The following is a 55,682-nucleotide window of genomic DNA, read 5'->3' on the forward strand; positions in this document are numbered from 1 at the left end:
CAACTGCCCGCCTCCCACGCCTTCTACACCAGTCTGCTCATCTCCCCGCGCACCGTGGACCCGCTGCTGCTGGAGTGCTGTCGCCAAGCCGAGACGCTGTGCACGCATGAGTACTTCGGCGTGGACCGGTGCACCAAGTTCGTGCTGCGGGAATGGTCGCTGGAGGTGGACCCGGACGTGATCAGCGGGCTCGGCACACCGGCGGAGCTGATCGTCGAGGTCGAGCCGCACTCGGCGCGGTACCGGGACGGTCGCCTGCTCGGCACGGACTACGAGATGCGAATGCGGGTCGAGTCGGGAACGGTCGGCCTGGTCCGGATGGCGGTGAACTACCTACCCCCCGAACCCTACGCGGTGATGCGCAGGAGAGGCAGGCCCGGACCACCACCGTCGTCCGACGAGTTCGCCGCCGGCACCGCTGCCCAGCTCGTCCCCCCGTACTGGGTCGGCCGCACCAACCCCGCCGACGTGCTGCTCTGCGAGCCGGTCGTGACGGTCGATTCGGTCACCGCCGGTGTGCGGGTGCCGGTGGACAACGCGAGCATGTTCGACCACGCTCAGGACCACCTGCCGGGGATGATCCTGATGGAGGCCGCCAGGCAGGTCGTGGCCTTCACCATGCACGAGCACCACGGCATCTCGCCGGCGCGTGGTGTGGTGGCCGGGATGGACGCGCGGTTCTTCCGCTATGCCGAGCTGGACGCGCCCCTGTCGGTTGTCGCCAAGACGGGTGACCGCGGCGGCTGTGCCGTTTCCTTCCTGCAGAACGGTGACGAGGTAGCCGCTGTCGACACCACTCCGACCGTGTTGCCACAGCGTTCCTTTCGAACGGGGCAGGTGTGGTGACCCCGGCGGCCGTGGTGTGCGGCATCGGTGGTCACGTGCCCGAGCGGGTCGTGACCAACGACGAGCTCAGCTCGATGCTCGACACCTCCGACGAGTGGATCCGGACCCGCACCGGCATCCGCACCCGGCACGTCGTAGAACCGGGCGGGTCGACCGGTGACCTGGCGGTGCGGGCTTCGGAGGCGGCGTTGCGCTCCTGCGGCAGGCGGGCCGTCGACGCGGTGGTGCTGGCCACCAGCACCCCGGACCGGCCGTGTCCGGCCACAGCCCCGGAGGTGGCCAGCAGGCTGGGGTTGAACGCGGCGGTCGCCTTCGACGTGGCCGCGGTGTGCGCAGGGTTCGTCTACGCGCTGGCCACCACATCCTCGATGATCACCAGCGGCATCGTGGACAGCGCACTGGTCGTCGGTGCGGACACCTTCTCGACGATCCTCGCACCGACAGACCGCACCACGCGGGCGATCTTCGGTGATGGGGCGGGCGCGTTGGTGCTGCGCAAGGGCCAACGGGAGGAGCGCGGGGTTCTCGGGGAGTTCGACCTCGGCAGTGACGGAACCGGGGTGGACCTGATCACCGTGCCCGCCGGGGGTTCCCGGCAGCGCTCCACCGGGTCGGCTCCCGATGAGACCGAGACCTACTTCACGATGCAGGGCAAGCCCGTCTTCGTCGAGGCGGTCAAGCGGATGTCGGGGTCGGTCACGGCTGTGGCGGCCCGGCAGGGCTGGGGCGTCGCGGACGTCGACCAGTTCGCGGTGCACCAGGCCAACGCCCGCATCCTCGCGGCGATGGCCGAGAACCTGGGCGTTCCCGTCGAGCGGTTCGCACGCAACATCGAGCGCGTCGGCAACACCGTCGCCGCCTCGATCCCACTGGCGCTGCGTGACGCCGTGGACGGCGGATCGCTGTCGGCCGGGGACCGGGTGGTGCTCAGCGGATTCGGCGGTGGACTCGCCTGGGGTTCGGTCGGCCTGGTCTGGCCCGACCTGACACCGGCGGAATCGGAAGAGAATCGAGCGGAAGGAATCCCACGATGAGTACCTTGCACGACCGAGTGATGACCGTGATGTCGGACAAGTTCAGCATTCCACAGGACAAGATCGAACCGGACCTCACCATGGAGGACTTGTCGTTCGACTCGCTGATCCTCATCGAATTCGGGCTCGTGCTGAGCAAGGAGTTCGACGTCGACATCGCCGACGACGAGATCAGCACCGAGTTCACGGTCTCCGACGTGGTCGATCTGGTGACGCGCAAGGGAGCGCGGCCTTGAACGGGCACGGCCGCTCGGAACGGGTCGTCGTCACCGGTCTCGGCCTCACCACCCCAGCTGGTCTGGGAGTCAGTCGGAACTGGGAGCGCATCACCGCCGGAGACTCGTGCGCCGCTGCCGACCCCGATCTCGAGGGCATTCGCTCGCAACTGAGCTGTCGGATCGACGGCTTCGACGCCACCGAACTGCTCGGCGGGTTCGCTGCTTGGCGGCTGGACCGGTTCGTCCAGATCGCGATCGTCTCCACCAGGGAGGCTCTGGCCGACGCAGGTTGGGACCCGGAGAGCTGGGACGGCTCCAGGGTTGGCGTCGTGCTCGGTAACTCGCTCGGCGGGGCGGCCACGATGGCCCGCCAGACCGACGCGTTCGCGGCGGAGGGGCCATCCGGGGTGTCGCCGATGACGATCCCCATGCACATGGTCAACATGCTCGCCGGATACGTGGCGATCGACTGCCATGCCGGAGGCCCGAATCTGGTCACCGCCACCGCGTGCGCTTCGGGCACGACCGCCGTGGGCACGGCCAGGGACCTGTTGCGTTCCGGCGCGTGCGACGTCGTCGTCGCGGGCGCCTCGGAGGCGGCGCTGACCCGGTTCATGGTCTCCGGGCTGAGCAGGATGGGCGCGCTGTCCCAGGGCAACGACGAACCCGAGCGGGCATCCCGACCGTTTGACTCCGCCAGGGACGGTTTCGTGCCCGCCGAGGGCGCGGGAGTGCTGGTCCTGGAACGGGAGCGGGACGCACGCGCGCGGGGAGCGCACTCGCGCGCGGTGGTGGCTGGTTACGGCGCATCCTGCGACGCTCGCCACATCACCGCCCCCGATCCGCAGGCACGGGGCATTCGCCAGGCGGTCCGCGCTGCTCTGGCCGACGCGGGAACCGCGGCTTCGGAGATCGAGCACGTCAACGCCCACGGAACCTCGACGCCGTTGAACGACGTCACCGAGGGCAAGGCCCTGATGTCGTTGTTTCCGCACGGACCATTGGTGAACTCCACGAAGGGTGTCATCGGTCATCCGCTCGCCGCAGCAGGGGCGATCGAGGCCGCCTATGCGGTACTGGCGATCGAACACGACTCCGTACCGCCCACCGCCAACACCACCGACGTGGATCCTGAACTCGACATCAACCTCGTGACGCGGCGTGCCGCCGAAGGGCCGGTGAGTACCGCGGTCAGTACCTCCCTGGGCTTCGGCGGGCACAACGCGGCGCTCGTGCTCACCACACCTTGATCATGATCCGGTGGCAGCGTCAACGATGCCGTCGTCACCGGTTCCCGCCCGGCCGAGCGGTAGCGGACCTCGGCCTGGCGGGGTTGGTTCCACCTCCCCACACAGATTGTGAGACGGCCTTGTCCAGTCGCCAGTTCAACCAGCTCGAACTCGTCTGCGTCAACATCGACGGCGTCCTGCTGCCGGACACTTTCAGCCCTGTCATGCACCGCTTCCTGACCAAGCACGGTGCCGCCTACACCGGTGAGCTCGAGCGTCTGATCTTCTCCCAGCCGCGCATCGTCGGCGGCGCCAACATGGCTTCGGCCGCCCGTCTGCCCTGGAGCCCGGACCGCACGATCGCTGCCTACTTCGAGGAGCGCGACGCCTACCTGGCCGAGCATCCGCTCGCCCTCGCCGACGGTGCGGGCGAGTTACTGGAGCGGCTGGTCGAAACCGGCGCGGAGGTCATCTGCTACGGCGGTCTCGGCAGGGAGCCCTTCGACGAGTTCCTCGCGCCCCACAAGCACCTCTTCTCCGAACCCGGCTACATCACCACCAACGACATCCGCCCCGGGATCAAGGAAATCACCACGGAGCACTTTGGTCGCCGTTACGACCAGGTGCTGTTCATCGACGACGTGAACCGCTTCGCCGAGTTCGCCAAGGATCTCGATGTTGCTTTCGTCGGCGTTCCCAGCGACTTCGAGCACAGCTTTCAGCGCACTCAGATGACGGAGACAGGTGTCAAACACATCGTCCGCTCGCTGCACGAGATCGACCACGAGTTGCTCACTCTCGTGGACAAGGAAGCCGCTTCGGGTACGAGCTGGTCGGTGGAGTCGTGACCGGCCCGGTGCGAGGTGTGCTGCTCGATTTCGACGGGGTCATCAGCGGCAACGCCACCGGACTGCTGTTCGGTGCCACGCACGCGTTCATCGACAGGCGCGCACCGATGCCCGAGGAGTGCCTGCTGCCGCTTTTCAAACAGATCACCGCGTTTCCCATGCGTGAGGCACTCACCATGATGTTGTCCGGTATCGGAATGGGGGACGAGTTCCCAGCGTTGGCTGCCGAACTCGGCGGGCTCCGGGAGTTCGGTGGTCGGTCCCCGGAGCTGTCCGAGGGTTTCACGGAGTTCCTCGGTGGTTGCGCGGAACGGGAGATCCCAGTGCTGGTGTGCTCCACGATGGACCGCGATACCGTTCGGCGCGCACTGCTGGACCCGTACTTCACCGCCGACGACTTCTTACCGCTGCGGAGCCGATCGAAAGCCGCACCCGCCACCTACGTCGACGCGCTCGCCGAGGTGGGGGTCGATGAGGTGGAGGGCTGGACGTTGGTGGACGATTCACCGTTCGCCCTGCGCGCGGCCAAGCTCGCCGGCCTGCGCACGGTAATGGTGACCAACGAGGTGTTCACCGAGGAAGACGCCCGCCCACATCGGAGGTTCGTCGACGAGTGCGCAGGTTCACTGCCCGAGGTGGCAGCGTTGCTGGGCATCGCGGATGGTGGGCCCCACGAGTAACTCGGTCCTCATCACCGGGGCCGTCGGGCTCGCGGCGGGGTGCCCGGACTCTCGTGGCGAGTCCGGGCACCCCTCGCCGAACCGGCTGTTCAGCCTGGGAAGGCCTTGAACTCCAGCGCATTTCCCGCGGGGCGCGGAAGAACATCGTCCAGAACTCGTTGGGCTGGCCGGCGAAGCGCAGGTACGGTTCCACCACGAACGAGACGTCGGCGCTCCGCACCCGCTCGGCGAGGTGGTGGAACTCCTCGACGTCGAGCACCAGTCCGAAGTGCGGTACCGGTACGTCGCGGCCGTCGACGATGTCGCGGTGGTCGGTGCCGAGGCCGGATGCCAGGTGGGCCACGAAGTTGTGTCCGTCCGCGTCCCAGTCGACGGAGACGTCGGTGGTCCGTCCGGCTTCGAAGCCGAGCACTCCCGCGTAGAACGACCGGGCTGCTTCGAGATCGTCGACCGGGACCGCGAGATGGAACCGGTGGGGATTGGCGGGCATAGCTCCTCCTCGGATCGGCGCTCTTCCTCGGGGACGGTTTCCCGGTCAGGGTCGCGGTTCGGTCGGGGTGGGGCTGCTCCTGCGGCGCAGTGTCGTGACGGCGACACCGATGGTGGTCAACGCGCTCGCCCCGATCTCCAGCAGGTTCATGCGCTCGTGCAGGACGACGGCGGCCGACGAGATCCCGAAGACGGGTACCAGCAGCGAGTACGGTGCGACGACGGCGGCGTCGTACTGACGCAGCAGGTATCCCCATGCGTCGAATCCGAACAACGTGGAGATCCAGGCGGCGTAGAGGCTGGTGCTTTGGCCGGTCACGCCGATGCTCGTCAGCGCGGCCAGATCCCGGTCCACTCCTTCGGTGAGCGCGGAGGGGACGAGCAGCGGGATCGGGGGACGGCGCTGACCCACACCATGAAGCGGAACAGGTCCGGCGGTTGGACCTTGCGCGAGGCGATGTTGGGCAGTCCCCAGAACGCGGCGGTCAGGATGACGGGTCCGAACGCCAGGAACGGGCTGGAGGTGCCGTAGTCGATCGCGATCGCGGCGACGCCGATCGCGGCGATCAGCAGGCCGATGACCTTGGTGGGGCCGGGGCGCTCCCGCAGCAGCACCGCGGCGAAGACCACTGTGAACAGCGCCTGGCTCTGCACGACCAGCGAGGTCAGCCCGGCCGGCATCCCCGCGTACGTGCCCGGGAACATCAAGCCGAACATGCAGCGACCCAGCAGCACACCCACGGCGAAGACCCAGTGCCACCGCGTCAGGGGACCACCGATGAAGCAGATCGCGGGTATCGCGCAGAGCACGAAGCGGAACGCCGAGAAGGGGGGAGGGAACTCGGTGAGTCCCACGTCGATGACCACGAAGTCGATTCCCCACAGCGCCGCGACGGCGATGGCGAGCATGATGTGGAATGGTTTCATGTGGCGGCTCCACGGTGTCCCGTCCGATCGTTGTGGGCGGCGCGCTCCCCCAGCTGTGAGCGACCGCTTCGGAGCCGGTGTTGACCGCGAACAGGAGACTCCGGTGACCGGGTGGGTGTTCCGCAGTCGTCCGGACTCGACGGCCTCGAGCAACGTGCGTGCGCTGTACGTTGTGCCCGGTGAACTCGCTCAGCGGACGATCTCGCTGTACGGTGCGCACCCCCAGGAAGAACACAGCGCCACGAAGTCGGCGTGATCGGCCCTCGGTGGTCCATGTGGAGCAGGCCGAGAACGACGTCCACCGCGCTGAGTCCGGTTCCGAGCACCACAGCACCACGCCGTCGAACCGGTCGACCTCGTTCGGGGAGCGCGTCAGCACGTCGTGGACGGAGACGGCCAGGTCGACGATCGGTTCGCGCCGCACTCGAACTTGCCAGCCACGCTCCCGCGCCGGGGTCAGACAGTTGTGGAAGTGGTCGACCGGGTACTCGCCGAAGATGTTTTCGGGGGACGAAGGACTCCACCGGAGTGGTGGCGTAGGGGCCCGGTGACCCTCACCGTGGCCCCGGAGCCAGCGTAGAAAATGGTCGCGCTCACCGGAACGGACGGACATGTATCCGGTCTGGTGGTTGACCAGTACGCAGTCGAGATCCGGTCGATAAGCTCGGCCGGTGGCCAGAGCGGACGGCTCGTAGATCACGACCTCGGGCGGTGGGACCGCGTCGCCGAGGTTCCGCAGCAGGCTGACAGCGGCGGCGCCCCACCGATCATCGCAATGCGCACTCGAGCCTCCTCGCCGAGGTTCGAAGGTGTCGCGTGATTGTGATCGTGGCCATGGACGATCCCCTCAGAACTGTTCCGTGTCCTTCAGCACGCACAACTGCTCACGCAACGCCTTGGCCACCGCCGTGGTCCTGTTCGGAGCGTTGAGCTTGGCCAGTACGTTGGCCACGAGTCGCTTGGCCCCGTGCTCCGATATGGACAACCTGTTGGCGATCTGCTTGTTGCTCATACCGTCCACGAGGAGGTGCAGCGCGGCGTTCTCCCGCTGTGTGAGGTGTACCGGAGCGGACTGCTTCTGGTTCGGGCTCCGTGTCCGCACGTCCGTCAGCAGAGCCCGGGTCAGATTGGCCGGTATCGGGATTTCCCCGCACCTGATTCGGGTGATCGCACTGTGCAGCGTCTCGACCGTGAAACCCTGCAGGGAAAGAAATCCGTCATTGTAGCTCTCGAATGCGTGGGCGATGTGTTCCACGTTCGGGGTGTCGACCAGGGACAGCACCTTGGGCGGTTTGCTCCGGTACGGGGGTGCCGGGTTTCCCGTCGTGGACATCACCTCGTCCAGTGATACGATGATCAGCCCGGTGGGCTGCTCGGAGTTGTCGCGCATCGCTGCATCGGCCGTGTCGTAGCAGCGTACGCGTTTGACGTAGGAGAGTTGTTTGGCGATCTGCTCCACACCGTAGCGTTTGATCTCATTCCCGATCCCCACAGTGATCTCTAAAGTGTCGCCGGTGATGCTGCGATCTTCGTGCATTGTGTTGGCTTACCCCATGTCTGCCCGACGATACATGAAAATTTCCCCTCGTCGGCAACTTACCGCTCCGCATCGCTATCTTGATCCGCCGTTTGATGTAAGTGTTCAGGTGTGGTGCGTCACAGCTTCGATTCCTCTTGGCGTGCAAGAATCTTGTCGGGCCGAGCCGCGTTGTCGCGAATCCCCGCGAGGAGGATTGAAATGAGGATCTTCGCTCCCGGGGAAAGCAGCTGCCGGATTAGCCGGAATAGGACGGTTTTGCCTGTTCGCTCCTGGACGGACGAGAGATCAACAATACCAGCAGCGACAGGATGACCAGCCCCGCACCGATGCCGGTCGTGCCGCGGGGACCGGCGAACTCGACGACGACACCGCCGATGAGCGAGCCGATCGCGATCGCCCCGTTGAAAGCGGCCACCGACAGCGACGAGGCGGCGTCGGTCTCGTCCGGTGCGAGCCGCAGGACCCAGGTCTGGATCCCCACAGGCATCATCGCGTACGAAGCCCCCCACAGTACGAGCAGCACTGTGACCACGACCTGTGAGTCGCCGATCACGTACATCAGCGCCAGCGACGCCGACAGCACGATCAGTGCACCGGTGAGGGTGCCGCGCAGGGAGCGGGAGAGGAAGTAACCGGCGGCGAAGTTACCGACGACCCCGGCGACGCCGAACACCAACAGCAGCGCACTGATGACGCTGCTGTCCACGTGGGCGGTGCGCTCCAAGTACGGGGTGACGTAGGTGAACGCCAGGTAGTGGCCGATCATCGCCAGGCAGGAGACCGTCACCGCGATCGTGAGCTGACCGCGCCGGAACAGGCCGAGCAGTGCTCGCACCGTTGCGGACCCGGCAGCAGGCATCGCGGGCAGCAGTGCCGCCAGCGCCAGCAGGGTTACCAGGCCCAACCCGCCGACGGCGAGGAAGGCGACCTGCCAGCCGAACAGTTGGCCCAACAGCGTTCCGCCCGGCATACCGAGGATCGAGGCGATCGACACGCCGCTGAACACGATCGTGGTGGCTCGCACGCCGTGATGAGCATGCACCAGCCGGATGGCGATCGGCGCGGCTATCGACCAGAACACGCCGTGCACGACGGCGACCATCAGCCGGGCAAGCAGCAGCACCACGTAACTCGGCGAGGCTGCTGCCAGCACGTTTCCCAGAACGAACAGGGCCAACAACCCGATCATCAACCAGCGCCGGTCCAAGCGTCCGGTGAGGGTCGTGAAGGGGGCAGCGGTGAGTGTGGCGAAAGCCGCGTACCCGGTGACCAGGAATCCGGCCACACCGACCGACACCCCGACCCCGTTACCGATGAGCGGCAACAGCCCGACCGGTAGCGTTTCCGTGGTGACGAGGGAGAAGGTGCCCAGTCCGATCGCGATCACGGCCAGCCACGCCCTCATCGGCGTGGTCGCGACTCCGGGCAGATTCGCCTCGTTGTCGACCGCCGGTCCCGGCGACGTCGATGATTTCGAGAGCTCCACAGTGTCTCCTTTGCTGTGCGGCGGCAGTGCTCGGTTCAGCCCGAGTGAGAGCCGGATTCGTGCTCGGTCAGTACGTCGTGAGCCACGAACAGGGCGTTGAGCGCGCGGGGCATACCCGCGAACGGGATGAGCTGGACGAAGGTCTCCACGACCTCCTCCGCGGTTACTCCGACGTTGAGCGCCGCCGAGACGTGGACGCGCAGTTGCGGCTCGCATCCGCCGAGGCTGGCCAGTGAGGCGATGCTGGCCAGTTCACGGTCTCGCAGGGACAGGTCGTCGCCCTGGTAGAGCTCGCCGAACACGGCGCTGACGACGTGTTCCGCGGCCTTCGGCGAGACCGCCCTGATCGAATCCAGCATCTCGGCGCTGGTCGTGCCGCCGACGGTGGTCAGGGTGTCGATACCGAGCTGGTAGTGGTCGTTCGTGGTGGAGGTCATGGTTGCTCAGCTCCCGGTCTCGGACTTCTCGCGTCCGGCGGAGGTGAAGTTCATGTCGGCGTAGCGCGGCCCGGCGACCTGAGCCGCGATCGACTCCAACGAGTCGAGCTCGGTGGTGGAGAGCTCCAGTCGCGGCGCCGCGAGGTTCTCGTCCAGTCGGCTCCTGCGACGGGTCCCGGGAATCGGCACGACGGCCAGCTCGTGCACACGGCTGCGGGCGTGCACCCAGGCCAGCGCGACCTGAGCGGCGCTCACACCGTGCCGCGCTGCGACAGTGTTCAGCGGTTCGAGCAGCGCGGCGTTGTGCCGGGCGTTGTCACCGACGAACTGTGGGTGCCCACGACGACCGTCGTCCTCGGTCAGCTGCTCGGCCGAGGCGAACGCCCCGGCCAGGAAACCCCGGCCGAGCGGGGAGTACGGCACGAACCCGACGCCGAGCTCGACCGCGGCGGGCACGATGGTGCGCTCGACGTCGCGGTTGAACACCGACCACTCGCTCTGGACCGCCGAGATCGGGTGCACCGCGTCGGCGGCCCTGAGCTCGTCGCCGGTCACCTCGGACAGTCCCAGGTAGCGGACCTTGCCCTCCGAAACCAGTTCCGCCATCGCACCGACGGTCTCCTCGATCGACACGCTCGGATCGCGTCGGTGCATGTAGTACAGGTCGATGGTGTCGACGTCGAGCCGGCGCAGGCTGGCCTCGGCAGCCCGGCGGACGTACTCGCGGTCACCGCGCATCGAGCGTGCCGACGGGTTCTCCGGTGCGCGCACGATGCCGAACTTGGTGGCGATCACCACCTCGTCCCGGTGTGCGCGGAAGAACGGCGCGAGGAACTCCTCGTTCGCGCCGTGTCCGTACATGTCGGCGGTGTCGAACATGGTCACGCCGTTGTCGAGCGCGTGTTCCAGGGTGTTGCGGGCCTCGGCCTGATCGGTGGGCCCGTAGAACTCGCTCATTCCCATGCAGCCGAGCCCCTGCGGTCCCGCGGTCAGCCCGCTGCTGCCGAGCTCGATCTCCCGGTGCCTGCTGATCATGTGTTCCCCTTCGCGAGATTGGATGACAGCGATGAGCTGTTGGCAACGAGTCTGGCCACGGGGTTCGGCGGCGGGGAGGCCGTACTTCCCCCCGGTGTGCCATGCCTGGGTGCCGTACACCCAGGCACGACGCTTGGCAGCTGCGCAGCGGGCTTGAGATGCTTTCCGCATGAGTGGCAGGACCGAGCTGGGGGATTACCTGCGGGCGTGCCGGGCCGAGCGCAAGCCGGCCGACGTCGGGCTGCCGCACGGCGGCGGCGTGCGGCGCACGCCCGGTTTGCGGCGGGAGGAACTCGCCTCCGTCGCCGGGATCAGCATGGACTACTACACCCGGCTCGAACAGGGGCGCGAACGCAGCCCGAGCAACGGGGTGCTGGACTCGCTGGCGCGGACGCTGCGGCTGGACGGTGCCGAGCGCGACCACCTGTTCAACCTCGCGCGGCACGCGCGGGGTCCCGAGATCTCACGCGCCTCCGAGGAGAATCCCGTTCGGTCGACGGTGCGCCAGCTGCTGGACTCGGTCGGGAACTCACCGGCCTACGTCCTCAGCCACAGCAATGACCTGCTGGCCGCCAACCCGTCGGGGTGGCTGTTGCTCAAGGGCATCGACCAGTGGCCCCCCGAGCGGCGCAATTCGATTCGCTACCTGTTCCTGCACCCCGTGGCGCGCACGCTGTTCGTGCGGTGGCACGACGTGGCCGTCAACTCCGTGGCCCAGTTGCGCGCGGTGTTCGGGGACAACCCGCGATCCTCGCAGCTGACCGCGCTGGTGGACGAGCTCTCGTCGAAGAGCGAGGACTTCGACGACATCTGGCGCCGGAACGAGGTCAGGCCGCGTTCGAGTGGGGGGAAGTGCTTCGACCACCCGGACGTCGGGCGCATGGACCTGAACTACGAGGTGCTGACCGTTTCCGGTGGTGTCGATCAGCGGCTGGTGGTCTACCAGGCCACTCCAGGAACACCCGACTACGACGCGATGGCGCTGTTGAACCTGGTCGCCGGGGACTCCGAGGATCAGCGCGCGGGCAGCAGGCCGTCGTACTGAACCGACCCTGCCGGCTTGTTCACCCGTGTCGGGCGGGAGTGAGAAGGACCAGCCCTCGGCCTGCAGCTGCGGGATGACGCGGGAGACCGCGTTCACCGTCTGCGTGCGGTCGCCGCCACAGTCGTGCGGAGTACGACGTCCCCCCGGCGAAATGCCGTCGCGCAGCCGCTGTACCAGCACGTCCGTACCGGGGTTGTTCCAGTCGGCGACCGAGAGGCGCCAGCCGAGCGGCTGCATGTCGAGTGCTGCCGCCACCTCCGGCGTCCGTCCCCAGCTCCGTTGGGGCTCGGAAGTACGGGATGCGCGCCCCGGCGCTGCCGCGTGGATCGCCGCGTTGGTCTCTCGGAGGTTCGCTCTGATCTCGCTCGGCGACCAGGTGCGCATGTTCCCGTGGCGCGTCGTGTGGTCGCACAGCGCGGGTCCCTCCGCCACGACCCACCGACGAGCTCCGGGTGCTCTTTCACGTGCTCTCCCCACAGGCGGAAGACGGCCTTGACCTGGTGGGGACGGAGCACGTCGAGCAGGTGCGGGGTGTTGCGCGGGTCGGGTCCGTCGTCGAAGGCAAGGGCCACCGTGCGACCGCTTCGGCCGGTGGAGTCGACACCAACGGCAACGACCGCTGGCCGGATCGGCTGGTGGCCCGCGTGCAGGGTCACCCGGCCACCTCCGATCTCGCGGTGCTCAACCAGGCCGCGGGTGGCAACCGCGTTCTCCACGACGGTCTGGGCTCCAACGCGCTGGCCAGGCTGGACCGTGCCGTGTTCGCCCAGAGCGGGTGTCGTGGCTCGTCGTGTTCGAAGGCGTCAACGACATCGGCACCGCCGAAGCCACCGAGGTGGCGCAGAAGCAGGGGGCCGAAGACCTCGTCTTCGCCTACGAACAGATGATCAGCAGGGCCCATGACCAGGGAATCCGCGTCTACGGAGGGACCCCGCCCCTTCGGCGGCCACGCCTCCTACGACGAGCCCGGCGGCCACCGCGAGGCGGCCCGCCGGCGCGTCAACGAGTGGGTCCGTACCAGTCACCGCTTCGCCGCGGTCCTCGACCTCGACGAGGTCGTCCGGGACCCGCGAAACCCGAGCGCCCTGCTGCCCGCCTACGACGACGGCGATCACCTGCACCTCGACCCGGCCCGGATACCAGGCCCTGGCCGACGCCGTCCCGAAGGGCCTTTTCGCCCAGCACCCGACCCCGCCCCGGTTCGGCCTCGACTGAGCGCTGTCGACGTCCTTCCCGCACCGACCGAGCGGGAAAGACCGGCGCCGCACTCCCTCGCGGCACCGAGCGGTGTTCGAGCCGGTGTGGGACAACACTCCCGGCCGCGGTGCGCGACCTTCGGTACAGTGGCAGTGAGCGCCATTAAGTCGCTCGAAGACGAGCGGGCTCACCCGCCGGTGTGTTTTGCTGGGCATGCTGCCGTTCATGCGGCTGTGCATGCTGTTGCGTGTGCTGCGGCATGAGCGGTGTGCGGTGTGCCGCTGCGGGGGTCGCGGAAGTGTCGAGGGGAGACCGAGCGATGAGCGAGGTGGCGGCGACGCGGTGCTCGACCAGTCGTCCGTGGGGAGCGTCCGCGCGAGACGAGGACGGCGGCCGATGAGGGAGCGACGCCGACCCCCGCGGGAGCTCGGTGTTCGGGTCCGGGAGGTCCTGCTCGAAGCGGCCCGGCGAATCCGGCGGACCGCGCCGTTGCCGTCGGCCCCCCTGCCCGGCGAAGCCGTCCGGTCACCGCGTCACGGTGACGGCAGGCCCCCTGACGGAGTGGCAGTGTAGACACCGGCAGTGCTCGTTGCGGCCGCACGGGCCGCGTCGGGGCCGCTCCGTCGGCGCCGACCCCGGTCGGTCTTCGCGACCACACCCGCCGGTGTGGGCGGATGACCGATCTCGAAGTACCGATTTTCCTTCGTCCGTGACCACCGGCGCCGCATCGGGCCGCGCCGGCGGTCGATTTCGACCCGCTGCTGCGAGGTACGCTTCATGACCGATACCGCGAGAACCACGACCGCGGACCCCGAGGCCCCACCACCGAGAGCCGCCGTGCTGATCGGTGTGCTGGTCGTCTCGGCCTTCGTGATGATCCTCAACGAGACGATCCTGAGCGTCGCACTCCGTGACCTTACCGTCGAGCTCAACGTCTCGACCACGACCGTGCAGTGGCTGACCAGCGGATTCCTGCTGACGATGGCCGTGGTCATCCCGATCACCGGCTTCCTGCTCGAACGGTTCACCCCACGCCGGATCTTTCTGGTCTCGTTGACGCTGTTCAGCGGGGGGACGCTGCTCTGCGGGCTCGCTCCGAGCTTCGCGGTGCTGCTGGTCGGCCGTGTCGTGCAGGCCTGCGGCACCGCGGTGATGCTGCCGCTGCTGATGACCTCGGTGATGCGCCTCGTCTCCCCCGAGAAGCGCGGCGCGACGATGGGCACGATCACCATCGTGATCGCCGTCGCTCCCGCCGTGGGACCGACGATCGGCGGCGCTGTGCTGGGGTTCCTGGGGTGGCGCTGGATGTTCTGGATCGTGCTGCCGCTCGCGCTGATCGCCCTGCTCATCGGGGCGGGCTGGATGAGGCTGGACAGCGCGACGCGGGCGGTGCCGCTGGACCTGATCTCGGTGCTGCTGTCCGCGATCGGTTTCGGTGGTGTCCTCTACGGTCTGTCCACTCTCGGGGAGTCCGGCGGTGGAGAGCACCTGGTGGCGCCGTGGATCCCGATCGTGGTCGGGCTCGTCGCCCTCGGACTGTTCATCCGACGCCAGGTTCGCCTGCAGCGCCACGACCGCGCCCTGCTCGACCTGCGCCCCTTCACCAACCGCACCTTCGTCGTCGCCCTGATCCTGACCGTCCTGCTGTTCATGTGTCTGCTGGGGGCCGCGTCGATCCTGCTGCCGCTCTACCTGCAGACCGTCCTGAACACCAGCACGTTCGTCAGCGGACTGGCCGTGCTGCCCGGTGGGCTGGTGCTCGGGCTGCTCGGACGGCCCGTCGGGGCGCTGTTCGACCGCTTCGGTGCCCGTCCGCTGGTGATCCCCGGGGCACTGGCGATGGGGGTGTCGCTGTTGCTGTTCGCGACCCTCGGGCAGAATTCGTCGCTGGTCGCGGTCATCGCCATCCACGTCCTGCTCATGGCCGGGCTCGGGCTGATGATGACCCCGTTGATGACCGAGTCCCTCGGCGCGCTGCCCGATCACCTCTACTCCCACGGCAGTGCGATCCTGTCCACTCTCCAGCAGGTCGCCGGCGCGTTCGGCACCGCCGTGTTCATCACCGTCGCTTCGCTGGGCAGCACCGACCCCGCGGGCACTCCCGATGCCACGGGTCTGCGCACCGCCTTCATCGTCGCCGGGGGGATCGGCGTACTCGCGTTCGTCGTTTCGCTGTTCGTCCGTTCGAAGTCCGCCCGGCCGGCTTCACAGCGGTGAGGATCACCGCGTTCGGGGGTCGTTGACCCCGGCGGGACCTTCCGGTGCGGCTTCGGTTGGCGAAGCCGCACCGGGGCGCCCTGAGATTCCGAGCAGCGTGAATAGCTGAGGCCGTATCCCCGCGGATACAGCGGCTTCCGGCCGTCACCGCCGTTGATCGGTTGCTGTTCGAAGGAGCGCATCCAGGTCACCGGCAGCTTGCCGGTGGGGTCGTGCTCGCCGAACAGCACGTCGGTCACACCGCCGCCCTGCGTACCCGGTATCCAGGAGGCCAGCAGCGCGTTCCAGTCGTCCACCCGGTCGGCGACGTCCATGGGGCGTCCGGAGACGAGGACGACGATCACCGGCACGCCGGCGGAGCGCAGTCGCTCGATCGTGTCCAGATCCCGCTGGCTGATCTCGAGGTCCCCGGGGCGGTCACCCCGGTACTCGGCGTAGGGCTTCTCGCCGACGACGGCGACCGCCGCGTCGTAACTGCCGTCGATGCCGTTCCCGCGGCGGTCGTAGGTCACCGGCGACTCGGAAGCCCGCCGGATCCCCTCGAGGATCGTCGTCCCCTCGGTGATGGCGCCGCCGGACCCCTGCCACGAGATCGTCCACCCACCGCTCTGGTTGCCGATGTCGTCGGCGTTGGACCCGGCCACGAAGAGCTTCTCGCCGTCGTCGGGGGACAGCGGCAGTACGCCGTCGTTCTCGAGCAGCACCTGCGACTGGCGCACCGCCTGCCGGGCGAGCTCGCGGTGCTCGGGACTGCCCACGGTGAACAGCAGGTCCCGCTGGGCGAAGGGACGCTCGAACAGGCCGAGCTCGAACTTCTTGGTCGGGATCCGCCGGGTGGCGTCGTCGATGCGCCGCATCGGCACGCGGCCGGCCTCGACCTCCGCGCGCAGGGAGCGCAGGAACTTCTCGTGGCCCCGCGAGAGCATGATCATGTCGATCCCGGCGTTGACCGAGGCGCGCACCTCGGCGGAGGTGAAGGTCTCGTCGTCACCGTCGATCTGGTGGATCGCGTCGTAGTCGGAGATCACGATGCCGTCGAAGCCCAGCTCGCCCTTGAGCACGTCGTTGATCAGGTACTCCTGGGCGTGCATCTTCACGCCGTTCCAGCTGCTGTAGGAGACCGTGACCGAGCCGAGGTCGCGCTCGACGGCGGCCTTGAACGGCGGCAGGTGGATCTCGCGCAGTCGCTGTTCGCTGATCCGGGTGTTGCCCTGGTCGTCGCCGCCGGTCGTGCCGCCGTCACCGATGTGGCGGCGCCGATCTCGCGCACCAGCTCGGGGTCGCTGGTGGCGCCCAGCCCGATGTTGTGCGGGAAGATCGTGGCACCGCGCACGTTGTTGTGCCCGTGCACCGCCTCCACCCCGTACAGGATCGGGATGCCCAGCGGTGTGTACAGCGCGGACAGCCGGGCCTCGGTCAGCTTGGCCCGAAACCACCTCGACGCCGCGACGTGCAACCTCTCGTCCTGGTGGGGATGCCGGTTGTGGGACTGCACCAGCTCGATGCTCGACAGGCCCTCCTCCACCACGGTGCTGATCGCTCCGCTGCTCTCGTTCCGTTCGGGACGCCTTCCTGATGCGGTCCGAGAACCGGCGGGCGATCAACCAGAACGCGGGCGCCAGCGCGAACGACAGCAGAGCCAGCTCCCAGCGCAGGTACGGCGCTGCTCCCGCGTAGAGCACGACGCTGAACAGCGCCGTCACCGTGTCCAGCATCCCTGGCGAGACCAGGCGTTCGACCGCCTCGACGTCTCGGAGAGGCGGGACACGAGGTCACCGGTCCTGCGCCGGGCGAAGAAGGCGGGGGACAGCCGTTGCAGGTGGTGGAAGACGTGCGCCCGCAGCCGCACAGGAATCTCTCCGCGACCTGGGAGGACAGGTAAGCGCCGAGGAACGACGCGGCACCGCCCACCACGGCGATCGCGAACCAGGCCGCCGCGGGCGCCCAGAACGCGTCGAGATCACCGGTCTCCAACGCCCCGTCGGTGAGCAGCTTGAACATCCAGATCGTGGCGGTGTCGGCGAGCGCGGAGAGCACGAGCATCACGGCCGCCGACACCAGGCGCGTGCGGTCCCGGCGCAGGAACGGTTCGAAGCGTCGGAGGATCTCCCCGACGCCCGGTGCTGTCGGATCCGGCACCGCTATGACGAGTTCTCCTTCGGGTGCGACGGCCGGTGGGGCCGACGGCTGCTCACCGCTTACTCACTTCCGCGGTACGGGTCCGTGGGGACGCTTGCCCGGACGTCCGGGGCAGTCGGGGCGCGGAGCCGGGTGCTTACCGGGAATGGGAAGCGGGAATGGCATTCCTTCCTCCATCGCGTGAATCCTTTTGTGCCGTCGGAGCCGTTCTCGGCCGCGACACCGATCAATCTATCGGTCCGGCGGAACGGATCACCACGCAAATCCGCTGGGAAAACCCTGAACATCGGTACAGCGGAGACCGGTGAGTGGGCAGTGTGAGTCCGTTGCCAGCTTTTTTGTGCACTCCTTTTACGACGTTTCCGGGGAGTGTCCGGATTCGTCGGAAATTCCGGAATTTCGCCGCGCGCGGTCAGTTCTCACCGACGCGAACCGGTGGTTCTCGCTGCGGCGAGTGCCGAGTGCTTGGCGAGGGGAGCGGTCAGCTCGGCTTCGCGAGACGTCCGGACCGCAGTGCCGCGACGACGCCGCCGCCGTCGACGAGGAGGTCGGTGCCGGTGACGAACGTCGAGTCCGGGCCCAGCAGGAAGGCCGTGGCGGAGGCGATGTCCTCGGGCGTGCCCACGCGACCCGTGCCGGAGACATCGATCATGGCACGCATCGCCGTGCCGGACTCCGCCGCCAGCTCCTGCTGTCCCATCGGGGTCGAGACGACGCCGGGGCCGACGGAGTTGACCCGCCCACCGCGTTCGCCCCAGGTTCCACTGGCGGTCTGAACTCGCAGGTGGTTGCCGCGCTTGGCGATCGCGTGCGCGGAACCCGGGTCGGTGAACGGCAGCCGCAGCAACTCGTCGGTGGGGGTGTGGGCCAGGGCCGCCTCCGGCTCCGCGGGGAGCGGACTCATGTGGCCGGCCATGCTGGAAACGACCACACCGGTCGCCCGGCCAGCGATCACGCGCCCGAACTCCTCCAGGACCAGGGTGACCCCGAGCAGGTCCACCTTCAGAATCGCCTCGGCCGACGCCTGCGTCGGGGACAGTCCCGCGGTGTGCGCGACCCGGGTGACCCCGCCCAGCGCCGCCGCTGTCTCGGCCAGCGCGGCCACCGACGCGCGCGAGGAAACGTCGACCCGCTGAGCGCTCACGGTGTGGCCGTCGCCCGTCAGCGATTCGGTCGCCGCGCGCAGCGTCGTCTCGTCGAAGTCGGCGAGCAGCGCGCTCCTGCCGGTGCCTGGCGACGTGCGATCGCCCGCCCCCTCCCCGCCCCGATGACGACCAGCACGTCCCGGTTCACGGTCGACCTCCTCTGCTGGCTTCGCGGCTGAGCGTCATCCGGCCCGGCGCGCATCCACTTCGTCGTCGACGCGAGCAGGCGCCGCTCGCCGACATATCCGTCCGCCGTCGACGTGTCCGACCGGGACAGGTCTGGTCACCGCAGGGCGTCGATGGCGACGCGGGTCGCTTCGGCGATGAGCGCGTCGTCGTGGTCGGCGTCCTTGGTCTGCCGTTCCGACAGGACCGCGAGCATGATGGGAGCGCGGTGCGGTGGCCGGATGACGGCGATGTCGTTGCGGGTTCCGTAGTCGGCGGCACCGGATTTGTCGCCGACCTGCCAGCCCTCGGGCACGCCGGCTCGGACGAGGTCGTCGGTGACGGCGTTGGTGCGCAACATCTCGTTGAGGAACGCGCGCTTCTCCTCGGTCAGGACGTCGCCCACGGTGAATTTCCGCAGGCTTTCGGCCAGGGCGCGCGGAGTGCTGGTGTCGCGGATGTCGCCGGGACCGGTCCGGTTGAGCGCGGGCTCGATCCGGTCGACGTGGGTGGTCGTGTCGCCGATGCCGCGCAGCGCGGCGCTGAGCCCCCCGGGGCCACCGATCTCTCGGAAGAGGAGGTTCGCGGCGGTGTTGTCGCTGTAGCGGATGGCGGCGTCGATCACCGCGCGCAGCGTCATCCCGGTGTCGACGTGCTTTTTCGTGATCGGCGCGTAGCTGAGCAGGTCGCCGCGGTCGTAGGTGATGCGCCGGTTCAGCTCGTCGATCGTGTTCTGCTGCAGGACCGCGGCGGCGGTGAGTGCCTTGTGGGTGGAGGCGTAGGCGAAGCGCTCGTCGGCATGGTGGGTGATCTCCCGCCCCGTCGCCGTGTCCACCGCGTACACCCCGATGTGGGCGTCGAACCGGTGCTCGAGCTTCCTGAGCTCCTGGTGGAACGCCGTCGCTTGGGCTGCGGGGGCTTGGGCAGCCGGGGTTGGGGAAGCAGGGGGTGGCGCCGTTTCGGCGCTGGCGCAGCCGACGAGGCTGAACGAGGCCAGGAGGGCGACGGCGGCCCGGTGAAGGTGTTGCATGGGTACGAAAGCTCCCTTTCGTCGTCGATGGACGCGCACAGTCTTCCGAGTCGTGCTCATGCCGTCCAAGACAGAAATGAGCGGTTCCATGCCGAACACGCATAGAATGGTCGCCGTGGATCTCGTCAGCAGCTGCCGGGCGTTCGTGTGCGTGAGTGAGGTCGGCAGCTTCACGCAGGGTGCCGCGGCGGCGGATGTCCCCCAGCCGGTGGCCAGCCGCCGCATCGCCGCGCTGGAGCGCCACCTCGGTGATCGGCTGTTCGACCGCTCGACCCGGCGGGCGAATCCCACCCCGTTCGGCCGGGACATGCTGCCGTGGGCGCGACGGCTGGTGCAGCTCGCCGACGCGATGGAGCAGGACGCGCAGCGCGCCAGGCTCCGCCCGCTGCCGATGGCCGTGCCGACGACCTGCACCACCCGCGATCTCGCCGAACTCGACGCCGAGGCACGCGCGCACGAACTGTTCCTCGAGTTCCGGCCGGCGAGTCCGAGCGAGCGGAGCGAACTCGTGCGCGTTCGCGAGGTCCGGGCCGCCCTCACAGCGGTGCCCGCCGACGAGGGGTGCTGGACCGTGCCGCTGGGCCTGGCCAGCGCCGTCGAGCTCCGCCCGGGAGCCATCCACCTGGACACCCTGCGTATCGGCCGTTCGGGTCGGTCCCCGCGCCGCCGGATCTGGATCCAGCCGGAGGATGACGTACCGCACGTTCGCGACCACCTCGTGCGGCTCCGCGACGCGGTGGGACTGCGCCCCACCCAGGTCACCGTGGTCGATGCGCTGAGTTCGGCCGTCGCCGAGGTTCTCGGGTCGGCGGACCTCCTGCTGTGCTCGGCCGCGCAGGCACGGGAGTTCGGACTACAGTGGCGGCCGATGGCCGAGCTTCGGCTCGCACGCGGCTTCGACGTCACGGCGGACCCCGGCGACGACGCCGAACGCCTGCGCACTCAGCTGTGGGAGGGCATCGCACGCTGCGTCGGAAGTTCCGGCACCGCCGAGTCGGCGTGAGCACACGATCGCGTGGCGCGGCCCCGTCGTCGACCGGGTGCGGACGCCGCGCAGGACACTGGAGCACAAGTGAGGGCTGAAAAGCTGGTCAGCGGGCTCGTCGCCGAACTCGACGACGGAGGGTTGCGCGGTTCGTTCCTGGTGCGCGACCTGCGATCCGGCCGCGAACTCGGTATCGAGCCGGACGTGCGGTTCCCGATCGCTTCGCTGATCAAGGTCCCGCTGGCCGCCGTCACCGTCGACCGGATCCACCGCGGTGAACTCGACGGCTCCCAGCTCCGCTGGGTGCGACCCGGTCGCATCACCACACCGGGTCCGACCGGACTGAGCAGGTTTCGCCACCCCGCCCGGGTGGCGATCGACGATCTGCTGTACCTGTCCATGTCGATCAGCGACAACGTGGCGGCCGACGCGCTGTTCGAGCTGACCTCCCCCGAGGAGGTCATGCGGATGCTGCGGGAGTGGCAACTGCGCGGGATCACCGCTCGGCATCGTCTCGGCGGTCTCACCGACACCCCCGCGGAGCGCTTGGACGCCTCCGAGATGCCCCTTGCCCACTCCCTGGCCATCGATGCCGGCACCGACGGGCGCGGGCACAGGATCCCTCAGCTCGACGTCACTCGCGCGAATTCCGGCTCGGCACGCGCCTTCGTCGACCTTCTGCAGGCACTGTGGACTCCCTCGAAGATCGACGGGGACGTCGCCGAGCGGGTGCGCGGACTCATGGGACACAACCTGCTGCGGCAGCGGTTGGCGCCCGACTTCGGTTCCGATGCCTCGACGTGGTCGTCCAAGACCGGGACCCTGCTGAACCTCCGGCACGAGGTCGGTGTCGTCGAACACGCGGACGGCCAGGCGTTCGCCATCGCCGCGCTCACGGAGTCCCGAGTACCGGCCACGACCCAACCGGAAGCCGACGTGCTCATGGCGCGGGTGGCCCGCGTGCTGCGGGACCACTTGCGGGACGCCTGAGCCGGGCCCCGGGGTACGAAAAAATCGGTGGCCCCCCACCCCCGAAGGTGAGGGGCCACCGATCGTCGAGAAGAGAACGTCAGACGCGCACGGAGGCGGCCTGCGGACCCTTGGGGCCCTGCGTGACCTCGTAGGTCACCTGCTGGTCCTCGTCCAGGCTACGGAAGCCACTGGCGTCGATCGCCGAGTAGTGGACGAAGACGTCCGGGCCACCCTCGTCGGGTGCGATGAAGCCGAAGCCCTTTTCGGCGTTGAACCACTTCACGGTTCCCTGTGCCATGTCTGTCTCCTTATGACAGCTGGGGTATGACGGACAACCACACTGCGTGGCAGCCCGGGCCGGGGATCTTCAGACGGCGGCTTACTCCAGCAACAACCAAAGACAGCAGCGCGCCCGCTTCAACATCTGAGCGAGCGTGCACAAACACGAACCCAGAAACAACGACCAACTCGAATACTACACGTGGGGGAGCGGCGGTGCCAGCCCGCGCCGACGATCTCTCATCGTCGCACGTCATGGGGGATGCTGGTCGGTCTTCGAGGTCAACGGTCGGGATCCGGTGCGAGCACCGTCGAGCCGCTCGCCGGACGGGTCAGTCGGTTCCCCCGCGCTCCAGGCCGAGCGAGGAGGCGGCCTCGAGCGCGGCGTCCAGGAAGGCCCGTTCCGAGGGTCGGTCACGTGTCGCGGCGCGCCGGAGCAGCAGGACGCGGCGCATGAGCGGATCGTGCAGCGGGACGACGTCCACACCCGCGGGGCGCAGCGCGCGCCCGAGGTCGGCCACGAGGGTGATGCCGAGCCCGCCCGCGACCATCGCCATCGCCGTGGCCTGCTCGTCCACCTGGTGCGTGACGCGGGGCTCGAAACCGGCTCGGCGGCACACGGCCAGCAGCGCCCTGCCGAAGTCGGTGCCGTCTCCCGAGACCACCCACGAGTGGTCGGCGAGATCGGTCAGCGCGACGGGGCCGTCGAAGTCGCACCGCCCGCCGGGAACGACCAGCCGCAGCTGTTCGACACCGACGAGGGTGGACTCCAGGGCGAGGTCCCACGACGTCGGCGAGTCGGGGTAGTCGAGCACGAACGCCAGGTCGAGATCCCCGTCGCGGACCGCCGTCACGGCCTCCTCGGGAGTCACCTCGCGAGTCCTGACGTGCATCTCCGGGTGTCGCTCCGCCAGGATCGCCAGCGTCGGCGGCACGAGCGACGCGGCGATCGTCGCGAGCACTCCCACGGTCAGCTTCGCCGTGAGAGCTTCCTGCGCCCGCTCCAGGGCGAGCCGTGCGCGTTCCTCGGCGACCAGGACTTCCGCGGCCTGTTCGGCGAGCACCCGACCGGCTTCGGTCAACCGGACGCGGCGTCCGACGCGCTCCAGGAGCTCCAGGCCGACCTCGCGCTCCATGGCATCCAGCTGCTGGGAGATGGCCGAGGTCGTGTAGTGCAGCACGGCGGCCGTCTCGGTGACGGTCCCGCGCCGCGAGAACTCGTGCAGGATCCGCAACCGGTGCAACGACAACTCCACCAAGGAACACTAAACGATCGGGTGAAGAACTCGTCGATGGACGTGCGGGGCGGGGCCTCCCAGACTGCCGGTGCCCGGCATCGATCAGCGCGGTGACGAACCGTCCGATCCCGGGGAAGCTCTCACGACGCGGACGAGGTGATGAGATGAGTCCGACGACGACCGTCCCGGACGTCGCCCCCCTGGGACGGGCCCCGATGCCGCCGTGGCTCGGTCCGGAGCGGGTCGAATCGGTGCGAAACGCCGAGGACAGACCCTTCGACCGCGCCGAGTACGAGGCGCGCGTGGAAGAGGTTCGACGCCGGATGTCGCACGCCGGGCTGGAAGCGATGGTGGTGTTCAGGCCCTCCAGCGTCGAGTACCTCTGCGGGCACCACACGGCCGAGACGGCGCCCCAGCCGCTGCTGGTCACCGAGTCCGAGACGTACCTGTACGTGCCGGACCTGGAGGTGGGGCGGGCACTGGCCAGCTCGGAGGTGGACAACATCCGCTGCTGCGGATACGCGGACGCGCTGCGCGGCCTCGAGCTGTTCCTCGACCACGCCGCGAGCGTGCTGCCGAACACCGCCCGGGTGGGCGTCGAGGTCGACCACACCTCCACACCCCCGCAAGCGGTGGAGATCCTGCGCACCAAGCACGTCACGGTCGTGCACACCGACCACCTCGTCGAGCGGGTGCGGCTCGTGCTCTCGGACGCCGAGATCCGCTGCGTCGAACAGGCGGCGCTGACCACCCGAGCGGGTGTCGAGGCAGCCGTCGCGGAAGCGGGCGATCCCGAGGCGACCGACTCCTCCGTCGCCGCGGCGATCGCGGCAGCGCTGTTCGAGCACGCCGACTCCCCGTCGGTGTGGGGTCCCGTGGTGGTCACCGGATCGCGGGCGGGCATCCCGCACTCGAGCTGGCAGCACCGCCGGCTGGAAACCGGAGCGACCTTCCTGGAGTTCGCCGGTGCGCACCACCGCTACCACGCCCCGGTCATGCGCACCCTGTCACTGGGACGACCCGGCGCGACCGAGCGACGGCTGGCCGACCTGGCGCGGACCGCGCTCGCCGCCGTGCTGGACAACGCAAGGGCCGGGGTGCCGTGCTCGCAGGTCGCCAAGCGCGCCTCCGAGGCCCTCGGCCCGCTTCCCGAGGACGTGATGTTCCACCACCTGTTCGGCTATCCCGTCGGACTCGCCCACAAGCCGCACTGGATGGACGGCGCGCCCTCCTTCCTCTCCCCGGACAACCACGAGGTGCTGCAGGAGGGGATGGTCTTCCACGTGCCGGCGTCGTTCCGCTCGTTCGGGCGGGCCGGCGTGGGGCTGAGCCAGACCTTCGTCGTCGAGCGGGACGGCGCCCGGGTGCTCACCCACGGTCCGGCCGAGCTCGTCGAGATACCCGGACGTTCGGCATGAGCGGCACCGTCGAGCGGGAACCCCGGAGCACCCCGGCGGTGCGGCGACGTGCCGTGACGGCCGCGATGATCGGCAACGCCACGGAGTGGTACGACTACGCGACCTACGGCTACCTGGCCGTCGTCCTGGCGACGGTGTTCTTCCCGCCCACCGCCCCGGTCCTGTCCCTGCTGGCCTCGTTCGCCACCTTCGCCGTGGCGTTCGTGGTCCGTCCCCTCGGAGCTTTCCTGCTGGCTCCGCTCAACGACCGGATCGGTCGCAAGCGCACCCTGGCGATCACCATCTTCACCATGGCCGGGGCGACCTGCGTCATCGGCGTGCTGCCCGGGTACGGCGCGATCGGCGTCCTCGCCCCGATCGCCCTGGTGCTCACGCGGATGGTGCAGGGCTTCGCGGTCGGCGGCGAGTACGGCGGTGCCTCCACCTTCGTCGTGGAGTACGCCCCGGACGCGCGTCGGGGTTTCTGGGCGAGCTGGCTGGAGTGCGGCGCGATCGGCGGGTTCCTGCTGGCGTCCGGGTTGACCACCTCCCTGACCTACGCGCTGTCGGACGCGGCCATGCACTCGTGGGGATGGCGCGTCCCGTTCCTCGTGGCGCTGCCGCTGGGCCTGATCGGGCTGTACCTGCGGTTGCGGCTGACGGACACGCCGAGCTTCACCGCGCTGACCGAGCAGGCCGCCGAAGCGCGCGCTCCGGTGCGCGAGGTACTCACCGGTCACCGCCTTCGCGTGGTGATCTGCGGCGGCATCGTCGTCTACTCGAGCATCGGTACCTACGTGCTGCTCACGTACATGCCGAGCTACCTGTCGCGGAATCTCGGCATGTCCTCGGCGACCGCGCAGTTGCTGGTGTTCGTCTCCGGTGGAGTCCTGACCGCGGCCATACCGCTCGCGGGCGTGCTGTCGGACCGCGTCGGCCGCAGGACGATGCTGATCGCGGCGGCCGTCGGCTACGTGGTCCTGGCGTACCCGGCGTTCTGGCTGATCGGGCAGGCGAGGTGGCAGCCCGCGCTGGCCGGGATGCTGATCCTGACGCTGTGCCACGTCCCGATCCTGGGGACGACGACCGCGACGCTTCCGGCCCTGTTCCCGGCGCGCGTGCGGGGCACGGGTGTGGCCATCGGCTACAACGTCTCGTTCGCGGTGTTCGGAGGTACGGCCCCGTTGCTGATGACCTTCGTCGTGAACGCGACCGGGAGCCTGTTCGTACCGGCCTTCTACCTGATCCTCGTCGCGCTGATCGCGCTGGTGCCGATCGTGATGAGTCCGGAAACCGCCGGGAAACCCCTGGACCGGTTTCCGGAAGTGTCGTCCGATGTGTTGTGACGAGTCGACCGCGACGAGTCCGAGCGAGTCCGAGAAGGGTGATCGAGAGCATGAGCACGCATTCCGGCCCCGAACACGTCGCGATCGTGGGAGCGGGCATGGTCGGGCTGTCGACGGCCTGGTTCCTGCAGCAGCGCGGCGTCCGCACCACGATCGTCGACCGCTCCGGGGTCGCGGCCGGCGCCTCGTGGGGCAACGCCGGTCTGCTGACACCGGCGTTCACGAAACCGATGCCGGAGCCGAGCGTGGTGCGATCCGGCATCACCTCGTTGTTCGACAGCTCGTCGCCGGTGACTTTCGCGCGGGCGGGGGGCCGGTCCCTGTGGCCGTTCCTGGCCGGGCTCGCCCGGCACTGCACCCCGATCCGGTGGCGCCGCACGATGGCCGTGTTCAACGAGCTCAACCGGATCAGCCTGGACGCCTACGACCAGCTCGGCGACAGCGGTGTCGTGACCAGCAAGCGCGCCGACCCGTTCCTGGCTGTCTGTGCGTCCGGGAAGGACCGCGAGGACCTGGTCGCCGAGCTCGACGCGGTGCGAGCGACCGGGGCGGAGATCGACTACGACCTCGCCGACGGTGACGAGCTGCGCGCGCTCGAGCCCACCCTGAGCGCGAACGTGCGGACGGGCGTGCGGGTGCACGGCCAACGCTTCATCGATCCCCCCGAGTCCGTGCGCTCCCTGGCGGACGCCGTCCGGGCCGCGGGTGACGAGATCATCGAGGGATTCGACGTGACCGACGTGCGGGATCTCGGTGCGGCGGGAACGGAACTCGTCTCGTCGGGGGGAAACACCGTTCGAGCGGACGCGGCCGTGCTGGCGAACGGAACGTGGCTGGGAGCGCTGGCGCGGTCCTTCGGCGTGCGCCGGCTCGTCCACCCCGGACGCGGGTACAGCTTCAGCGTCGAGCCCGCGGCCATGCCCACGCACCCGATCCACCTTCCCGCCCAGCACGTCGCGTGCAATCCGCTGGGGGAGAAGTTCCGGGTCACAGGCATGATGGAGTTCGCCGCTGCCGGAGCGCCGCTGGATTCCCGGCGCGTTCGCACGATCATCGACGCCGTGCGTCCGATGTTCACCGGGGTCGACTGGAACGCGCGCTACGACGAGTGGGTCGGTTCGCGGCCGTGCACGACCGACGGTCTTCCCCTGGTCGGAGCGACCTCGTCGCCGAGGGTGCACGTCGCCGGTGGGCACGGCATGTGGGGAATGGTGCTCGGCCCGCTGACGGGCAGGCTCGTCGCCGACTCGCTGGTGAGTCGACCCGTGCCGCAGCTGATGCGGCACCTGGATCCGCTCCGCTGATGATCCGCCCGGCGAGGTTTTTCCCGAGGGGTGAACGTGTCGTTTTGGCGGTGCGGCTGCCTGTTGAGACTGCCAGAACGACGCGTTCACCGGCCGCGTACCGGCGAGGGCTGTTGGCAGCATGGTCGTGTACAGGAGCGGGACTACTGTGCCCGCTGTGTTTCCCTGATCGCGGCGTGCCACAGCCAGATTCCGAGGGCGAGGGATGCTGTGATCACCGCGATTCGGAGCAGCATCAGCGGGGTCGTGATCGTTGTTCGGTGGCCGGGGGTGTGCCGGTGCAGGTCTCTTCGTGGGGGTCGAGGATCGCGTCGTCGGGTTCGTAGTGGCCGCATCGGTAGCAGGAGTGCGACAGCCGGTGGTTGTGCTGCTCTCGCGTTTCGTCGGGGCGGCGTTCCATGTGCGGGCGCCACCCCGGCCGGTACACCGTCACTCCCGGTGTGATCTCCACGTGTCGACCCATCGTTGATCTCTCTTCTATACGGGCAGCACCGCGACAACGGTGGTGCCAATTGGCACCGATAAAATTATTTACTGGTGCCATCTGGCACAAGATCTCATTCGAGTGATTGCTGTGGCTACACAGCGTGTGACTATCCTGTGGCACATGGTTGGCACCACTCCCAAGGCACGTGCCGTTGGCGTGGAACTTCGGCGTGCTCGCGAGGACGCCGGGCTCAGCGCTCGGCAGCTCGCCGTGAAGCTCGGCAAGTCACACACCACGATCGGAAGGTGGGAGTCGGGAGAACGAGCTCCGCGCCCGGTCGACGTCGCTGCCGTTCTCGGCGCGCTCGGAGTGGACGGCGACACTCGCGAAGAACTGGTTGAACTCGCCAGGAACACGGACGGACCGCACTGGATCGCATCGGGACTACCCGAGCAACAGCGCCAGCTCGCCACACTGCTGGAGATCGAACGAGACGCCACGCGCATCGTCGACGTATCCGCCGCTCTTCTCCCCGGTATGCTGCAAACCAGCGGCTATGCGCGAGCCATTATCGGTGCTGGTGGTGTACCGGCCGACGAGGTGGAGCCCCGCGTCGCGATCCGGGTCGGCCGCCGCGACGCACTACTGCGACAGAATCCCACGGACTTGCGCGCGATCATCGACGAGAGCGCACTGCATCGTATGATCGGCGGACCGGTCGTCATGGTCGAACAGCTGCGATCGCTCCTCGCGGATGCCGAATTACCGAATGTCGAACTCCGTGTGGTGCCGATGGGTGCCGGGTGGCACCCCGCGTTGGAAGGTCCCTTCCTGCTGGTCGAGTTCACGAATCAGCCCCCGGTCATCCAGGTCGAGAACCGCCGGTCGGCACTGTTCTTTCACGAGCCCGACGATGTCGGGGCGTATCAGCAAGCCGTGGATACGGTGATCGAGGCAACGATGACTCCCACTGACTCGCGGGAACTCATCGCCAGGGTCATCAACGAGATGGAGACGACATGAGATTATCGCTCGATCCGAGCAGCTGGCGCAAATCCACCCGGTCCCAGAACACCTCGCACTGCGTCGAAGTCGGGCGCATCGGCGCCGGCGCGGCCGTGCGTGACACCAAGGACCGCTCGGCCGGTTACTTCACCACCACCGGTGCGCAGTGGCAGGCGTTCGTCAACGCCGTCAAGGTGGATCGCTTCGCCTGAGCTCACCCGGAGCGGCGCCCCTGACCGAAATGGACGGGGCGCCGTTCCGAGTGGTCGTGGCCGGGCCGCTGTGCTGTTCGCGAACGTCCCCGAGCGCTGTGCCAAGCTTCGAGCGGGTTCGCAAGGACGACCGGGCAAGCTCAAGCGAGCAGCTCGGGGAGGGACGACGGTGAGTGCTCATGGGGCGCGCTCTGGTGATTGGTGGCGGTGTGGCCGGTACGGCGACGGCGATGGTGCTGCAGCGGGCGGGGTGGTCCCCCACGGTCTTCGAGTCCTACTCGTCGGGCGGGGACGACGCGGGGGCGTTTCTGACGCTGGGCCCCAACGGGATGCTGGCTCTCGACTCGTTCGGGGCGTCGGACCGCGTGGTCGAGGCGGGGTTTCACCTGCACACGCTGGAAGCCTTCGACGCGGCGGGGGAGCTGCGCGATTCTCGGACGCTGAGCCCGGCGCGTCCGCACCTGTCCGGGTATCAGTGCCTGCACCGCTCCGAGCTGTATCGGGCGCTCCAGGCGGAGGCCATCGACCGGGGCGTCACGGTCGAACGCGATAAGCGGCTCGTGGACGCGCAGCGGTGCGACGACGGAGTCAGGGCGGTCTTCGCCGACGGCACCTCGGCGGTGGGCGAGCTGCTCGTCGGTGCCGACGGGCTGCGTTCGACGGTACGCACGCTCATCGACGGTCAGGCCCCTGCGCCGCGCTATGTGGGAGTGCGCGTGTTCTACGGCTACTCCTCGTCCACTCCACCAGGGGCGGAGGTGGGGGTGATACGCATGATCCGGGGGTCCTCGGGCGCCTTCGGTTACACCGTCTCCCCGCGGGGCGACACCTGGTGGTTCGCTCGCCTGCCCGAACCCGAGTCGGACCGAACCGGGATCGCCGAGACACCCCCGCAGCACTGGCGCGCTCACCTGGAGGCCGCGTTCGGACCGGATCGAACACCGGCGGCGGACATCGTCGCCTCCACCGACGATCGACTGTTCGCCACCGACGCCCGCGACATCGCCGCGCTACCTCGGTGGCGTGACGACGACATGGTGGTGGTCGGGGATGCGGCGCATCCCGCCTCCCCGGCCAGTGGGCAGGGTGCGTCGATGGCGCTCGAGGACGCGGTGGTGCTGGGCAAGGCGTTGCGCGACACTTCCGGCAGGGCCGAGGCGCTGGAGGTTTTCGAGCGGTTTCGTCGTCCTCGTGCCGAGGCCAACGTGAGCGCGAGCGCCGCCCTCGACACCGGCCGCCCCCAGGATTCCGGTGCCACCCGGCCTGCCGAGTCGGCGGATGACCTCGTTCGGCTGCTGGACTGGAACGAGCCTCTGGACACCTGAAGGCCTGCTGAGTCGCAAAGTAGTGGGAAGACACTGGTCACCGAGTTGCGACAGAGGTCGAGTCTCCTCATGGCACAGTTCCTGATCACAGGTTGACTTCTAGTTTTATTGAAGTCTTAGCGTTGCCGCGTCGGTTTGCCCGTCGCCCGCGGACACGGAGCTTGTCCACACGCGACTGAGAAGCCCTGGTGCAGGTCGACACCGGACACACCTCCCGGCCCACGGAACGGGTCGGTCGGACGGCTGAGCGAAAGGTAGCGATGATGACGGATCGGACGCCTGTCCGTGCTGGGCGGCGGGAGTGGTGGGGGCTGGTGGTCCTCGGCCTGCCGACGTTGCTCGTGTCGATGGACGCGAGCATCTTGTTGTTGGCCTTGCCCGAGATCAGCGCGCAGTTGGCGCCTTCCAGCAGCGAGCTGCTGTGGATCGTCGACATCTACACGTTCGTCATCGCCGGCACGTTGGTGACGGCTGGGACGCTCGGTGACCGCATCGGGCGGCGAAGGCTGCTTTTGATCGGGGCCGCGTGTTTCGGGGCCGCGTCGGTTCTCGCGGCTTTCTCGACGAGCGGGCTGATGCTCATCGCGGCGCGCGGCCTGCTCGGACTCGCCGGGGCGACGCTGATGCCGTCCACCCTGGCGCTGCTGACCACGATGTTCACCGTGCCGGCACAGCGGGCGCGGGCGATCGCGGTGTGGATGAGCTGCTTCTCGGCCGGGGTCGCGCTGGGCCCGGTCGCCGGTGGGCTGCTCGTCCAGTGGTTCTGGTGGGGCGCGGTGTTCCTGGTCGGCGTGCCGATCATGGTGTTGCTGCTGGTCGTGGGGCCGCGGGTCCTGCCGGAGTACCGCGAACCGAACGCGGGCCGGTTGGACCCGGTCAGCGTGGTGCTCTCGCTGGTCGTGGTGCTGGGCGTGGTCTACGGGCTCAAGGAGCTCGCGGCCGGCGGCCCGGTGGTGACGGCGCTGGTCGTGATCGCTGTCGGGGTGGCCGGCGGTGTGGTGTTCGTCCGGCGCCAGCTCGCGCTCGCCCAGCCGCTGGTCGACCTACGGCTGTTCGCCAACCGCACGTTCACCACCGGCATGGTCACCCTGCTGGTGGGGCTGTTGACCACGGCCGGGATCCAGGTGTTCGTCACGCAATATTTGCAGATCGTGCTCGGGCTCTCGCCGCTGGTGGCGGGGACCTGGATGGTGCCGCAGGCGCTGGCCGTCATCGTCGGGACGCAGTTGTCGCCGTGGCTGGCCGAACGGGTCCGCATCGCGTTCATCGTGGCCGGCGGCTCGGTCGTCAGCGGTGCCGGCTTCATCGTGTTCACCCAGGTCGGCGGGGCACTGGCCCTGGCGGTGGTCGTCGTCGGCAACGTCGTCATCAGCCTGGGCACCGCGCCGCTGATGGCGTTGAGCACCGAGCTGGTGGTCGGCAGCGTGCCGGAGGACAAGACCGGGTCCGCCTCGGCGCTCAACGAGACCGTCGGAGAACTCGGAGCGGCGCTCGGCGTCGCCCTGCTCGGCAGCCTGGGAACAGTGCTCTACCGCACGCGGATGGCCACCACAGCCTCCGAACTGCCCCCGGACGCGCGCGCCGAGGCAAGCGACACGATCAGCGGCGCGGCGGCCGTCGCCGACCGCCTACCGCCCGCCGAGGGCACGCTCGTACTCGACACCGCCCGGACCGCGTTCACCGACGCGCTGCAGACCGTGTCAACCGTCGCTGCCGCCGTGGCGTTCGCCCTGTCCGCACTGGTCGTCGTGGTACTGCGCCACGTCGCGAAACCGAAACCGGCCGCCGTCGCGAACTGAGATCCCAAGCCGCCCTCGACACCGGCCGACCCCAGGAGTCCGGTGCTCGGCCTGTCGAGTCGGCGGATGACCTCGTTCGGTTGTTGGACTGGAACGAGCCTCTTGGTGTCTGATCGGTGACGTCTTGCTTACCGAGCGCCGCGGTTCCCCACGGGGGATTATTCGACGGCGGATAATGAGAAGGGGAGACCATCATGGGAGCGATCGGTGTGCACGAGTTCGTCAGCCTCGACGGCGTGTTCGAGAGTCCGAGCTGGACGGCCGGCTACGGCTTCACCGACGGGATGAGCCGAGCGCTCGGTGACCTGACGGGTTCCAGCTCTGCGATCCTGCTGGGCCGCACCACGTACGAGATGTTCGCTCCGGCCTGGTCCGTTCGCACCGCGGAGGACGATCCGGGGGCGCCGTTTTTCAACGACACCCCGAAGTACGTGGTCTCGTCCACGCTGGACTCCGCCGACGACTGGGAGAACTCGACCGTCCTCGGAGCCTACGATCCGCGGACCGTCCGCACGCTCAAGAGCGAGGTCGAAGGCGGCATCTACGTCAGCGGCAGCGGCACCCTGGTGCGCGCCTTGCTGGCCGACGGTCTGGTCGACGAGCTGCACCTGCTGGTCTACCCGGTCGTGCTGGGATCGGGAGCGAAGCTGTTCCCGGACGGCACACCACGTACGCCGCTGACCCTGTCGGGGCAGGAGGCTTTCGAGAACGGAGTGCTGCACCTGACCTACACCCAGGCGGCGTCCTGACCACCGATCATCACCGCGGCGCCGAGTAGCCGTTCCGGGGGGTGGGAACCGGATACGCCGGAAAGACGTCCCGGGGGTTTTGGGTGTCGAGTTGCGTGCTGTCGTTGTTGCGCCCGGGCGGGTGGTCTCGGGGTGGAAGCTGGCTGAGACGTTCACCCCGACCGCTGAGGGGATGGGCGGGCACGGGCCAGGACTCAGCGTGGCCGGCTGGTTGGGTCGGGCCGTCCGAGGGCGGCGACGGTCGCCACATGCCGTTGGGGTCGGGAGCGCGGTGGGTGACCGCGAGGTCGGGTAGGTGCAGGAGCGTGTCGTGCACGCACACGACGACGCCGACCACCCCCGGGCGCACCCGCCCGGGGGTGGGCAGGTCAGCGTGAGGGGGAGCCCGCCGGGGACTGCTCGCTGGTCAGGGCTTGGAGCGTGGTCGCTGCATCGGACTTCGGGGTGCGGTTGTGCGGTAGCAGTCCCAGCACCCGCGACATGGCGCAGGTGTTGGTGATCGCGGCGAAGGTCAGGCCGCCGCCGACGAACCCGGCGATCCACTTCAGCGGGGCGTGGAGGGTGCTGCCCACCACGCCGGTGAGTACCAGCAGCCCGGCTGTCAGCCGCACCTGGCGTTCCATGGCCCACGTTCCTGAGCCGCGAGTCATAGGGCCCTCGTGCTGCTGCCAGCCCGTGATCCCGCCGGACAGGACGCTGAGCTGGTCCAGTCCGGCTGTTTCCAGCACGCCGCGGGCCTGCTCGGCACGGGCGCCGGAGGCGCACACCAGCACGACCGGGTCCTCGTGGGCTGCGGTGAGTTCGGTGCGGTGCTCGCGCAGCAGGTCCAACGGCACGTTGGCCGAGCCGGGGATGTGGGCGGCGGCGAACTCACCGGGAGCGCGTACATCGATCAGCCGGGTGCGCGGATTGCTTTCGATCAGGCTGCGCACCTGCGGGGTTTCCACGGTCGCGGGCATCGTGCGGGACACGACGAACCGTCCTTTCTCTCGAGGCTTGTCCGTCAGGCGGAAGTCAGGGCGACGCCGGCCTGGTCGGCGTTGCCGAACAGGTCGTCGATGAGCACCGGCGAGCGTCCGGCGCTCTCGAGCAGCGAGGCCGCTGCGGTGGCCCGGTATCCGCTGCCGCAGTGCACCCACACCGTGCCCGCGGGGATCTCGTCCGTGCGGTCCTTGAGCTCGTACAGCGGGATGTGCACCGCCCCCTCCACGTGCGAGGTCTTCCACTCGTTGTTGGTGCGCACGTCCAGTACCATGTCCGCCGCCGGCAACCCGTCACCGCGGCCGTCCTGGAGTGCGGCGAGCTCACCGAAGGTGACCGAGGTGGTGCTGCGCAGCTGGCCGGAGTCGGTGGCCAGCTCCTGCGGCGATCCCGTGGCAGCGGCGGAGAACGCGTCGATGCCGATGCGGGCCAGTTCCCGCTGGGCCTCGGCGATCTGATCCCGGGTCTCGCCGAGCAGGGTGATCGGAGCGCCCCAGTCGATCATCCAGCCCAGCCAGGTGGCCATCGGACCGTCGAGGCCCAGGCTGACGGTCCCCGCCAGGTGCGAGCTCACATAAGCCTTGCGCGAGCGCAGGTCGACCACCCACTCCCCGGCTGCCAGCCGGCGTTTCAACTCCTCCGAGCTCGCTCGGGACGGTGTGCGCAGGTCCAGCGGCTCGGGCCCGGCGGTGTTGCGCACCCCCATGTGGGCGTAGTAGGCGGGGTAGGCGTCCAGCCCGGCCAGGGTCTGTTCCACGAAGTCCTGCTGCGCCAGCGTCAGGGCCGGGTTGATCTCCTTTTGCTCGCCGATGGTGGCCGAGTCCCCGGAGGCCTGGGCCGCCGAGCAGAAGCTGCCGAACCCGTGCGTGGGCCAGATCTGAGACCCGTCCGGCAGGATCTCGGTGAGCTTGCGCGCCGAGGCATGTTGGTGCCGGGCCAGCTCGTGACTGTGCTGCTGGCCGGCCAGGTCGGTGCGCCCGGTCGTGCCGAACAGCAACGAGCCCCCGGTGAACACTCCCACCGGGCCCCGCTCGCCCTCCAGCACGTAGGACAGGTGGTGGTAGGTGTGCCCCGGTGTGGCGACCGCCCGCACCCGCATCCGCGACGAGAGCTCGACGGTCTCGCCATCGACCAGGGGCCGGTGGTTGAACGGCACCTCGTCGGCCGCGGCCACACCGTAGTCGGCCCCGGTCAACCGGGCCAGCTCCAGCCCACCGGAAACGTAGTCGTTGTGCACGTGCGTCTCCAGCACCAGGGCGATCCGCACGTTCAACCGGCCAGCCGCGGCGAGGAAGCGATCCACGTCGCGCTGCGGGTCGACCACTACCGCGATGTCACCGTCGGTGGCCAGGTAGCTGCGATCGCCCAGCGACGAGGTGGCGATCACCTCCACGCCGAGGCCACCGGCGAGCTGTTGGTCGAGTTCGTTGGCTGCGGTCATGTTCATTGCTGTGTTCCTTCCTCGATGTCGCGTCCGGAGTCGATCCACGTCGGGGTTCCGTCCGCGGCCGACACCGCGCGTGCTCCCGGCTTCGCCATCGCCCCGCCGCCTGCAGGCTGCTGCCACCGGACAGGCAGAGCACGTGCACACCGTGGCCGGTGAATCGCCTCGGAGTGGTCGGAGCCCCCTCCAGCGGGATGCTCACCGCACCGGTCCCATAACCCTGGGCGAACTCCGCCGTCGAGCGCACATCCGGTGCCCGCCCCGCCTGCCGGGCGGCAGCCAGGTCCTCCACCGACGCTTCCGCGCCGTTCCGCCATACTGTAACTCCGGTACCCTCGGGGGTATTTACCCGACATACGTGCAGGCAAGATCTCGAGTGATGTTGCCCGGGCCGGCGAGCAGCACCCCGGCTCAGGCCAGCGAGAGGAACAACCGCTCCAGCTCCTGCTCGGTCATCGGCGGCTCGTCACCCTCGTCGCGGGCCTGCTGGCAATGCCGCATCCCACTGGCCACGATCTTGAAACCCGCACGGTCCAGCGCCCGGGACACAGCGGCCAACTGGGTCAGCGTCTGCGCGCAGTCACCGCCCTCCTCGATGGCCTCGATCACACCGGACAGCTGCCCCTGCGCCCGGCGCAGGCGTGTCAACGCATCGCCGACCAGTTCCGGATTCATCTCCACGGCAATCACCTCCACGGTCTTCTCAATCAGGATACGCCCCCGGGTATTTCTTTGGTCGGGGTGGCGATGAGTGGTCACAGTCACTCGGGCCCAGGTTCCGAGTCCGCGGCCCCTTTCGACGTGTCCGGTGCCCACCCGCTCCAGGCGCGCACGCTCTCGGGGTGTCGAGCGGCGTGTACGCGACACGGTAAGTTGATTGATCCTGTGATTTCAGTATTGAATGAATTCAATATTCACACGACCGAACCGGCCACTCGGCAACGAAGCACCAATCCCACTTCGAAGGAGCAAGGCCTGCCCCGAACCGGCTAGCGGGGAACGCAGTCGCACGACGCTTGTACATCGCATCTCACGATCGTGTTCGACCTCCGGGGAGACAAGCTCGCGGCAAACGGCTGACAGCGCTGCGGCTGCTGTGCGACTTCCCATGTCCGGCGCACCCGCCACAGCCCGGCTGCTTCCGATGCTGGCCGCTGCCGCGCTACTGTGCCTGGTACTCCTGAACGTGGCCCAGAGTGCAGAGTATGGCGTTGTGGCTGGTGAGGGTGCTGTTGTCGGCAGTTGCTGAGCCGGTGTTCCTGTTCTTGATCATCGGATTGGTAACTCGCTGAACTGCGAGAACGTGTCACTTTGCGTCCTGGGCCGGTTTCACGAGCACCAAGCCTTCATGCGTCTCACGCCTGTGGGGGCTTCGGGGAGGACTGAGCGATCCGTTCGGGCGGGGTCTTCGTTGCCGGTCTCAGCGGATGAGGTGCACGTCCAGCTCGAGTTCGATGCCTTTCCAGGCGCGGTCGGCGGTGGTCGCGGGCAGCTCCAGGCGGCGGGCCACGGCCAGGCAGGCGCGGTCTCCCAGGGACAGTCCCGCCGAGCGGGTGTGCGGCCACAGCTCGGCGGCGGTCAGGGCGTCGGCGTCGGTGAAGGGTTCGACGGCGATGCCCAGCACGTGCAGGCGCGCGAGGGTGCGGCGGGCGTCGACGCCGTGCTGGAGGAGTTTTTGGGCCAGTTCGCTCCAGTTCGGTGTGGCCATGATGGCGGTGGCCAGCAGGGGGTCGACGGTGGCGGCGCCGTCTTCGCCGCGCAGCCAGGCCAGTACCGCCGAGGTGTCCAGCACGGTGCTCACGAGTCCTCCTCGGCGTCGTCGCGGGTGGCCTCGGCGCGACGGTCGGCGAGCAGTTCGTCGACGGCCGATCCCGCGCCGGTCCAGGCCGCGGCCACGTCGCGGCGGATCCGGTCGGCCAGGTGGGCTCTGGTCTCGATGACCACCCGGCCGTCCTCTTCGTAGACCGCCAGCGGGGTGCCGGGCTCCACGCCGGTGGCTCGGCGCAGCGGCGACGGGATCGTCACCCGCCCCTGCCCGTTGGCGTAGATCACGCCGTGGGACTGATCATCGGCTACTTGTGTCATGACTCCATGATGCCAGACACGATTGCCCCCGGAAAGTCACGTGCTTCTCACTAGGTCTGTTCGCTACATGTCTGGCTTGGTAATTGTTTGCCCGTCTGGCGTGTGCCGGACTCGGGCGGTCTTTTCGATAAGGGGCGTCACCGCGTATCTCATCGTGAGGACCTGCACAGGTGCGTGCGCGGTTCCCGGGGCGGGTACGGCGGTGTGCGTCGCATGCATCGGCGCCTGCGCCACTGTCGGTGGAGCATCGATCACCGCCGTCGCTCGCTGTTTCGGGTGAGGTCGTGTCATGAGGAAAAAGACGTGGCTGTTCGTGATTAGCCTGGTCGGGATGGCCGCGTCGGCTGCCGTGTTGATCCTGTTCATCCCGTCGCTGTTCCGGTCGGGCGAGCAGGGCGACGTCTGGGCCGTCGGGGTGCTCGCGTGCCTCACCGTGGCCTTCGCAGTGGGGGCGCGGTACTGGCGTCCCTCGACGTCGATCTCGGACGGCAGATAGTCCGGGCCGAGCCTACGAAGGTCGTGACCGACACCAAGAGATCCATCGAGCGTCTGTCACGACTTCGCCCGCGTGGAGTGGTCACTAGCCAGCCCTCGAGGACGACCACGACGAGGCGGACGTCGACCTCGCCCGCGGCGGGTGTGGCCGAAATGCGGCGGAAACCGACATCGCGAAGCGCGCCCGGGTCGCGGGTGATGGAACACCACCTTACTGTTTTTGTGTCTTTGGGTGACAATGAGACAGCGAGAGACGCGCTGCATAGGCTGCTCGGAGTTGACGGACGAGTGAAGGGGGCGGTGATGGAGGAGATCGCGCCCTCCCGGTCCGGCCGGGGTCGGCCACCCATGACGGAACGGCGTCGTTCCCGCCAGCGGCTGGAGATCTCCCGGGAAGCGACGAGGTTGTTCCGCGAGCGGGGCGTGGCCGCGACCAGCGGTGAGCAGATCGCCGAGGGCGTGGGCCTGTCGGCACGCACGCTGTGGCGCTACTTCCGCAGCAAGGAGAGCTGCGTCGAGCCCCTGCTGGCCCAGTCGGTCGACGCGTTCGTCGCCACCCTGCGCCGCTGGCCGGCGGAGCGATTGCTGGAGGAGCACCTCGCGGAGGACTACCGCCTCCCCGCCGACGCGGCGCCCGACGACGCCGCGGCCGTGCTCGACATCGTGCGGATGACCCGCGAGGAACCGGGCCTGCGCGCGGTGTGGCTGGTGATCAACGAGCGTGCCGAACCCGTGCTCGCCGATGTCCTCGCCGGGAGGGGCGGTCAGTCCGCCGACGAGCTGGCCGTCCGGGTCCAGGCGGCGGCGCTCAACGCTGCGCTGCGGATCACCACCGAGGAGGCCGCCGTCGCCGGTGAGTCCGACACGGTCGAGGACCAGCTAGCCCGGCTGTCGGAGGCGGTGCGGGCCGCGACCCACGGACTGGTGGGGAACGCTGTGGCGTGACCGGTCGGGCGTCGGTTTTTCCGAGCGCTGGTCTTCGCGTGCCGGTTATGATCGGACGACCCGCGCCGAAGGGATCCTCGTGACGACGTTGGCCGACGATGACCGCTGAAGAGCACGGTCCCCGCGATGTCGCCGCCGCGATGGCGGAGGCGGCGACGGCGTGGATCGAGACCCTGGACGAGGCCCAGCGGGCGGAGGGGGTGTGGCACTGGCCGGGCTCGCCCGCTGCCGACCGCGAGCGCGTCCGCTGGTACTACACACCCACCGACCACGGTGGACTCACCCTGCACCGGATGGCTCCGCACCAGCAGCGCGTCGCCATGCGGCTGCTCGCGACCGGGCTCTCGGAGGCGGGCTACGTCACGGCCACCACGATCATGGGCCTGGAGAACGTCCTCGACCGGAGCGAGAGCTTCTCCGCCGGTTTCGCCCGTGACCGGGGCCGCGACCCCGGGATGTACTACCTGCGGGTCTTCGGTGACCCGCGGAGCGGTCGACCGTGGGGCTGGCGCTACGGCGGCCACCACGTGTCGGTGAACCACCTCGTGGTCGAGGGCGAGGTCGCGGCCAGCACACCGTGCTTCCTCGGCATCGACCCCGCGGTGTCACCGCTGCTGGGGAACCGGGAACTGCGGCCCATGGGCGGGGTCGAGGACGTGGCCCGGGGACTGCTGCACTCGCTCGACGCGGAGGAGCGCGCCCGGGCGACGCTGAGCGCGACCGCGCCGGTGGACATCGTCAGCGGCAACCGGGTGCGCCCGTCCGGTGGTGACCGGCTGATCCCGCTGCCCGACCTGTGGCGGGGTCACTTCGACGACCAGCCCCTCGAGGACCGGCTGTGGTCGGCGCACAACGGCCTCGAGGCGAAACTGGGGGTCACCGACGCCGACCACCGCGCGGTGGAGCTGACCGACGTGCCGAAGGGCGTCGCCGCGCGGGACCTGACGCCGAGCCGGCGCGAACACCTGCGCGAGCTGCTCGAGGTCTACATCGGTCGGATGCCGCCGGGGTTGGTGGAGCGCGAACGGGCCCGCTTCGACGGCGATCTGCTCGACGAGGTGCACTTCGCGTGGGCCGGTGGAGCCGAGCGCGGGGAGCCGCACTACTACCGCTTGCAGGGTCCACGGTTGCTCGCGGAGTGGGACCACACCCAACGCGGTGTCAACCACGCGCACTCGGTGTGGCGGGACCCCGTCAACGACTTCGGTCTCGACGTGCTCGCCCAGCACCGGGACGCCCACCACCGGTCGGGGTGATGTCGCACGGCGTCCCGGGCAGGTCCTCGTGGAAGAATGGGGCCGTGACGGATGAGGTTCGTTCTCGGGTCGGCGGCACGGTGCGGGACGAAACGTCTCACGGGGGTGCGTCGGCCGAGCGGATCGCGGCTTACCTGGCTCAGTTCGACGAGTCGCCGGGTTACCTCGATTTCGCCCGCTTCGGTCCGCCGTCGCGGGCCGTGTCGGAGACCATCGCCGCGCTGACGGACTCCGCCACGCGCGCCGATTCGACCACTGTGGATGGTCTGATGTCGCACGAGGCGCGGGCGAAAGCGGCGGTGGCGCGGTTGTGCGGCACCGACGTCGGGCACGCGGTGCTGCTGCCGAACACCAGTCTCGGGCTGTTCCAGGCGGCGTTCGGCGTCTCCGGGGAGGTACTGGTCGCGGCGGGGGAGTTCCCGGCGAACACCTACCCGTGGGCGCGTGCCGAACAGGCCGGCCGGGTCCGGGTGCGCTGGATGCGGTCCCCGACGGTCACCCCCGAAGCGGTGGCCGCCGCGCTGACGCCCGAGACCACCACCGTGTCGGTGAGCGCGGTGGACTTCCGCACCGGTTACCGGGCGGACCTGGTCGCGTTGCGCGAGGTCGTTGGCGATCGGCTGCTCGTGGTCGACGGTATCCAGGCGTTCGGTGCGCTGGAAGCACCGTGGGAGGTCGCCGACGTGCTGGTCGCGGGTGGACAGAAGTGGCTGCGCGCCGGGTGGGGGACCGGTTTCGCGGTGCTGTCGGACCGGGCGCTGGAGCGGCTCGACCCGGTGCTGTCCGGCTGGACCGGCGCCCGCGATCCGGGGCTTCTCGACGACGAGATCCATCCGGTCGCGGACACGGCGGCGATGTTGTCCCTCACGAATCTCAGCCCGATCAACGCCGGTGCCTTCGCCGTGGCGCTCGAACTCGTCGAGAGCGTGGGCGTGGCCGCCGTCGAGGCCCGGATCGCCGAACGCGTGGGGGAGTTCGAGCAGACGTTGCGCGCGTGCGGTGCGGAGATCGTCTCGGCCACCGGACGGCGGGGTGGCATCCTGGCGTTCACGGTCCCGGGGGTGCCCAACGATCGGCTCGGCGCCGCGCTCGCCGCCGACGGCATCACCGCGACCGCACGCGCGGATCACCTCCGGCTGTCGCCGCACGCCTCGACCGACATCGCCGTGGCGGAGGCGTTGCGGACGACGCTGTTCCGGTTCGCCTGAGGCGCACAGACGAGAGAACGGGCAGGTGCGGTTTCGAGTGGGATCGCGGAAAATACCCCTGCCCGGCAACCCGTTTCCGCGACGGGCCTCCTTCGGGAGGACCTCAGCGGTGCAGGTCGCGCAGCAGCGGGTGGAAGGCGGACTTGCCCTCGAGCCCGATGCCCGGCAGCTCGGTGAGTCCGACGTGGCCGTTCCGCACGACGGCGTCGTCGGCGAAGCCGCCCGCCGGCTGGAACTCGCCGGGGTAGGACTCGTTGCCGCCGAGCTTGAGCGCGGCGGCGATGTGCAGGGAGAACTGGTGGCCGCCGTGCGGGATGCAGCGCCGCGACGACCAGCCGTGCTCGCGCAGCATGTCCTGGATCCGCAGGTACTCCACCAGCCCGTAGCTCAGCGCGGGGTCGACCTGGATCACGTCGCGGTCGGGGCGCAGCCCGCCGTAGCGCACCAGGTTCCGGGCGTCCTGCAGCGAGAACAGGTTCTCGCCGGTGGCCAGTCGTCCGCTGTAGTGCTCGGCCAGCGTCGCGTTCAGCCGGTAGTCGAGCGGATCGCCGACCTCCTCGTACCAGCACAGCCCGTACGGTTCGAGCGCCCGGCCGTACTCCAGCGCGGTCGCCAGGTCGAACCGCCCGTTGACGTCCACCGCCAGCCGCGAGCCGTCGCCGTCGAGGATCTCCAGCACGGCCTCGATCCGGCGCAGGTCCTCGGCGAGGTCGGCGCCGCCGATCTTCATCTTGACCACGCGGTAGCCGAGCTCGAGGAACCGCCGCATCTCGTCCTGCAGCTCGCGCAGGCCCTTGCCGGGCGCGTAGTAGCCGCCCGCGGCGTAGACGAAGACCGACTCGTCGGGTTCGCCGTCGCCGTAGCGGTCGGAGAGCCAGCGGTAGAGCGGTTGGCCCGCGATCTTCGAGGCGAGGTCGAACAGCGCCATGTCGACGACGCCGACGGCGACGGAGCGCTCCCCGTGACCGCCGGGTTTCTCGTTGCGCATCATCACGTCCCAGGCCCTGGCCGGGTCGAGCGAACCGCCCTCGTCGAGCAGCGCGTCGGCGTCGGCGTCGAGCAGCCGCGGAACGACCCGGCGGCGCATGATCTCCCCGGCGCTGTAGCGGCCGTTGGAGTTGAAGCCGTAGCCGACCACGGGTTCGCCGTCGCGGATCACGTCGCTGACCACCGCCACGATCGAGCAGTCCATCGCGGTGAAGTCGATCCAGGCGTTCCGGATCGACGAGCTGATGGGCACGACTCCCTCGTGCACCGAGGTGATCTTCACGCTGAGTCCTCCCGTGATCGACGAAAGACGGGAGAAGAGTGGACCGATGGCCGATCCGAACGCAACACATCGAGGTCCGGATCGCACTCGCCCGAGCGCCGTGGGACTCGCCGTCCCGCGAGGACCCGCGCGTGGAGGAGCGCGGGTCCGGCCGGTTCACCAGGCGACGGGGAGCCGCTTCAGGCCGTAGATGGCCTGGTTCGTCGCGAAGTCGACCTCGTCGTCGGGCACGGCCAGCCGCAGGCCGGGGAATCGCCGCAGTAGGGCGGGGAAGGCGATCTTCATCTCCATCCGGGCCAGCGGGGCGCCGATGCAGTGGTGGATCCCGTGGCCGAACCCCAGGTGCTGGTTCGTGGTCCGGGTGATGTCGAAGCGCTCCGGGTCGTCGGCGAGGGCGGGATCCCGGTTCGCGGCGGGGAGGTTGAACAGCACGAGGTCGCCGCACCGGACGGTGGCGCCGTCGACCTCGACGTCGCGGGTGGCCATGCGGGGTGAGCCGCCGTTGACCACGCTGAGCCAGCGCATCAGCTCCTCGACGGCGCCGGGCACGGTCTCGGGGTCGTCGCGGACGAGCTCGAGCTGGTCGGGGTGGCGAAGCAGGGCGAGGGTGCCGAGGCCGAGCATGTTGGAGGTCGTCTCGTGGCCGGCGACCAGCAGCAGGTTGGCGACGCCCACGAGCTCGGCGTTGGTCAGCTTCTCGTCGTGCTCGCGGATCAGCGTGCCGATGAGGTCGTCGCCGGGGTCCTGGCGCGCGCGGTCGACGAGCTCGGTCATGTAGGCCAGCGACTGCCGGGAGAGCTCGACCTGATCGTCCTCCGGCACGGTGGTGTCGAGCTGGCGGCTGGTGCGCTGCTGGAACTCGTCCCGGTCGGCGGGGGGTACGCCGAGGAGTTCGCAGATGACCAGCGACGGGATCGGCAGCGCGTACTGGGCGACGAGGTCGGCCGGTGGGCCGTGGCGCTCGAGGGCGTCGAGGTGCTCGTCGACGATCTGGGTGATGCGCGGTTCGAGTCGGCGGATGCGCCGCACGGTGAACTCGGGCGTGAGCATCCGGCGCAGCCGGTTGTGGTCGGGCGGGTCGAGGGCGAGCAGGTTTCCGCTGCGGTCGCCGGAGAGCTGACGGGGGTCGCGCTCGGGTCCGTCGCCGGTCGCCAGGTCCTCGGGACCCCACCCGTTGATGAAGTTCTCCGTGTCGCCGAGCATCCGTCGCACGTCGGCGTGGCGGGTGAGCAGCCACGCGGAGGGACCGAACGGGGTCGGCACCCGGACGATGCCGTCGCGAGCGCGCACCGCCGCCGCCTCGGGTGCGGGGCCGAACCCGGTTCGACGCATGTCGAGCGGGGTGGGCGTCGGGGTTTCTCGTTCGGGCGCGGATCGTGGCCGTGTCACTCGCACTCCTCGGCTGTTCGGGGGCGTGGCGTTCCCCAGAATTAAATCAGCTGACTGACTGAGAGCAAACCTCCGGTACGCGCCCGGCCGCGAACGCGGACCGCGCCCCGCTCGAACAGCACGGCCGGGCCGCTCGTGAGGTCCTGCGCGTCGTCGGCACCCGACCTCGCCGCCGTGCGCCGCCGCATGGAACGGAGCCTTCTCGATCGTTCTCGTGATCGCCGCCTGCGTCACGCTCCGCATCGCCTTCACATGCCGTGACTGGCTCTGGGTCGCACGTCCCGGACGGTGGTCGACTCGTGATCAGCGGGATGTCCCCGGCTGCCTCGATCCTTGATTCCCCGCACCGGGAAATTCGTGATCGAACAATGCCTGACCTGGTGATCTCGCGGTGCTGATGCGTAATCTCGGGGTGCGCCGGTTGAGTCGACAGCCGTGGTCGCGCTGCGGATCCGGAGGTGCGGGCAGGAACGGCTCCGGACTTCCCTCCCGCCGCGGTTCCGAGTCGGTGGTACGTCCGAGGCGGAGCTGTGGCGTTGTCCGCTTCACTGAGCTTTCTGGTGGTGGAACCAGTGGTTGCTTACTTCGTTCCCATGGCATCCTCGCCCGTGGGAGCCGCGACTCGTCTCGAATCCGGTGACGAGGAGTCCGGTGCGAGGGTGGTGGCCGCGCGCTCGGTCTCGGAGCCGGATGGGCCGCTGTGGATGCAGGTGCACCGCCCCGGCCACCGGGTGCTGGTGCTGGAGGTCCGGGGCGCGGTGGACATCGCCGGTGAACCCCGGTTCGCCGAGGTGCTGCGTCAACGCCTGGACAGCTTCGCCGCGCATCTGGTGCTGGACATGTCGGGGGTGACGTTGCTCGACGCCGAGGGCGTCATGACCCTGCTGGACGCCGTCCACTACGCCAGGATTCGCGCGAAACGCCTCGTGCTGGTTCCCAGCCCGGCCGTGAACCGGGTGCTGGAGATCCTCGGACTCACCGAGCGGTTCGGCTACGCGGTCAGCGTGCCGACGGCGCTGACCGCCGACGAGATCCCCCGCCAGGCGCAGTCGCGCTGACCCCGTTCCCGCCGGCTCCGCGAACCGCGGGGGAGAGCTCCGCCGACGAGCTGCTGGACGTCGATCCGGCGGGGCCGGCTCTCCTCGCTCTTGGGACCCGGACGGTCAGCACGCCGTTGTCGAGCTTGGCGTTCACGTTCTCGGTGCTCATGCCTGGGGGAGCGCGCTGCGGTGGGAGAAGTGGCCGGTGCGCCGCATCTGGTGGTGCAGGACGCCGTTGCTCTCCTCCTCCCGCATCTCCCCGCTGATCGACAGCTCGTTGTCGTTGACGTCGACGGTGATGTCGTCCCGAGCGACTCCGGGCGGCTCGGCCTCGTAGAAGTAGGCGTCCTCGGTTTCCTCGACGTCGACCATCGGCTGCCAGGCCCCGCCCCGGGACATGCTCGATCCGGGGTCGAAGCCCCGCCCCGGGCGATCCCGCAGCTCTTCCACTTCCCGGAACGGTTCGCGCCCCCTGTCCGGCATCCGCCGCGCGGCGTGGTGACCCGTCCGGGCGGGCAGCGGCTCGTTCCTCGTCGTCTCCTTCACCGTTGCCGATTCCACAGCCGATTCCGTCGTCCCCGGAGTGGCAGCATCGTCCCAGCTGCGCTGGTTCGACGCCGTCGTTCGCCGGTCGTGCCCACGGCTACGAGCAGCGCTTCGAGGGAGTCACGCAGCGGAGTTTCATACTGGTGAAGCGGAGTTGGTAGGCTGCCGCGCAGCGACGGCGAAGGATCGAAGGACGACTGGTCGGCGCCGCTACGGGAACGGTTGAGTGGTATGGACGAACCGAGTGCCGCAGCCCCGCGGTCGGCGGAGGTGCCCCACGGGCACGGTGTCGTGAAATCCGCCGACCGGGCCCTGGCCGTTCTCGAGCTGCTTTCCGGCGGGCGGCACCGGCTCGTCGACATCGCGGAGCAGCTCAGCCTTCCCCTGTCCAGCGTGCACGGCCTGTTGGCCACCCTCGTGCACCGCGGGTTCGCCGAGTTCGACCAGGGTGATCGCACCTACTCGCTCGGGCTGAAGGCGTGGACGGTCGGCCAGGGCTACGAGGGGCACCACGACGTCGTCGGCCTGGCGCTGCCGCTGATGAAGCAGCTCGCGGCGGAGACCGAGGAGACCGTCCAGCTGTCCCGGCTGGAGGGCATCGACAACGTCTACATCGCCATCGCCGAGTCACCCCAGCCGATGAAGCTGGTCTCGGCGGTGGGCATGCGCTTGCCCGCCTACGCCATCGGGCTGGGCAAGGCGTTGCTGGCGGGACTGTCCGCCGAGGAGGCCGAGCGTCGGCTCTCGGACGTGGAGTTGCGGCGCTTCACGCCGTACACGGTTCGGGAGCTGCCGGCCTTGCTGGCCGAGCTGCGGGAGATTCGCGAGCGCGGTTACGCCACCGATGACGAGGAGTACATCATCGGATGCCGGTGCGTCGCGATTCCCGTCCACGATCACTCCGGTGTCGTCGTGGCCGCGATGTCCGTTTCCGCGCCCACGCCGCGCTGCGGGCCGAACTGGGTCGAGCACACCCGCGAGGCGTTGTCCGGTGCCGTGCGGCCCCTGGAGAGTCGGCTGCGGCGCTGACCCGGCCCCGCGGGGCCGCTTTTTCGGGTGAACCGCCCTTCGGAGTCCACTGCGTCCGCCCGAGACGCGGTCTTGACAGTGCCGTGTTTGCGCTACAGTATTCACTTCAATGAAGTTGCTTCCTGTATATGAAGCATGGAGAGGTCATGGAACGACCTCGGAACACGTCCCCTCCTGACATCCCCGCCGGCCGAGGTCGGCTTCTCGCCACCGGCCTGGTGGTCGATCCATCCCGGCACGGCACCGCGGCAGGGTCGGTCGCCGCGCGAGCATCGATCGGCAAGGAGGCACAGTGCGCTCACTCGTTTTCCACGGCCCCCGTTCCATCGGGGTGGAAGAGACGCCCGACCCGGCCCCCGCCACCGGCGAAGTCCTGCTGAGTATCCGCGCCACCGGTATCTGCGGGTCGGACCTGCACGGCTACACCGGTGAGAACGGCCGTCGACACGCGGGCCAGGTGATGGGTCACGAGACCGTCGGGCACGTCCGCGGCGGGGACCCGGACACGCTGACGGCAGCGGGCTTGTCCCTCGGCGAGGCCGTCACCGTGAATCCGGTCATCGGGTGCCTGTCCTGCGAATCCTGCCTGGACGGTGCGGAGCAGGCCTGTCCGGACCGCAGGGTGATCGGCGTGGATCCGACGATCAGCTCGGCCTTCGCCGACTTCATGGTCGTTCCCGCACGCAACGCGGTCGCCCTGCCTTCCGGGATGCCGGAGGAGCACGGTGCGCTCGTGGAGCCGCTCGCGGTCGGGTACCACGCCGCCCGGCGCGGACGCTGTTCGCCGGGGGAGGTCGTGCTGGTACTCGGCGGAGGCCCGATCGGCCAGGCGTGCGTGTTGGCCGCCCGCCGCTGCGGTGCCGAGAGGATCCTGGTGAGCGAGCCCGACGAGCACCGCGCGGCGCTGGTCTCCGCACTCGGTGCGGACACGATCGATCCCCGTGCCGAGAACGTGGCGGAGTCGTCGAAGCGGCTGCTCGGTCGGCCGGCGACCCTCGTGCTCGACGCGGTCGGCTCGTCGACCACGTTGGGTGATGCGCTCGCCGCCTCGGCACGGGCGGCCCGCGTCGTGCTGGTCGGCATGAACGAACCGGACGTCGCGCTGTCCGCCTACGCGATCAGCACCGCGGAGCGAGAACTGATCGGTGCTTTCTGCTACAGCCGCGATGACTTCGCGAGCACCGCCTCCTGGGCAGGAACGGCGGGCGAGTACCTCGATCGGCTCGTCGACGGCCGGGTGGGTTGGGACGGTGCCGCGGGAGCTTTCGCCGACCTCGCCTCCGGTACCTCGTCCGCCAGCAAGGTCCTGGTCCTGCCCGACGACCGAGGAGAGCAGTGATGACGCCCCGAACGATCCGCTCGGTCCGTGCCCACACCGCTCAGGGAGGTGGCGCCGACTACCACGACCAGGGCGACGACCACTGGATCGACGACCACATCGCCACGCCGATGGCCAAGTACCCCGACTACCGGCAGAGCCGTCGGTCGTTCGGCCTGAGCGTGCTGGGAACGCTCGTCGTGGAGCTGGAGGCCGACGACGGAACCACGGGGTTCGCGGTGACCACGGCCGGTGAGCCGGGCGCGTTCATCGCCGAACGCCACCTCGCGCGGTTCCTCGAGGGCGCCCCCGTTCAGGAGGTGGAGCGCATCTGGGACCAGATGTACTCCGCCACGCTGTTCTACGGGCGCAAGGGGCTGGTGCTCAACGTGATCAGCGCCGTGGACCTGGCGCTGTGGGACCTGCTCGGCAAGCTGCGCGACGAACCGGTTTACGCCCTGCTCGGCGGCGCCGTGCGCGACGAGCTGGTTTTCTACGCCACGGGGTCGCGCCCGGACCTGGCTCAGCAGCTGGGGTTCATCGGCGGCAAGATGCCGCTGCAGCACGGCCCGGCCGAGGGTTCCGAGGGGATGGCCAAGACCATCGCTCGGTTCGCGTCCGTGCGCGAGCGGGTCGGTCCGGACTTCTGGCTGATGCTCGACTGCTGGATGTCGCTGGACCTGGACTACGCGACCCGGTTGGGGCGCGCGCTGCACGAGCACGGGCTGCGGTGGATCGAGGAGGCGCTGCCGCCCGACGACTACTGGAGCTACGCCGAACTGCGCAAGCGGCTACCGGCGGAGCTGCTCGTCACCACCGGCGAGCACGAGGCGACCCGGTGGGGTTTCCGGATGCTGCTGGAGATGGGCTGCTGCGACTTCATCCAGCCGGACGTCAACTGGTGCGGCGGGATGACGGAGCTGATGAAGATCTCGGCGTTGGCGGACAGCCGCGGTGCGCTGGTCATCCCGCACGGTTCGAGCGTGTACTCCTACCACTTCGCGATCACCCGGCACAACAGCCCGTTCTGCGAGTTCCTGATGATGCACCCGGAGGCCAGCGAGGTCGTGCCGATGTTCAGTCCGCTGTTGCTGGACGAACCCGTGCCCGTGGGCGGGCGGATGAAACTTCCCGATCGCCCCGGCTTCGGCGTGCGCCTCAATCCGGAAGTACCGCTGGTTCGTCCGTACCAGCACTGAAACGACAGAGAGGAGCCCCGCGGTGAAGTTACTGAGGTTGGGTCCCCCCGGATCGGAACACCCGTACGTGCGGGACGACCGAGGCGGCCTGTTCGACCTGAGCCCGCTGACGATCGACATCGACGGTTCTTTCCTGGCCGGTGGTGGAATCGCCCGAGCGCGGTCCGCGCTGGACGCCGGGGAGCTGACTACCGTTCCGGACCCCGGTGACGGGACCGGGATGCGGGTCGCGGCCCCGGTCGCCCGCCCCTCCGCGGTGCTGTGCATCGGTCAGAACTACGCCGCCCACGCCGCGGAGTCGGGCTCGGAGCCGCCCGACGTTCCGATCCTGTTCTTCAAGCACCCCAACACCGTCGTCGGCCCGTACGACGAGGTGGTGCTCCCGCGGGGCAGCACCCGGACCGACTGGGAGGTCGAGCTCGGCGTCGTGATCGGGAGCCGCGCCCGATACCTGGAGGACCGCGACCAGGCGGCGGCCTGCATCGCCGGGTTCGTCGTCTCCAACGACGTCTCCGAACGGGCCTACCAGAAGGAGCACTCCGGTGGGCAGTGGTCGAAGGGCAAGTGCTGCGAGACGTTCAACCCGGTGGGCCCCTGGTTGGTCCCCGCGGAGGACGTCGAGGACCCCGGGTCGCTGGGTCTGCGGTCCTGGGTCAACGACGAGCCGCGGCAGGACTCCCACACCGGCGACATGATCTTCGACGTCGCGGAGATCGTGCTGCACCTGTCCCAGTACATGACGCTGGACCCGGGCGATCTCGTCAACACCGGCACCCCGCAGGGAGTCGCCATGTCGGGGCGTTTTCCGTACCTGGCCGCCGGTGACGCGATGACGCTGGACATCGACGAGCTGGGACGGCAACGCCAGGTGATCAAGGAGGAGTCCGGAGCGCGGTAGCGGCGGGTCTTCGGGACGAGCTCCGCTGGTGAGCGGGCAGGATCGTGGACTTGCGGGGTGCATGCCTGCCTGCCAACCTGTTTTGGCTGTGCTCAGAGGGGCCCGGGCGGCGTTCGGGCTCGTCCGGGACGGTGACGGAGCAGCTGACGACGCCGACGAGAGGGTGGCCCGGGATGGACGCTGCCGACCTCCGCGCGCGGCAGGCCGACACCGCCGAGGTGCTCGCGGCGTTGCTGCGCGAGTACGCGTTCCCGCCGATCGGTTGGAGCATCGACAGTTTTGACGGCGCCTTGGAAGGTCGGATCTACCGCGACTCCGCCGACGCGGCCCTGGCGGATCTGACCACGGTCGCCGAGCTGCTCGGGACCGAGGTCGGCGAGCACGCGCCGGAATCCGGCACGAGCAGGACCCAGCTGCTGGTGCAGGGGCGCTACCACCGGACCCCGATCACGGTGTACGGCCAGGTCACCGTGATCGGCGCCGAGTGACTTGAGGGTCATTGCAGAACGGCCTGTGTGGTGGCTCGAGCGGGAAGCCGGTCTCGTGGCTCCGTCGCTCCTCGAAGGACCGGTAGAACTGCTCCCATGTGGATTGATTTCGACGTCCTCGACGAGTTCGCCGTCGGCGGTGGTGTCCTCGTTTTCGCGTGTGCTGGTGTGGCCCGTTGCGGGATAATCGGTGGTCAAGGCGGCTCTGCCGCATCCATCGGAGAGGGACCACCCATGCAGACGAGGTCGACCACAACCGCCACCGGTGTTCCGGATTCCGCGCGCTCCCACGCGCACGCCCAGGAACTGCTGAACGCCTTGGCCGACGCCGAGCACCAGCAGGACCGCTGGACCCTGCTGTCGTACCAGGAACGCGGGACGCGCTGGGCGTGCTGGCTGGCGCTGCTCGACCTGGTGGTGGCTCCCTGCCTGGGCGTGTGGTTGATCGTGACGGCCGCGGGGCCCTTCCGGCTCTGGGTCGTGCTGATCGGGGCGGCCCTGTTCCTGCCCGCCGGGTTCGCCGGAGCGCTGTACCCACGGTGCCGCACCGACCACCGCCAAGTACGGCAACTGGCCCGGCAGGCAGCCCGCGCCGAGCAGGAGGCCCACGACCGGTTCGAAGATCTGGTCAGCACAGTGTGGGACCGGGAACCGGAAACGCCGATGGGACCTGCTGAGCGTCGGCCTTCGGTCCTCCGGTGACAGCGGCCCCGTGCTGCCGGGGGCTCGTGCTACTGCGCGAGCAGCGTTCGAAGGACCGTGTCCGGGTCGAGCGGCTCGGTCGGCGGATGGGGCCATCCGATGGATCCGTCGCCGTGCCAGCGGGGCACGAGATGGATGTGGAGATGAGAGATCACCTGTCCGCTGGCGCTGCCGTTGTTCTGCCGCACGGTCAGCCCGTCCGGGCCGAGCCGCTGCCGCAGCAGGACGCTGATCCGCTGGGCCGTGCGCATCGTGGCTTCCGCCAGGGGCGCGTCGGCCTCCCACAACGTGTCCACGTGCTGTCGGGGGATCACCAGCACGTGCCCGTAAGCGGCCGGGGGAGCGGCCAGCAGGGCGAGGCAGGTCTCGTCGCTGCTCACCAGGTGCGCGGGAGACTCTCCCGCGACGATGCGGCAGAAGGTGCAGGTGTCGCTGCTCGGTTCGGCACGGGGCATGGCCCCAGGCTATGACGCCCGAGTCGACCAGGGCGCGGCGATTCATCGGATCGACGGGCGAACTGTTGACTGTCGGCACTCGGCTATCATCGGTGGCGTGGTGGAAGAGGCATTGCGCAGTCTGGACCGCACCACGCTACGCGAGCGTGCGTTGGTGGCGATACGGTCTGCGATCGTTTCCGGGCGTTACCAACCGGGCGAACACCTCGGTGAGGTGGAGATCGCCACCCGGCTGTCGATCAGCCGCGGCACGGTGCGCGAGGCCCTGCGCCACCTGCAGCAGGAGGGACTGGTGGCCCCGGGGGCCCGCGGTATGTTGCGGGTGCGCAGCCTCTCCGCGGAGGAGGTCCGCGAGCTGTTCCGGGTGCGAGAGGCACTCGAGGGTCTGGCGGTCGCCGAGCTCGTCGCGTCGCCCAAGCGGCCGGACGCGGTCGCGGAGCTGAACGGGGCCGTCGACAAGCTGGACGATGCTTCGGTCGACCTGGCCGAGCGGCTCGAGGCCGACCTGGCCTTCCACGCGCTGCTGTGCGAGCTTTCGGGCAACTCCATGCTGCTCGACACCTGGCGCCATCTGGAGGGGCCGATTCGTGTCGTGGTGATGAGCACGAACAGTGAGCAGCGCAGTGTTCCGATGTCGGCCGCCCACCACCGTCCGATCATCGAGGCCATCGAGTGCGGTGACGCCGAAGCCGCCGTGGCGGTGCTCAAGGAGCACATGGCGGCCGCGGTCGAGTGCTTGACCGCGGCGGGCTGACCTCCCCGGTGAAAATTCGCCCTTGACTTTCCCCGAAGAGCCCTTAGGGTTGGCTCTCAACATTGACTGTTAACAGTCAACAGTGATCATGTACCCGGTCGAGGGGAGCGCGATGGTCGACTCCGGCACCTCCGTGGCTTGTGCCCTGGGAAGCGCTTTCTCCCGGGGATTCGCCCCACGCCGGGTGGGCTTGTCGCCGCGCTGGTGACCGGAAGGATCCACCGACCTCCGCGCCGCGGAGCTCGGTGACATCGAAAACCCACCAGAAAGAGGAGGTAGAGCGCTGTTGTCGGACAGAGTGCATGCGCTCGAGGAATCGGCGTGCCGAATCCGCAGGCACGCCCTGGACATGGGTGAGGCCCAGGGGCAGGGATACATCGGGCAGGCACTGGGGCTGGCCGACGTCCTCGCGGTCGTCTACGGCGACCGGCTGCGCTTTCAGCCGTGGGATCCGGACTGGCCCGAGCGCGACCGGTTCCTGCTGTCCATCGGCCACTACGCGATCGCGCTCTACGCGGCGTTGGCGGAGGCGGGCATCGTCGACGTCGCCGAGCTGGAGACCTACGGGGCCGACGAGTCCCGGCTGCCGATGTCCGGCATGGCCTCCTACACACCGGGAATGGAGATCTCCGGCGGTTCCCTCGGGCACGGCCTGGGCGTGGCGACCGGGATGGCGCTGGGACTGCGCCAGCGGGGAAATCCGGCGCGCGTCTACGACCTGCTCTCCGACGGCGAGCTGGACGAGGGCTCCACCTGGGAGGCCGCGCTCGCCTGCGCCCACCACGAACTGGACAACGTCACCGCGATCGTCGACGTGAACGCGCTGCAGGCCGACGGCCCGACCAGCGGAGTGCTGCGCATCGAACCGCTGACCGCCAAGTGGGAGTCCTTCGGCTGGCGGGCGATCCGCGTCGACGGCAACGACATCCCGGGGTTGCTGGCCGCGTTCGACGAGCTGGCCGCGCACCGGGGCTCGCCGTCCGTGCTGATCTGCGACACCCGGGTCGGACGAGGCGTGCCGTTGCTGGAGAACCGCGAGAAGGCGCACTTCATGCGGGTCGAGTCGCACGAATGGCAGATCGCACGCGATCAGTTGGAGGAGACGTACGCATGACCACGTCCACGAAGAAGCGGCTCACCACCTCGGCGATGATCGCTTCGTTCGCCGACGAGGGGCAGCGCACCACCAGCGCCCCGTTCGGCCACGCGCTCGCGGGGCTGGCCGAGCAGCGCCCGGAGATCGTCGGGCTCTCGGCGGACCTGGCCAAGTACACCGACATGCACGTGTTCCGCGAGGCCTACCCGGACCGCTTCTACCAGATGGGCATGGCCGAGCAGGCGATGTTGGGGACCGCGGCGGGGATGGCCGAGGTGGGGCTGCTGCCCTTCGCCTCCACCTACTCCGTGTTCGCCACCCGGCGCGCCTACGACTTCCTCTGCCTGGACATCGCCGAGCCGGGGCTCAACGTCAACGTCGTCGGTGGCCTGCCCGGCCTCACCACCGGATACGGGCCGAGCCACCAGGCGACCGAGGACCTGGCCATCCTCCGCGGGATGCCCGGACTGACCATCGTCGACCCGTGCGATTCCGTGGACATCGAGCAGGCGGTCCCCGAGCTGGCGGACACGTCCGGCCCGACGTACCTGCGGTTGCTGCGCGGGTCCGTGCCGACCGTGCTCGACGAGTACGACTACCGCTTCCGGCTCGGCGAGGCCGCCGAGCTGCGCGGAGGGCGAGACGTGCTCATGATCTCCACCGGGCTGATGACGATGCGGGCGCTGCAGGCGGCCCAGGAGTTGGCGTCCGACAACGTCGACGTGGCCGTGCTGCACGTGCCCACCATCAAGCCGCTGGATCGCGAGGCGATCCTGCGCGAGGTCGCGGGCGACCGGCTCGTGATGACCCTGGAGAACCACGCGGTCGTCGGCGGGCTCGCCGAGTCCGTCGCCTCCTGCCTCGCCTTCGCCGGGGCGGGCAAGCGGATCGTGCCGATCGGGTTGCCGGACGAGTTCCTCGCCGCCGGAGCGCTGCCGACGCTGCACGACCGGTACGGACTGTCCGCGTCGGCGATCGCGGCGCGGACGCGCGAGGAACTGGCATGATCTCCCCCCGGCTCGGGTGCAGCACCATCAGCCTGCGCGATCTCCCGTTGCCGAGGGCGCTGGAGCGGATCGCCGAGGCCGGCTTCGCCGAAGTGGACCTCGGCGCGCTGCCCGGAGTCTGCGAGCACGTGCCGGTGCCACTGCCCCCCGAGGAGGTCGAGTCGATCTCCCGGCAGGTACGGGCGAGTGGGTTGCGGGTGCGCACGGTCAACGCGGACATCGGCCCGATGGACGACCCCGACCCGGCCGGTGGCGCCCTCGCCGAACACCTCCGCGGTCTGGTCGCGCTGGCGGTCTCGGTGGGCTCCCCGGCGATCATGCTGCCGTGCGGGGATTACCGGGATCGGCGTCCCACCACCGACTCGGAGATCCGGGCCGTGGCCGACACGGCTCGGCGAGCCGCGGACATCGTCGCCTCGGAGGGGCTCCGGTTGGACGTGGAGGCCCCGCACTCGATGCGGCTGTGCCACGACACCGCCGGGTCCCACCGCCTGGCCGACGAGCTGGACGGCTCCTCGGTGGGCATCGTGCTGGACGTCAGCCACGTCGTCGCCTCCGGCGGCGACTCCGCTGAAGCCGCCCGCGCGCTCGCCGACCGGGTGCGTCACGTCCACCTCCGTGACGCGGTGCCCGGCGACATCCACCGCAGCATCGGTCGCGGTCACGTCGACTTCGGCGGTTTCGTCTCGGCTCTGGAGGCGGCCGGTTACACCGGCCACTACAGCCTCGAACTGGAGACCGACGACGTCGGCGACGAGCAGCGCCCGGCCGAGGCGTCCAGGGCGGGCGCCGAAATCTCCCGCCTGCTCGCCACCACGCAGGAACGACTCCGCATTGGAGACTGACATGACACAGAACCGCACGGCCGTCATCACCGGAGCCGGCTCGCACCGGGGCATCGGCCAGGCCACCGCGAATGCGCTGGCCGCGGCGGGTTGGCACATCGCGGTGCTCGACATCGACGAGGCCAGCGCCAAGGAACGGGCCGCGGAAGTGAGCCGGGATCGCGGCGTGTCCGCGTTCGGAGTCGCCTGCGACGTGACCGATGTGGACCAGGTGGACGCCGCCACCATCACCGTGGAGTCCGAGCTGCCCCCGATCGGCGCGCTGGTCAACAACGCCGGAATCACGTCGCCGACCCGGTTCCTCGACGTCACCGACGACGAGTGGGACCGCATCTTCGAGGTCAACGTGCGCGGCAGCTACCTCATGACCAAGCGGGTGGCCCCGGGCCTGGCCGAGCGCGAGTTCGGCCGCATCGTCAACCTCTCCTCCGTCTCCGCCGAACGGGGCGGTGGTGTCTTCGGAGGCGTGGCCTACTCGGCGGCCAAG

57 protein-coding genes and 4 pseudogenes (2 of these 61 cut by a window edge) are annotated in these 55,682 nt (G+C 69.2%); 36 read left to right on the forward strand and 25 right to left on the reverse strand.

The genetic code is table 11. The features are described from left to right. From FHX42_RS17400 to FHX42_RS17425, 6 genes are all read left to right on the forward strand, one after another. Nucleotides 1-846, forward strand: the 3' portion of a protein-coding gene (locus FHX42_RS17400) for an AfsA-related hotdog domain-containing protein (RefSeq protein WP_182545479.1). Its footprint begins 171 nt before the window's first position; the window shows 846 of its 1,017 coding nt (coding positions 172-1,017); its start codon lies off the left edge, out of view; it ends in the stop codon at nt 844-846. Beyond that, on the forward strand, nt 843-1,880 hold the full coding sequence (locus tag FHX42_RS17405; RefSeq protein WP_182545480.1) for a beta-ketoacyl-ACP synthase III: 1,038 nt from the start codon (nt 843-845) through the stop codon (nt 1,878-1,880). The genes FHX42_RS17400 and FHX42_RS17405 overlap by 4 nt, the downstream gene beginning before the upstream one ends. Further along, nucleotides 1,877-2,116 (forward strand): acyl carrier protein, encoded by a 240-nt coding sequence (locus FHX42_RS17410; protein WP_182545481.1) that lies wholly within the window; start codon nt 1,877-1,879, stop codon nt 2,114-2,116. The genes FHX42_RS17405 and FHX42_RS17410 overlap by 4 nt, the downstream gene beginning before the upstream one ends. After that, complete coding sequence (locus FHX42_RS17415; RefSeq protein WP_182545482.1) at nt 2,113-3,348, forward strand: beta-ketoacyl-[acyl-carrier-protein] synthase family protein; 1,236 nt, start codon at nt 2,113-2,115, stop codon at nt 3,346-3,348. Before FHX42_RS17410 ends, FHX42_RS17415 begins: the two co-directional genes overlap by 4 nt. A 119-nt stretch (nt 3,349-3,467) precedes the next feature. Further along, the gene (locus tag FHX42_RS17420; protein ID WP_182545483.1) at nt 3,468-4,175 is read left to right on the forward strand and encodes an HAD family hydrolase; all 708 of its coding nucleotides are present in this window, start codon (nt 3,468-3,470) and stop codon (nt 4,173-4,175) included. After that, on the forward strand, nt 4,172-4,855 hold the full coding sequence (locus FHX42_RS17425) for an HAD family hydrolase (RefSeq protein ID WP_182545484.1): 684 nt from the start codon (nt 4,172-4,174) through the stop codon (nt 4,853-4,855). Before FHX42_RS17420 ends, FHX42_RS17425 begins: the two co-directional genes overlap by 4 nt. Nucleotides 4,856-4,944: 89 nt before the next feature. Here FHX42_RS17425 and FHX42_RS17430 read toward each other — a convergent pair. From FHX42_RS17430 to FHX42_RS17435, 3 genes and pseudogenes are all read right to left on the reverse strand, one after another. Continuing rightward, a pseudogene (locus tag FHX42_RS17430) lies at nt 4,945-5,345 on the reverse strand (VOC family protein). 45 nt (nt 5,346-5,390) lie between these two features. Beyond that, nucleotides 5,391-5,756 (reverse strand): EamA family transporter, encoded by a 366-nt coding sequence (locus FHX42_RS25970; RefSeq protein WP_328796328.1) that lies wholly within the window; start codon nt 5,754-5,756, stop codon nt 5,391-5,393. Then, nucleotides 5,675-6,271, reverse strand: a complete 597-nt coding sequence (locus tag FHX42_RS17435; protein WP_220480510.1) for an EamA family transporter — start codon at nt 6,269-6,271, stop codon at nt 5,675-5,677. Before FHX42_RS17435 ends, FHX42_RS25970 begins: the two co-directional genes overlap by 82 nt. 103 nt (nt 6,272-6,374) lie before the next feature. On the opposite strand from FHX42_RS17435, the gene FHX42_RS17440 reads away from it, so the two are divergent. Further along, complete coding sequence (locus tag FHX42_RS17440; protein ID WP_182545485.1) at nt 6,375-6,527, forward strand: hypothetical protein; 153 nt, start codon at nt 6,375-6,377, stop codon at nt 6,525-6,527. 78 nt (nt 6,528-6,605) lie between these two features. Here FHX42_RS17440 and FHX42_RS27860 read toward each other — a convergent pair. The 5 genes and pseudogenes from FHX42_RS27860 to FHX42_RS17465 all read right to left on the reverse strand — a co-directional run. Next, nucleotides 6,606-7,019: pseudogene (locus FHX42_RS27860) on the reverse strand (FAD/NAD(P)-binding protein); the annotation flags it as partial. A gap of 99 nt (nt 7,020-7,118) precedes the next feature. Beyond that, nucleotides 7,119-7,808 carry a response regulator transcription factor gene (locus FHX42_RS17450; RefSeq protein WP_182545486.1) on the reverse strand — a complete coding sequence of 230 codons (690 nt, stop codon included), beginning with the start codon at nt 7,806-7,808 and terminating at the stop codon, nt 7,119-7,121. 238 nt (nt 7,809-8,046) lie between these two features. Further along, a complete protein-coding gene (locus tag FHX42_RS17455) occupies nt 8,047-9,297 on the reverse strand; it encodes an MFS transporter (protein ID WP_182545487.1) in 1,251 nt (416 codons plus the stop codon). 35 nt (nt 9,298-9,332) lie between these two features. Next, nucleotides 9,333-9,734 (reverse strand): carboxymuconolactone decarboxylase family protein, encoded by a 402-nt coding sequence (locus tag FHX42_RS17460; protein WP_182545488.1) that lies wholly within the window; start codon nt 9,732-9,734, stop codon nt 9,333-9,335. 6 nt (nt 9,735-9,740) lie between these two features. Then, nucleotides 9,741-10,769, reverse strand: a complete 1,029-nt coding sequence (locus tag FHX42_RS17465) for an aldo/keto reductase (protein ID WP_182545489.1) — start codon at nt 10,767-10,769, stop codon at nt 9,741-9,743. Nucleotides 10,770-10,938: 169 nt separating this feature from the next. Here FHX42_RS17465 and FHX42_RS17470 point away from each other — a divergent pair, with 169 nt between their 5' ends. Beyond that, complete coding sequence (locus FHX42_RS17470; RefSeq protein ID WP_182545490.1) at nt 10,939-11,814, forward strand: helix-turn-helix transcriptional regulator; 876 nt, start codon at nt 10,939-10,941, stop codon at nt 11,812-11,814. A 92-nt stretch (nt 11,815-11,906) separates the two neighbouring features. Here the strand turns inward: FHX42_RS17470 and FHX42_RS27865 are convergent, their stop codons facing one another. Further along, entirely contained in the window at nt 11,907-12,386 is a 480-nt protein-coding gene (locus FHX42_RS27865) for a polysaccharide deacetylase family protein (protein WP_407926269.1), read from the reverse strand. Between FHX42_RS27865 and FHX42_RS26745 the strand changes: the two genes are divergently transcribed. Both FHX42_RS26745 and FHX42_RS17480 read left to right on the forward strand, forming a co-directional pair. Continuing rightward, nucleotides 12,279-12,701, forward strand: coding sequence for an SGNH/GDSL hydrolase family protein (locus tag FHX42_RS26745; protein ID WP_235987449.1), 423 nt, complete (start codon nt 12,279-12,281; stop codon nt 12,699-12,701). The genes FHX42_RS27865 and FHX42_RS26745 overlap by 108 nt on opposite strands. Nucleotides 12,702-13,788: 1,087 nt before the next feature. Beyond that, nucleotides 13,789-15,228: a DHA2 family efflux MFS transporter permease subunit gene (locus FHX42_RS17480; protein WP_182545491.1), complete on the forward strand. Its 1,440-nt coding sequence runs from the start codon at nt 13,789-13,791 to the stop codon at nt 15,226-15,228. 95 nt (nt 15,229-15,323) lie between these two features. On the opposite strand, the pseudogene FHX42_RS17485 reads toward FHX42_RS17480, so the two are convergent. The 4 genes and pseudogenes from FHX42_RS17485 to bla all read right to left on the reverse strand — a co-directional run. Further along, nucleotides 15,324-16,630, reverse strand: a pseudogene (locus FHX42_RS17485) (glycoside hydrolase family 3 protein); the annotation flags it as partial. A 297-nt stretch (nt 16,631-16,927) separates the two neighbouring features. Then, the gene (locus FHX42_RS27870; RefSeq protein ID WP_182545492.1) at nt 16,928-17,077 is read right to left on the reverse strand and encodes an ABC transporter transmembrane domain-containing protein; all 150 of its coding nucleotides are present in this window, start codon (nt 17,075-17,077) and stop codon (nt 16,928-16,930) included. Between the two features lie 771 nt (nt 17,078-17,848). Beyond that, complete coding sequence (locus FHX42_RS17495) at nt 17,849-18,580, reverse strand: SDR family oxidoreductase (protein WP_328796410.1); 732 nt, start codon at nt 18,578-18,580, stop codon at nt 17,849-17,851. A gap of 215 nt (nt 18,581-18,795) precedes the next feature. Further along, the gene (gene bla, locus FHX42_RS17500; RefSeq protein ID WP_407926265.1) at nt 18,796-19,767 is read right to left on the reverse strand and encodes a class A beta-lactamase; all 972 of its coding nucleotides are present in this window, start codon (nt 19,765-19,767) and stop codon (nt 18,796-18,798) included. Nucleotides 19,768-19,813: 46 nt separating this feature from the next. Between bla and FHX42_RS17505 the strand changes: the two genes are divergently transcribed. Beyond that, nucleotides 19,814-20,710, forward strand: a complete 897-nt coding sequence (locus tag FHX42_RS17505; RefSeq protein WP_220480550.1) for a LysR family transcriptional regulator — start codon at nt 19,814-19,816, stop codon at nt 20,708-20,710. Between the two features lie 69 nt (nt 20,711-20,779). Further along, nucleotides 20,780-21,682 carry a serine hydrolase gene (locus FHX42_RS17510; RefSeq protein WP_182545495.1) on the forward strand — a complete coding sequence of 301 codons (903 nt, stop codon included), beginning with the start codon at nt 20,780-20,782 and terminating at the stop codon, nt 21,680-21,682. Between the two features lie 79 nt (nt 21,683-21,761). On the opposite strand, the gene FHX42_RS17515 is transcribed toward FHX42_RS17510, so the two are convergent. Both FHX42_RS17515 and FHX42_RS17520 read right to left on the reverse strand, forming a co-directional pair. Beyond that, a complete protein-coding gene (locus tag FHX42_RS17515; RefSeq protein ID WP_182545496.1) occupies nt 21,762-21,962 on the reverse strand; it encodes a cold-shock protein in 201 nt (66 codons plus the stop codon). A gap of 313 nt (nt 21,963-22,275) precedes the next feature. After that, nucleotides 22,276-23,199 carry a LysR family transcriptional regulator gene (locus FHX42_RS17520; RefSeq protein WP_182545497.1) on the reverse strand — a complete coding sequence of 308 codons (924 nt, stop codon included), beginning with the start codon at nt 23,197-23,199 and terminating at the stop codon, nt 22,276-22,278. Between the two features lie 146 nt (nt 23,200-23,345). Between FHX42_RS17520 and FHX42_RS17525 the strand changes: the two genes are divergently transcribed. Genes FHX42_RS17525 through FHX42_RS17535 form a run of 3 tightly spaced genes read left to right on the forward strand, consistent with a single transcriptional unit; the run spans nt 23,346 to nt 27,228 of the window. Beyond that, the gene (locus FHX42_RS17525) at nt 23,346-24,599 is read left to right on the forward strand and encodes a M24 family metallopeptidase (RefSeq protein ID WP_182545498.1); all 1,254 of its coding nucleotides are present in this window, start codon (nt 23,346-23,348) and stop codon (nt 24,597-24,599) included. Further along, entirely contained in the window at nt 24,596-25,924 is a 1,329-nt protein-coding gene (locus FHX42_RS17530; RefSeq protein WP_182545499.1) for an MFS transporter, read from the forward strand. The genes FHX42_RS17525 and FHX42_RS17530 overlap by 4 nt, the downstream gene beginning before the upstream one ends. 50 nt (nt 25,925-25,974) lie before the next feature. Next, nucleotides 25,975-27,228: an NAD(P)/FAD-dependent oxidoreductase gene (locus FHX42_RS17535; RefSeq protein WP_182545500.1), complete on the forward strand. Its 1,254-nt coding sequence runs from the start codon at nt 25,975-25,977 to the stop codon at nt 27,226-27,228. 235 nt (nt 27,229-27,463) lie between these two features. Here FHX42_RS17535 and FHX42_RS17540 read toward each other — a convergent pair whose 3' ends face one another. Next, the gene (locus FHX42_RS17540) at nt 27,464-27,691 is read right to left on the reverse strand and encodes a hypothetical protein (protein ID WP_182545770.1); all 228 of its coding nucleotides are present in this window, start codon (nt 27,689-27,691) and stop codon (nt 27,464-27,466) included. Between the two features lie 42 nt (nt 27,692-27,733). Between FHX42_RS17540 and FHX42_RS17545 the strand changes: the two genes are divergently transcribed. From FHX42_RS17545 to FHX42_RS17565, 5 genes are all read left to right on the forward strand, one after another. Then, nucleotides 27,734-28,678 carry a helix-turn-helix domain-containing protein gene (locus FHX42_RS17545; RefSeq protein ID WP_328796335.1) on the forward strand — a complete coding sequence of 315 codons (945 nt, stop codon included), beginning with the start codon at nt 27,734-27,736 and terminating at the stop codon, nt 28,676-28,678. Next, nucleotides 28,675-28,872, forward strand: coding sequence for a DUF397 domain-containing protein (locus tag FHX42_RS17550; protein ID WP_182545501.1), 198 nt, complete (start codon nt 28,675-28,677; stop codon nt 28,870-28,872). Before FHX42_RS17545 ends, FHX42_RS17550 begins: the two co-directional genes overlap by 4 nt. Before the next feature lie 179 nt (nt 28,873-29,051). After that, the gene (locus FHX42_RS17555; protein ID WP_182545502.1) at nt 29,052-30,197 is read left to right on the forward strand and encodes an FAD-dependent oxidoreductase; all 1,146 of its coding nucleotides are present in this window, start codon (nt 29,052-29,054) and stop codon (nt 30,195-30,197) included. Nucleotides 30,198-30,460: 263 nt separating this feature from the next. Next, complete coding sequence (locus FHX42_RS17560; RefSeq protein WP_182545503.1) at nt 30,461-31,996, forward strand: MFS transporter; 1,536 nt, start codon at nt 30,461-30,463, stop codon at nt 31,994-31,996. A gap of 194 nt (nt 31,997-32,190) precedes the next feature. Beyond that, complete coding sequence (locus FHX42_RS17565; protein ID WP_182545504.1) at nt 32,191-32,745, forward strand: dihydrofolate reductase family protein; 555 nt, start codon at nt 32,191-32,193, stop codon at nt 32,743-32,745. Between the two features lie 368 nt (nt 32,746-33,113). Here FHX42_RS17565 and FHX42_RS17570 read toward each other — a convergent pair whose 3' ends face one another. The 5 genes from FHX42_RS17570 to FHX42_RS17590 form a co-directional block, all read right to left on the reverse strand. Next, nucleotides 33,114-33,716 (reverse strand): rhodanese-like domain-containing protein, encoded by a 603-nt coding sequence (locus tag FHX42_RS17570; protein ID WP_328796339.1) that lies wholly within the window; start codon nt 33,714-33,716, stop codon nt 33,114-33,116. A 32-nt stretch (nt 33,717-33,748) separates the two neighbouring features. Next, nucleotides 33,749-35,167 carry an MBL fold metallo-hydrolase gene (locus tag FHX42_RS17575; protein WP_182545741.1) on the reverse strand — a complete coding sequence of 473 codons (1,419 nt, stop codon included), beginning with the start codon at nt 35,165-35,167 and terminating at the stop codon, nt 33,749-33,751. A 414-nt stretch (nt 35,168-35,581) separates the two neighbouring features. Next, entirely contained in the window at nt 35,582-35,851 is a 270-nt protein-coding gene (locus FHX42_RS17580; protein WP_182545505.1) for a metal-sensitive transcriptional regulator, read from the reverse strand. Between the two features lie 739 nt (nt 35,852-36,590). Continuing rightward, nucleotides 36,591-36,971 (reverse strand): PIN domain-containing protein, encoded by a 381-nt coding sequence (locus FHX42_RS17585; protein WP_182545506.1) that lies wholly within the window; start codon nt 36,969-36,971, stop codon nt 36,591-36,593. Then, the gene (locus FHX42_RS17590; protein WP_182545507.1) at nt 36,968-37,255 is read right to left on the reverse strand and encodes an AbrB/MazE/SpoVT family DNA-binding domain-containing protein; all 288 of its coding nucleotides are present in this window, start codon (nt 37,253-37,255) and stop codon (nt 36,968-36,970) included. The genes FHX42_RS17585 and FHX42_RS17590 overlap by 4 nt, the downstream gene beginning before the upstream one ends. A gap of 289 nt (nt 37,256-37,544) precedes the next feature. Between FHX42_RS17590 and FHX42_RS17595 the strand changes: the two genes are divergently transcribed. The 4 genes and pseudogenes from FHX42_RS17595 to FHX42_RS17610 form a co-directional block, all read left to right on the forward strand. Continuing rightward, nucleotides 37,545-37,751, forward strand: a complete 207-nt coding sequence (locus FHX42_RS17595; protein ID WP_182545508.1) for a hypothetical protein — start codon at nt 37,545-37,547, stop codon at nt 37,749-37,751. A 347-nt stretch (nt 37,752-38,098) separates the two neighbouring features. Beyond that, entirely contained in the window at nt 38,099-38,695 is a 597-nt protein-coding gene (locus FHX42_RS17600) for a TetR/AcrR family transcriptional regulator (protein WP_182545509.1), read from the forward strand. Nucleotides 38,696-38,793: 98 nt separating this feature from the next. After that, the gene (locus FHX42_RS17605) at nt 38,794-39,951 is read left to right on the forward strand and encodes a DUF3500 domain-containing protein (protein ID WP_182545510.1); all 1,158 of its coding nucleotides are present in this window, start codon (nt 38,794-38,796) and stop codon (nt 39,949-39,951) included. Between the two features lie 80 nt (nt 39,952-40,031). Continuing rightward, nucleotides 40,032-41,144, forward strand: a pseudogene (locus FHX42_RS17610) (aminotransferase class V-fold PLP-dependent enzyme); the annotation flags it as partial. 118 nt (nt 41,145-41,262) lie between these two features. Here the strand turns inward: FHX42_RS17610 and FHX42_RS17615 are convergent. Both FHX42_RS17615 and FHX42_RS17620 read right to left on the reverse strand, forming a co-directional pair. Then, the gene (locus tag FHX42_RS17615; protein WP_182545512.1) at nt 41,263-42,429 is read right to left on the reverse strand and encodes a mandelate racemase/muconate lactonizing enzyme family protein; all 1,167 of its coding nucleotides are present in this window, start codon (nt 42,427-42,429) and stop codon (nt 41,263-41,265) included. A gap of 156 nt (nt 42,430-42,585) precedes the next feature. Then, nucleotides 42,586-43,818: a cytochrome P450 gene (locus FHX42_RS17620; RefSeq protein WP_328796340.1), complete on the reverse strand. Its 1,233-nt coding sequence runs from the start codon at nt 43,816-43,818 to the stop codon at nt 42,586-42,588. Between the two features lie 593 nt (nt 43,819-44,411). Here FHX42_RS17620 and FHX42_RS17625 point away from each other — a divergent pair. Next, nucleotides 44,412-44,876: an STAS domain-containing protein gene (locus FHX42_RS17625; RefSeq protein WP_182545513.1), complete on the forward strand. Its 465-nt coding sequence runs from the start codon at nt 44,412-44,414 to the stop codon at nt 44,874-44,876. Nucleotides 44,877-45,023: 147 nt separating this feature from the next. Here FHX42_RS17625 and FHX42_RS27460 read toward each other — a convergent pair whose 3' ends face one another. Further along, nucleotides 45,024-45,404, reverse strand: a complete 381-nt coding sequence (locus FHX42_RS27460; protein WP_182545514.1) for an Hsp20/alpha crystallin family protein — start codon at nt 45,402-45,404, stop codon at nt 45,024-45,026. A gap of 231 nt (nt 45,405-45,635) precedes the next feature. On the opposite strand from FHX42_RS27460, the gene FHX42_RS17635 reads away from it, so the two are divergent. The 6 genes from FHX42_RS17635 (at nt 45,636) to FHX42_RS17660 (ending at nt 51,038) form a co-directional block, all read left to right on the forward strand. Continuing rightward, nucleotides 45,636-46,433: an IclR family transcriptional regulator gene (locus FHX42_RS17635; RefSeq protein ID WP_182545515.1), complete on the forward strand. Its 798-nt coding sequence runs from the start codon at nt 45,636-45,638 to the stop codon at nt 46,431-46,433. Between the two features lie 292 nt (nt 46,434-46,725). Next, the gene (locus FHX42_RS17640) at nt 46,726-47,772 is read left to right on the forward strand and encodes a zinc-dependent alcohol dehydrogenase (RefSeq protein ID WP_182545516.1); all 1,047 of its coding nucleotides are present in this window, start codon (nt 46,726-46,728) and stop codon (nt 47,770-47,772) included. Then, on the forward strand, nt 47,772-48,950 hold the full coding sequence (rhmD, locus tag FHX42_RS17645) for an L-rhamnonate dehydratase (RefSeq protein ID WP_182545517.1): 1,179 nt from the start codon (nt 47,772-47,774) through the stop codon (nt 48,948-48,950). Before FHX42_RS17640 ends, rhmD begins: the two co-directional genes overlap by 1 nt. A 22-nt stretch (nt 48,951-48,972) precedes the next feature. Then, nucleotides 48,973-49,848, forward strand: coding sequence for a fumarylacetoacetate hydrolase family protein (locus FHX42_RS17650; protein ID WP_182545518.1), 876 nt, complete (start codon nt 48,973-48,975; stop codon nt 49,846-49,848). Between the two features lie 173 nt (nt 49,849-50,021). Beyond that, nucleotides 50,022-50,336, forward strand: a complete 315-nt coding sequence (locus tag FHX42_RS17655) for a hypothetical protein (RefSeq protein WP_182545519.1) — start codon at nt 50,022-50,024, stop codon at nt 50,334-50,336. Between the two features lie 234 nt (nt 50,337-50,570). Then, entirely contained in the window at nt 50,571-51,038 is a 468-nt protein-coding gene (locus FHX42_RS17660) for a hypothetical protein (protein ID WP_182545520.1), read from the forward strand. Between the two features lie 29 nt (nt 51,039-51,067). Here the strand turns inward: FHX42_RS17660 and FHX42_RS17665 are convergent, their stop codons facing one another. Next, nucleotides 51,068-51,493, reverse strand: a complete 426-nt coding sequence (locus FHX42_RS17665) for an HIT family protein (protein ID WP_182545521.1) — start codon at nt 51,491-51,493, stop codon at nt 51,068-51,070. A 97-nt stretch (nt 51,494-51,590) separates the two neighbouring features. On the opposite strand from FHX42_RS17665, the gene FHX42_RS17670 reads away from it, so the two are divergent. From FHX42_RS17670 to FHX42_RS17690, 5 genes are all read left to right on the forward strand, one after another. Continuing rightward, on the forward strand, nt 51,591-52,247 hold the full coding sequence (locus tag FHX42_RS17670) for a GntR family transcriptional regulator (RefSeq protein WP_328796341.1): 657 nt from the start codon (nt 51,591-51,593) through the stop codon (nt 52,245-52,247). 286 nt (nt 52,248-52,533) lie between these two features. Further along, on the forward strand, nt 52,534-53,361 hold the full coding sequence (locus FHX42_RS17675) for a transketolase (protein ID WP_182545522.1): 828 nt from the start codon (nt 52,534-52,536) through the stop codon (nt 53,359-53,361). After that, nucleotides 53,358-54,350, forward strand: a complete 993-nt coding sequence (locus FHX42_RS17680) for a transketolase family protein (protein WP_182545523.1) — start codon at nt 53,358-53,360, stop codon at nt 54,348-54,350. Before FHX42_RS17675 ends, FHX42_RS17680 begins: the two co-directional genes overlap by 4 nt. Next, a complete protein-coding gene (locus FHX42_RS17685) occupies nt 54,347-55,195 on the forward strand; it encodes a sugar phosphate isomerase/epimerase family protein (RefSeq protein ID WP_182545524.1) in 849 nt (282 codons plus the stop codon). Before FHX42_RS17680 ends, FHX42_RS17685 begins: the two co-directional genes overlap by 4 nt. A gap of 1 nt (nt 55,196) precedes the next feature. Then, a protein-coding gene (locus FHX42_RS17690; RefSeq protein ID WP_182545525.1) for an SDR family NAD(P)-dependent oxidoreductase crosses the window boundary here: on the forward strand, nt 55,197-55,682 show its 5' portion. 273 nt of this gene lie beyond the right edge of the window; 486 of the gene's 759 nt are visible here — the first part of the coding sequence; it begins with the start codon at nt 55,197-55,199; the stop codon falls past the right edge of the window.

It is taken from the genome of Halosaccharopolyspora lacisalsi (assembly GCF_014137975.1).
Taxonomy (GTDB): Bacteria; Actinomycetota; Actinomycetes; order Mycobacteriales; family Pseudonocardiaceae; genus Halosaccharopolyspora; species Halosaccharopolyspora lacisalsi.

What these genes read in the sequence shown, in the direction of transcription:
- FHX42_RS17410 (WP_182545481.1), top strand. Translation starts at nt 1,877, where the DNA reads ATGAGTACCTTGCACGACCGAGTGATGACCGTGATGTCGGACAAGTTC.
- FHX42_RS17435 (WP_220480510.1), bottom strand. Translation starts at nt 6,271, where the DNA reads ATGAAACCATTCCACATCATGCTCGCCATCGCCGTCGCGGCGCTGTGG.
- FHX42_RS17450 (WP_182545486.1), bottom strand. Translation starts at nt 7,808, where the DNA reads ATGCACGAAGATCGCAGCATCACCGGCGACACTTTAGAGATCACTGTG.
- FHX42_RS17460 (WP_182545488.1), bottom strand. Translation starts at nt 9,734, where the DNA reads ATGACCTCCACCACGAACGACCACTACCAGCTCGGTATCGACACCCTG.
- FHX42_RS17465 (WP_182545489.1), bottom strand. Translation starts at nt 10,769, where the DNA reads ATGATCAGCAGGCACCGGGAGATCGAGCTCGGCAGCAGCGGGCTGACC.
- FHX42_RS17470 (WP_182545490.1), top strand. Translation starts at nt 10,939, where the DNA reads ATGAGTGGCAGGACCGAGCTGGGGGATTACCTGCGGGCGTGCCGGGCC.
- FHX42_RS17480 (WP_182545491.1), top strand. Translation starts at nt 13,789, where the DNA reads ATGACCGATACCGCGAGAACCACGACCGCGGACCCCGAGGCCCCACCA.
- bla (WP_407926265.1), bottom strand. Translation starts at nt 19,767, where the DNA reads ATGAGCACGACTCGGAAGACTGTGCGCGTCCATCGACGACGAAAGGGA.
- FHX42_RS17505 (WP_220480550.1), top strand. Translation starts at nt 19,814, where the DNA reads ATGGTCGCCGTGGATCTCGTCAGCAGCTGCCGGGCGTTCGTGTGCGTG.
- FHX42_RS17515 (WP_182545496.1), bottom strand. Translation starts at nt 21,962, where the DNA reads ATGGCACAGGGAACCGTGAAGTGGTTCAACGCCGAAAAGGGCTTCGGC.
- FHX42_RS17525 (WP_182545498.1), top strand. Translation starts at nt 23,346, where the DNA reads ATGAGTCCGACGACGACCGTCCCGGACGTCGCCCCCCTGGGACGGGCC.
- FHX42_RS17530 (WP_182545499.1), top strand. Translation starts at nt 24,596, where the DNA reads ATGAGCGGCACCGTCGAGCGGGAACCCCGGAGCACCCCGGCGGTGCGG.
- FHX42_RS17535 (WP_182545500.1), top strand. Translation starts at nt 25,975, where the DNA reads ATGAGCACGCATTCCGGCCCCGAACACGTCGCGATCGTGGGAGCGGGC.
- FHX42_RS17540 (WP_182545770.1), bottom strand. Translation starts at nt 27,691, where the DNA reads ATGGGTCGACACGTGGAGATCACACCGGGAGTGACGGTGTACCGGCCG.
- FHX42_RS17550 (WP_182545501.1), top strand. Translation starts at nt 28,675, where the DNA reads ATGAGATTATCGCTCGATCCGAGCAGCTGGCGCAAATCCACCCGGTCC.
- FHX42_RS17555 (WP_182545502.1), top strand. Translation starts at nt 29,052, where the DNA reads ATGGGGCGCGCTCTGGTGATTGGTGGCGGTGTGGCCGGTACGGCGACG.
- FHX42_RS17560 (WP_182545503.1), top strand. Translation starts at nt 30,461, where the DNA reads ATGACGGATCGGACGCCTGTCCGTGCTGGGCGGCGGGAGTGGTGGGGG.
- FHX42_RS17565 (WP_182545504.1), top strand. Translation starts at nt 32,191, where the DNA reads ATGGGAGCGATCGGTGTGCACGAGTTCGTCAGCCTCGACGGCGTGTTC.
- FHX42_RS17575 (WP_182545741.1), bottom strand. Translation starts at nt 35,167, where the DNA reads ATGACCGCAGCCAACGAACTCGACCAACAGCTCGCCGGTGGCCTCGGC.
- FHX42_RS17590 (WP_182545507.1), bottom strand. Translation starts at nt 37,255, where the DNA reads ATGACACAAGTAGCCGATGATCAGTCCCACGGCGTGATCTACGCCAAC.
- FHX42_RS17595 (WP_182545508.1), top strand. Translation starts at nt 37,545, where the DNA reads ATGAGGAAAAAGACGTGGCTGTTCGTGATTAGCCTGGTCGGGATGGCC.
- FHX42_RS17600 (WP_182545509.1), top strand. Translation starts at nt 38,099, where the DNA reads ATGACGGAACGGCGTCGTTCCCGCCAGCGGCTGGAGATCTCCCGGGAA.
- FHX42_RS17605 (WP_182545510.1), top strand. Translation starts at nt 38,794, where the DNA reads ATGACCGCTGAAGAGCACGGTCCCCGCGATGTCGCCGCCGCGATGGCG.
- FHX42_RS17625 (WP_182545513.1), top strand. Translation starts at nt 44,412, where the DNA reads ATGGCATCCTCGCCCGTGGGAGCCGCGACTCGTCTCGAATCCGGTGAC.
- FHX42_RS17635 (WP_182545515.1), top strand. Translation starts at nt 45,636, where the DNA reads ATGGACGAACCGAGTGCCGCAGCCCCGCGGTCGGCGGAGGTGCCCCAC.
- rhmD (WP_182545517.1), top strand. Translation starts at nt 47,772, where the DNA reads ATGACGCCCCGAACGATCCGCTCGGTCCGTGCCCACACCGCTCAGGGA.
- FHX42_RS17655 (WP_182545519.1), top strand. Translation starts at nt 50,022, where the DNA reads ATGGACGCTGCCGACCTCCGCGCGCGGCAGGCCGACACCGCCGAGGTG.
- FHX42_RS17660 (WP_182545520.1), top strand. Translation starts at nt 50,571, where the DNA reads ATGCAGACGAGGTCGACCACAACCGCCACCGGTGTTCCGGATTCCGCG.
- FHX42_RS17665 (WP_182545521.1), bottom strand. Translation starts at nt 51,493, where the DNA reads ATGCCCCGTGCCGAACCGAGCAGCGACACCTGCACCTTCTGCCGCATC.
- FHX42_RS17680 (WP_182545523.1), top strand. Translation starts at nt 53,358, where the DNA reads ATGACCACGTCCACGAAGAAGCGGCTCACCACCTCGGCGATGATCGCT.
- FHX42_RS17685 (WP_182545524.1), top strand. Translation starts at nt 54,347, where the DNA reads ATGATCTCCCCCCGGCTCGGGTGCAGCACCATCAGCCTGCGCGATCTC.